The organism is Rhodovastum atsumiense, from assembly GCF_937425535.1.
GTDB lineage: Bacteria > Pseudomonadota > Alphaproteobacteria > Acetobacterales > Acetobacteraceae > Rhodovastum > Rhodovastum atsumiense.
This window is the reverse complement of the sequence record NZ_OW485601.1, coordinates 2,587,501-2,645,171: the sequence shown is the minus strand read 5'-3', so window position 1 is coordinate 2,645,171 and position 57,671 is coordinate 2,587,501. Positions and strand designations below refer to the sequence as shown.

Annotated in this window: 45 protein-coding genes, 1 tRNA gene and 2 rRNA genes (1 of these 48 running past the window's edge); 16 read left to right on the top strand and 32 right to left on the bottom strand. The window is 68.4% G+C overall.

The genetic code is table 11. The features are described from left to right. The 6 genes from NBY65_RS12070 to nhaA form a co-directional block, all read right to left on the bottom strand. Positions 1-175 carry the beginning of a methionine ABC transporter permease gene (locus NBY65_RS12070; protein ID WP_150041481.1) on the bottom strand. 491 nt of this gene lie to the left of the window's left edge, so the window shows 175 of its 666 coding nt (coding positions 1-175); it begins with the start codon at positions 173-175; the stop codon falls past the left edge of the window. Then, complete coding sequence (locus NBY65_RS12065) at positions 165-1,268, bottom strand: methionine ABC transporter ATP-binding protein (RefSeq protein WP_239002825.1); 1,104 nt, start codon at positions 1,266-1,268, stop codon at positions 165-167. The genes NBY65_RS12070 and NBY65_RS12065 overlap by 11 nt, the downstream gene beginning before the upstream one ends. Before the next feature lie 5 nt (positions 1,269-1,273). Continuing rightward, a complete protein-coding gene (locus tag NBY65_RS12060) occupies positions 1,274-2,080 on the bottom strand; it encodes a MetQ/NlpA family ABC transporter substrate-binding protein (RefSeq protein ID WP_150041480.1) in 807 nt (268 codons plus the stop codon). 330 nt (positions 2,081-2,410) lie between these two features. Then, the gene (locus NBY65_RS12055) at positions 2,411-4,594 is read right to left on the bottom strand and encodes a hypothetical protein (protein WP_150041479.1); all 2,184 of its coding nucleotides are present in this window, start codon (positions 4,592-4,594) and stop codon (positions 2,411-2,413) included. 111 nt (positions 4,595-4,705) lie between these two features. Further along, positions 4,706-5,776, bottom strand: coding sequence for a zinc-binding metallopeptidase family protein (locus NBY65_RS12050; RefSeq protein ID WP_150041478.1), 1,071 nt, complete (start codon positions 5,774-5,776; stop codon positions 4,706-4,708). A gap of 93 nt (positions 5,777-5,869) precedes the next feature. Further along, positions 5,870-7,105, bottom strand: coding sequence for a Na+/H+ antiporter NhaA (gene nhaA / locus NBY65_RS12045; protein ID WP_150041477.1), 1,236 nt, complete (start codon positions 7,103-7,105; stop codon positions 5,870-5,872). 1,000 nt (positions 7,106-8,105) lie between these two features. Between nhaA and NBY65_RS12040 the strand changes: the two genes are divergently transcribed. Continuing rightward, complete coding sequence (locus tag NBY65_RS12040) at positions 8,106-9,290, top strand: DegT/DnrJ/EryC1/StrS family aminotransferase (RefSeq protein ID WP_150041476.1); 1,185 nt, start codon at positions 8,106-8,108, stop codon at positions 9,288-9,290. A gap of 123 nt (positions 9,291-9,413) precedes the next feature. After that, entirely contained in the window at positions 9,414-10,292 is an 879-nt protein-coding gene (locus NBY65_RS12035) for a hypothetical protein (RefSeq protein WP_150041475.1), read from the top strand. Between the two features lie 17 nt (positions 10,293-10,309). On the opposite strand, the gene NBY65_RS12030 is transcribed toward NBY65_RS12035, so the two are convergent. Then, positions 10,310-11,740, bottom strand: a complete 1,431-nt coding sequence (locus NBY65_RS12030) for a glycosyltransferase family 39 protein (RefSeq protein ID WP_150041474.1) — start codon at positions 11,738-11,740, stop codon at positions 10,310-10,312. 150 nt (positions 11,741-11,890) lie between these two features. Then, entirely contained in the window at positions 11,891-13,021 is a 1,131-nt protein-coding gene (locus tag NBY65_RS12025) for a patatin-like phospholipase family protein (protein ID WP_150041473.1), read from the bottom strand. 146 nt (positions 13,022-13,167) lie between these two features. Between NBY65_RS12025 and NBY65_RS12020 the strand changes: the two genes are divergently transcribed. Continuing rightward, positions 13,168-13,770 carry a TspO/MBR family protein gene (locus NBY65_RS12020; protein ID WP_150041472.1) on the top strand — a complete coding sequence of 201 codons (603 nt, stop codon included), beginning with the start codon at positions 13,168-13,170 and terminating at the stop codon, positions 13,768-13,770. Here the strand turns inward: NBY65_RS12020 and arfB are convergent. Both arfB and NBY65_RS12010 read right to left on the bottom strand, forming a co-directional pair. Continuing rightward, positions 13,736-14,158, bottom strand: a complete 423-nt coding sequence (gene arfB / locus NBY65_RS12015) for an alternative ribosome rescue aminoacyl-tRNA hydrolase ArfB (protein ID WP_150041471.1) — start codon at positions 14,156-14,158, stop codon at positions 13,736-13,738. The genes NBY65_RS12020 and arfB overlap by 35 nt on opposite strands. 117 nt (positions 14,159-14,275) lie before the next feature. Next, positions 14,276-14,662 carry a DoxX family protein gene (locus NBY65_RS12010; RefSeq protein WP_150041470.1) on the bottom strand — a complete coding sequence of 129 codons (387 nt, stop codon included), beginning with the start codon at positions 14,660-14,662 and terminating at the stop codon, positions 14,276-14,278. Positions 14,663-14,957: 295 nt separating this feature from the next. Here NBY65_RS12010 and NBY65_RS12005 point away from each other — a divergent pair, with 295 nt between their 5' ends. After that, entirely contained in the window at positions 14,958-16,298 is a 1,341-nt protein-coding gene (locus NBY65_RS12005) for an MFS transporter (RefSeq protein WP_162530593.1), read from the top strand. Between the two features lie 79 nt (positions 16,299-16,377). Here the strand turns inward: NBY65_RS12005 and NBY65_RS33790 are convergent, their stop codons facing one another. Genes NBY65_RS33790 through queC form a run of 3 tightly spaced genes read right to left on the bottom strand, consistent with a single transcriptional unit; the run spans position 16,378 to position 21,763 of the window. After that, entirely contained in the window at positions 16,378-19,821 is a 3,444-nt protein-coding gene (locus NBY65_RS33790) for an AAA family ATPase (protein WP_162530592.1), read from the bottom strand. Beyond that, the gene (locus NBY65_RS11995) at positions 19,821-21,047 is read right to left on the bottom strand and encodes a metallophosphoesterase family protein (RefSeq protein ID WP_162530591.1); all 1,227 of its coding nucleotides are present in this window, start codon (positions 21,045-21,047) and stop codon (positions 19,821-19,823) included. The genes NBY65_RS33790 and NBY65_RS11995 overlap by 1 nt, the downstream gene beginning before the upstream one ends. Next, complete coding sequence (gene queC, locus NBY65_RS11990) at positions 21,044-21,763, bottom strand: 7-cyano-7-deazaguanine synthase QueC (RefSeq protein ID WP_150041466.1); 720 nt, start codon at positions 21,761-21,763, stop codon at positions 21,044-21,046. The genes NBY65_RS11995 and queC overlap by 4 nt, the downstream gene beginning before the upstream one ends. Positions 21,764-21,821: 58 nt before the next feature. Here queC and NBY65_RS11985 point away from each other — a divergent pair, with 58 nt between their 5' ends. From NBY65_RS11985 to NBY65_RS11970, 4 genes are all read left to right on the top strand, one after another. Beyond that, entirely contained in the window at positions 21,822-22,640 is an 819-nt protein-coding gene (locus tag NBY65_RS11985; RefSeq protein ID WP_150041465.1) for a HesA/MoeB/ThiF family protein, read from the top strand. Continuing rightward, a complete protein-coding gene (locus tag NBY65_RS11980; RefSeq protein ID WP_239002824.1) occupies positions 22,630-23,007 on the top strand; it encodes a DsrE/DsrF/DrsH-like family protein in 378 nt (125 codons plus the stop codon). The genes NBY65_RS11985 and NBY65_RS11980 overlap by 11 nt, the downstream gene beginning before the upstream one ends. 47 nt (positions 23,008-23,054) lie before the next feature. Continuing rightward, complete coding sequence (locus tag NBY65_RS11975) at positions 23,055-23,885, top strand: SH3 domain-containing protein (RefSeq protein ID WP_150041464.1); 831 nt, start codon at positions 23,055-23,057, stop codon at positions 23,883-23,885. Positions 23,886-24,051: 166 nt separating this feature from the next. Continuing rightward, on the top strand, positions 24,052-26,325 hold the full coding sequence (locus tag NBY65_RS11970; protein WP_203330514.1) for a CHASE3 domain-containing protein: 2,274 nt from the start codon (positions 24,052-24,054) through the stop codon (positions 26,323-26,325). A 46-nt stretch (positions 26,326-26,371) separates the two neighbouring features. On the opposite strand, the gene NBY65_RS11965 is transcribed toward NBY65_RS11970, so the two are convergent. Then, entirely contained in the window at positions 26,372-26,920 is a 549-nt protein-coding gene (locus NBY65_RS11965) for a hypothetical protein (RefSeq protein ID WP_150041463.1), read from the bottom strand. A gap of 1,104 nt (positions 26,921-28,024) precedes the next feature. Between NBY65_RS11965 and NBY65_RS11960 the strand changes: the two genes are divergently transcribed. Further along, positions 28,025-28,501 carry a MucR family transcriptional regulator gene (locus NBY65_RS11960; protein ID WP_150041462.1) on the top strand — a complete coding sequence of 159 codons (477 nt, stop codon included), beginning with the start codon at positions 28,025-28,027 and terminating at the stop codon, positions 28,499-28,501. A gap of 229 nt (positions 28,502-28,730) precedes the next feature. Here the strand turns inward: NBY65_RS11960 and NBY65_RS11955 are convergent, their stop codons facing one another. From NBY65_RS11955 to NBY65_RS11940, 4 genes are all read right to left on the bottom strand, one after another. After that, on the bottom strand, positions 28,731-31,835 hold the full coding sequence (locus NBY65_RS11955) for a DEAD/DEAH box helicase (RefSeq protein ID WP_150041461.1): 3,105 nt from the start codon (positions 31,833-31,835) through the stop codon (positions 28,731-28,733). A 247-nt stretch (positions 31,836-32,082) separates the two neighbouring features. After that, a complete protein-coding gene (locus NBY65_RS11950) occupies positions 32,083-34,575 on the bottom strand; it encodes an FAD-dependent oxidoreductase (RefSeq protein WP_150041460.1) in 2,493 nt (830 codons plus the stop codon). A 1-nt stretch (position 34,576) separates the two neighbouring features. Next, entirely contained in the window at positions 34,577-36,535 is a 1,959-nt protein-coding gene (locus NBY65_RS11945) for a glutamate synthase-related protein (protein ID WP_150041459.1), read from the bottom strand. Continuing rightward, a complete protein-coding gene (locus tag NBY65_RS11940; RefSeq protein ID WP_150041458.1) occupies positions 36,517-37,419 on the bottom strand; it encodes a class II glutamine amidotransferase in 903 nt (300 codons plus the stop codon). The genes NBY65_RS11945 and NBY65_RS11940 overlap by 19 nt, the downstream gene beginning before the upstream one ends. Before the next feature lie 222 nt (positions 37,420-37,641). Here NBY65_RS11940 and glnT point away from each other — a divergent pair, with 222 nt between their 5' ends. Together glnT and purU are read left to right on the top strand one after the other, a co-directional pair. Then, a complete protein-coding gene (glnT, locus tag NBY65_RS11935; protein WP_150041457.1) occupies positions 37,642-38,943 on the top strand; it encodes a type III glutamate--ammonia ligase in 1,302 nt (433 codons plus the stop codon). A gap of 83 nt (positions 38,944-39,026) precedes the next feature. After that, a complete protein-coding gene (gene purU, locus NBY65_RS11930) occupies positions 39,027-39,893 on the top strand; it encodes a formyltetrahydrofolate deformylase (protein ID WP_150041456.1) in 867 nt (288 codons plus the stop codon). A gap of 11 nt (positions 39,894-39,904) precedes the next feature. On the opposite strand, the gene NBY65_RS11925 is transcribed toward purU, so the two are convergent. The 4 genes from NBY65_RS11925 to cbiE all read right to left on the bottom strand — a co-directional run bounded on the left by NBY65_RS11925 (position 39,905) and on the right by cbiE (position 43,791). Further along, positions 39,905-40,531, bottom strand: coding sequence for a helix-turn-helix domain-containing protein (locus tag NBY65_RS11925; protein ID WP_150041455.1), 627 nt, complete (start codon positions 40,529-40,531; stop codon positions 39,905-39,907). A 128-nt stretch (positions 40,532-40,659) separates the two neighbouring features. Beyond that, entirely contained in the window at positions 40,660-42,000 is a 1,341-nt protein-coding gene (locus tag NBY65_RS11920) for an ammonium transporter (RefSeq protein WP_150041454.1), read from the bottom strand. A gap of 19 nt (positions 42,001-42,019) precedes the next feature. After that, positions 42,020-42,358 (bottom strand): P-II family nitrogen regulator, encoded by a 339-nt coding sequence (locus NBY65_RS11915; RefSeq protein ID WP_150041453.1) that lies wholly within the window; start codon positions 42,356-42,358, stop codon positions 42,020-42,022. 227 nt (positions 42,359-42,585) lie between these two features. Further along, positions 42,586-43,791: a precorrin-6y C5,15-methyltransferase (decarboxylating) subunit CbiE gene (gene cbiE / locus NBY65_RS11910; protein WP_150041452.1), complete on the bottom strand. Its 1,206-nt coding sequence runs from the start codon at positions 43,789-43,791 to the stop codon at positions 42,586-42,588. 128 nt (positions 43,792-43,919) lie between these two features. On the opposite strand from cbiE, the gene NBY65_RS11905 reads away from it, so the two are divergent. Continuing rightward, positions 43,920-44,546 (top strand): precorrin-8X methylmutase, encoded by a 627-nt coding sequence (locus NBY65_RS11905; protein ID WP_150041451.1) that lies wholly within the window; start codon positions 43,920-43,922, stop codon positions 44,544-44,546. After that, a complete protein-coding gene (gene cobJ / locus NBY65_RS11895) occupies positions 44,547-45,659 on the top strand; it encodes a precorrin-3B C(17)-methyltransferase (protein WP_348539792.1) in 1,113 nt (370 codons plus the stop codon). A gap of 12 nt (positions 45,660-45,671) precedes the next feature. Here the strand turns inward: cobJ and NBY65_RS11890 are convergent, their stop codons facing one another. Genes NBY65_RS11890 through NBY65_RS11870 form a run of 5 tightly spaced genes read right to left on the bottom strand, consistent with a single transcriptional unit; the run spans position 45,672 to position 49,593 of the window. Next, positions 45,672-46,319 carry a YoaK family protein gene (locus NBY65_RS11890; RefSeq protein WP_150041449.1) on the bottom strand — a complete coding sequence of 216 codons (648 nt, stop codon included), beginning with the start codon at positions 46,317-46,319 and terminating at the stop codon, positions 45,672-45,674. Next, positions 46,316-46,705, bottom strand: coding sequence for a DoxX family protein (locus NBY65_RS11885; protein ID WP_150041448.1), 390 nt, complete (start codon positions 46,703-46,705; stop codon positions 46,316-46,318). The genes NBY65_RS11890 and NBY65_RS11885 overlap by 4 nt, the downstream gene beginning before the upstream one ends. A gap of 14 nt (positions 46,706-46,719) precedes the next feature. Then, a complete protein-coding gene (locus tag NBY65_RS11880) occupies positions 46,720-48,609 on the bottom strand; it encodes an amidohydrolase (RefSeq protein WP_150041447.1) in 1,890 nt (629 codons plus the stop codon). A 15-nt stretch (positions 48,610-48,624) separates the two neighbouring features. Next, the gene (locus tag NBY65_RS11875; RefSeq protein WP_150041446.1) at positions 48,625-48,891 is read right to left on the bottom strand and encodes a DUF1427 family protein; all 267 of its coding nucleotides are present in this window, start codon (positions 48,889-48,891) and stop codon (positions 48,625-48,627) included. Between the two features lie 48 nt (positions 48,892-48,939). Continuing rightward, complete coding sequence (locus NBY65_RS11870) at positions 48,940-49,593, bottom strand: hydrolase (RefSeq protein ID WP_150041445.1); 654 nt, start codon at positions 49,591-49,593, stop codon at positions 48,940-48,942. A 389-nt stretch (positions 49,594-49,982) separates the two neighbouring features. On the opposite strand from NBY65_RS11870, the gene NBY65_RS11865 reads away from it, so the two are divergent. The 3 genes from NBY65_RS11865 to NBY65_RS11855 all read left to right on the top strand — a co-directional run bounded on the left by NBY65_RS11865 (position 49,983) and on the right by NBY65_RS11855 (position 52,515). Further along, positions 49,983-50,792 (top strand): AraC family transcriptional regulator, encoded by an 810-nt coding sequence (locus NBY65_RS11865; RefSeq protein WP_150041444.1) that lies wholly within the window; start codon positions 49,983-49,985, stop codon positions 50,790-50,792. 223 nt (positions 50,793-51,015) lie between these two features. Beyond that, positions 51,016-51,852 carry an alpha/beta fold hydrolase gene (locus tag NBY65_RS11860; RefSeq protein ID WP_150041443.1) on the top strand — a complete coding sequence of 279 codons (837 nt, stop codon included), beginning with the start codon at positions 51,016-51,018 and terminating at the stop codon, positions 51,850-51,852. A 150-nt stretch (positions 51,853-52,002) separates the two neighbouring features. Further along, entirely contained in the window at positions 52,003-52,515 is a 513-nt protein-coding gene (locus NBY65_RS11855) for a DUF523 domain-containing protein (protein WP_150041442.1), read from the top strand. A gap of 40 nt (positions 52,516-52,555) precedes the next feature. On the opposite strand, the gene NBY65_RS11850 is transcribed toward NBY65_RS11855, so the two are convergent. The 5 genes from NBY65_RS11850 to NBY65_RS11830 all read right to left on the bottom strand — a co-directional run bounded on the left by NBY65_RS11850 (position 52,556) and on the right by NBY65_RS11830 (position 57,608). Further along, entirely contained in the window at positions 52,556-53,389 is an 834-nt protein-coding gene (locus NBY65_RS11850) for a DMT family transporter (RefSeq protein WP_239002823.1), read from the bottom strand. A gap of 131 nt (positions 53,390-53,520) precedes the next feature. Further along, positions 53,521-54,417: an AraC family transcriptional regulator gene (locus NBY65_RS11845; RefSeq protein ID WP_239002822.1), complete on the bottom strand. Its 897-nt coding sequence runs from the start codon at positions 54,415-54,417 to the stop codon at positions 53,521-53,523. A 72-nt stretch (positions 54,418-54,489) separates the two neighbouring features. After that, a tRNA-Met gene (locus NBY65_RS11840) sits at positions 54,490-54,566 on the bottom strand. Between the two features lie 63 nt (positions 54,567-54,629). Continuing rightward, a 5S ribosomal RNA gene (gene rrf, locus NBY65_RS11835) occupies positions 54,630-54,744 on the bottom strand. A 127-nt stretch (positions 54,745-54,871) separates the two neighbouring features. Next, a 23S ribosomal RNA gene (locus NBY65_RS11830) occupies positions 54,872-57,608 on the bottom strand. Positions 57,609-57,671 lie beyond the last annotated feature (63 nt).

The following is a 57,671-nucleotide window of genomic DNA, read 5'->3' as shown; positions in this document are numbered from 1 at the left end:
CCGTGCCGAGCACGCGGTTGACCGCGACCGCCTCGAACAGCTCGCCGCGGCCGCTGGTGGCGAGGAACACACCAAGCGGCAGGCCCAGCGCGGTGCCGAGCAGCCCCGCGACCGCAACCATGTACAGCGTCTCGGCGGTGGCGCCGGCAATCAGCTCGAGCAGTTCAGGCGACATAGCCGGCGACCTCCCCTTCCAGTCCATGGCCGCGCACCAGGCCGAGCGCCGCCGCCACCACGGCCGGGTCCGCCGGCACGCTCAGCACCAGCGTGCCGAAGGCAACCTCGCCGATCCGGTCGATCTGGCCCGACAGGATCTGTACGTCGATGCCCTGCGTGCGCGCGAGTTCGCTGATGATCGGCGCGGTTGCCTGCGGGCCGGACAGCACGACGCGCAGCACCGCGCGCGATCCTTCGACCGGGCGCGGCGACAGCCGTTCCGCCAGCCCCGCCGGAATCGCGCTGCCAGCCACCGAGGCGACGAAGCTGCGGGCCGTCGCCGTGCGCGGCTGCGCGAACAGGTCGTAGACCGGGCCTTGCTCGATGATGCGGCCATCTTCGATGACGGCAACGCTGTCGCAGATCGCCTTGATCACCTGCATCTCATGGGTGATCAGCACGATGGTGACGCCGGTCAGCGCATTGACCCGACGCAGCAGGTCCAGAATGGACCGCGTGGTTTCCGGATCGAGCGCCGAGGTCGCCTCGTCGGACAGCAGCACCCGCGGCTCGGTCGCCAGCGCCCGGGCGATACCGACGCGCTGCTTCTGCCCGCCCGACAATTCGGCGGGATAGCGTCCGCGCTTGTCGGCCAGCCCGACCATGTCGAGCAGCTTGTCCACCCGCCGGACGATGGCGTCGCGCTTCGCCCCCGCGAGTTCCAGCGGCAGCGCCACGTTGTCGAACACCGTGCGCGAGGACAGCAGGTTGAAGTGCTGGAAGATCATGCCGATGCGGCGGCGCTGCGCGCGCAGCTCGGCTTCCCCCAGCGCGCCGACATCGGTGCCGTCCACCAGCACGCGCCCGGCGGTCGGCTTCTCCAGCCCGTTGATGACACGCAGCAGCGTGGACTTACCGGCGCCCGAACGGCCGATCACGCCGAAGATCTGCCCCGGGGCAACATCGAGCGAGATGTCCTGAAGCGCGGTCACCGCGTCATGGCGGCCACGGGCGGGAAAGGTTTTCGAGACGCGGTCGAAGCGGATCGCCGGCACGGCGGCCGAGGCACCGGCCTGTGCCGGCACCATGTCGATCGGGGCAAGGATATTCATGCGGGTCACCAGGTCGGCAGGATGCTGCCCTTGAACCGATCCAGCACGAAGGCTTTCACGGCCGGGGAGCGATAGAGAGCGATGTAGCGGCGGATGCGCGGATCGTCCTTGCGGTCCTCGCGCGCGGCGAAGACCAGGGTCCATTGTGAATCGACGCCTTCCAGCGCCAGCGCCTTCTGCTTGTCGAGGCCGGCGAGATAGGCGTAGTTGTTGGACACGAACGCCGCCGCCACGTCGTTCAACGAGCGGGGAAGCTGGGCCGCATCGAGTTCGATGAAGCTGAAGCGCTTCGGATTGGCGGCGATGTCGAGCGGGGTCGCGTTCACGTCGGCGCCGGGCTTCAGCGTGATGAACCCGGCCTGCTGGAACAGGAACAACGCGCGGGCGGCGTTCGACGGGTCGTTCGGAATGGCCAGCTTCGACCCGGCCGGAATATCCGCAACCTTCGCGTATTTCGCCGACCAGATCCCGGCGGGCACCACGATCGAGGGATCGAGCGGCACGATCCGATAGCCACGGGCCTTCACCTGCGCCTCCAGATAAGGCCGGTGCTGGAAATTGTTGAGGTCGATGTCGCCGGCCTGCAGCGCCGCATTGGGCTGGGTCCAGTCGGTGAACTCGACCACCTCGACCGTCAGCCCTTCCGCCGCCGCCAGCTTCGCCGCTTCGCGCAGGATGTCGCCATACGGGCCGGCCGAGACGCCAACCTTGAGCGCCCGCCCGCCCTGCGCCATGGCCGGCCGCGAACCCGCCATGCCGAGACAGGCCATCGAGGCCAGGGCGGCAACCGGCAGGAAACGACGTCGGATCATGGCAGGGCACTCCTGTCTGACGGGATCGGCACGGCATCAAATACACGCTAAATTAGCGTATTATTCAATATGCCATTCCAGACCGGTATTTACAACCACCCATACCGAATGCCCGATGTCAATCACACGAATCCCGCCGGAATTTCCCACTTGACCACGGATTCAGATCGTGCAAACGCCGATCGGCGGGGCGTTGCCCCGCACCCAACCAGGGCTTCGCCCTGGACCGACCAAGGGCTTTGCCCTTGGATCCCATTCCTGGCCGCGCAGCGCGAATGGGGTGCAGGGGCCTTGTGGCCCCTGCCGGGTCAAGGGCGGAGCCCTTGCCTTCTACCAGCTCCCAAGCCGTGCCGCGAAAATGCTACGCTCGGCGATCGCTTCCATCGCCGGCAATTCCGTCATCGGGCGTCCGACCAGCAATTCCTGCGCGAGCACCACGCAATCCTGCCAGGTCGCGACAGCCATGGCCTTGGCATCGCCCGCCTGCATCCACAGCACCAGCAGCAGCAGCTTCTCCGCCCAGGCCTCGCGCCGGGCCGGCAGCACCTGCTCCAGCACCTGCCGCACCGCCGTCTTCGGCCTCGGCCGCTTCGGGCCATCGACCAGCGCCCGGATCGCCGCATCGTCCTCGAACCAGGACTGCATCATCCGATCCTTGGCGATCCAACTGCCGCTGCGCTGCAGGGACGCCGCCAGCGCCGCCGGGCTGCGCAGCTCGTCCGGCAGGCCGGCGAACAGTCGCTCGATCTCCGCCGCCACATCGAGCCGGCGATCCTTCCAATCCGCCGCGCCGATCGCCTCGGCGATCTCCACCACCGCCGCCTGCGGCAGGTTGCCTGCCTCCAGGCCGCGCGCGAGGTGATGCTGCACCACCATGTCCATATGGTCGCGATCGGTCGCACGCCACACCATGGTGCGCAGAGCTTCCTTGAACGAGCGGGTGATCTCGCCCCGTGACAGCGAGGGATTGCACCAGGCGTCGCGGATGCCGAACCCTTGCTTCAGCAGCAGGCCGGCGAACAGGCCGGTCCGCCCCCCCGTGGTGGTCATCAGCAGGCTCTGCGCCCCGGAGCCGTCCACCATCGAGCCCTGGATGGTCAACGCCGGGGCCGGTGCCCATTGCGCGCAGCTCACGCCTTTCATCCGCGCCTTGCGGACCAGCCGGTCGACCGCCTCGCGCTCGGCCTCCGGCACCCAGTTGCGCACCAGCAGGGTCCGCCGCAGCATCACCGGAGAAAAAGTCTCTGGCCCCGCCACCTGCTCCAGCACCGCCGCCGCCGCCTGGCGCACCAGCGGCTCCGGGTCGAGCAGCAGCAGCGGCACCGCCTCGCGCAGCACCGGATGCGGCGACAGGCCAAGTTCGTGCGTCATGTAGGCGCGCAGCTCGGCCGGCATCAGCGTGCCGGTCTCGGCCAGGCCTTCGACCACCATGAACGGGCTTTCCGCCGCGCGGCCGAGCTCGTCGAGCAACCGGCGCAGCTGCTGCGGGATTTCCTCGGCCGAGGCCGCCTCGCCCGGGCTTGCCTCCACCGCGGCCATGGTCAGCGCCTCGGCCATTTCCGGCCGGATCGGCACCTTGGCGATCTTGAGGGCATTGACCAGCTCGAACCAGTCCGGCTCCGGCAGGGTCCTGGCCTGGACCAGCGCGATCAGCTTCTCCTGGTAGGCATCCAGCATGGCCCGCGCCCACTCATGGCCGCGTTCGAGCCGATAACGGATCAGCTCGAGCTGGTTGGCCAGCAGCCAGCGGCAGGCGGCGACCAGCGCCTCGTCACGCTTGCGCGCGGTGCTGGCGGCGATGGTGGCGTCCAGCAGCGGCCAGAGCGTCTGCGGGCGGGTCTCCAGCCAGGCATTGCTCGCGCCATCGAGCGACGGCGAGCCATGCCGCTTCAGCTCCGCGGCCACCGCCCGCGTCAGAGCCTTGACCTCGCGCGCATCCGCCGCCGTGGGCGGCGGGGGTGCCTTCGCATCGACGGGCGCCGGCGGTTCCGGCCGCGCGGCACTGAGGGCCGGAACCACCCTGAACGTGCCGGGAACCGGGGCGGCCTTGTTGCCGGCGAATTCCATCACCACGGCCCGCGCCGCCGATTCATCCGACAGGTCCGGCTCGTCCTCCGCCCATTCCCCGGCAATGGCGATGGCCTCGAGGATGTCGCCCTGGAACTGCTCCACCCGGGCGGCCTGCAGCAGCCTCTCCTCGGGCAGGTAGCGCAGGGCCAGCACGGCACTGAAACGCGGATGATGCAGCGCAGCCTCGAACTGCTCCGCCGCCGGCAAGGCCGTCAGGGTCAGGGTCAGCGTGGCATCCTCGTGCTCCCATTTGGCGAGTACACGCGGCAGCGCCGGCTTGCCGCGTCCGGCGGGCCGGCGCAACCGGCGCCGGTACGCCTCGGCGTCCTCCGGCTCCAGGAAATGCGTATCGAGCTGCAGCTTGGCGAGGGCGATCAGCCGGAAGACAAGGTGATCGCGGTCCGGAGACCCCTGCCAGGCGTGATCGGATGCGGAATGCGACATGGCTGCCGGTTTTGCCAGAAACCACCTCCGCGCACCATCCTCGCCCCCCATGCTGCGAGGGGTGCCGTGCCTCGCCGTTGTGGAGAAAATAATCTTGTCCGTGCAGACCGCTCAGGGCACGGGCCGGGCCGACGCGTGCACGATCCGGTGGATGAAGCCCAGCTTGTCGATCACCTCGGCGGACAGGATGAAGGGATAGAGGTCCGGCTGTCCCATCGCCCGGTTCAGGCTGTTCACCGCGAAGGTCAGTGGCAGCCAGGCCTCGACCAACGTCTCGACATCCTTCGCCTGATGCGGGTCGAAGTCGATCTCCGTGGCCAGGTCCGGATCGCGCGTGATCCGCGGCCGCACGGAAATGCCGAAGGAAGCCGCCATCTCCAGCGTGTCGACGATGTGCAGGTAATGCGCCCAGGTCTCGGCGAAATCCTCCCAGGGATGGCAGCTCGCATAGGTGCTGACGAAATGCTCCTGCCAGTCGGCCGGCGGGCCCTCGCGGTAATTCTTCTGCAACGCCGCGTCGTAGTCCTGCCGCTCGTCGCCGAACCGCTCGCGGAAGGCGTCGAGGAAGCCGCCGTCGCGCACCAGCACGTCCCAGAAGTAATGCCCGACCTCGTGGCGGAAATGACCGAGCAGGGTGCGGTACGGCTCGCGCATCTGCGCGCGCATGGCCTCGCGCTCCTTGTCGTCGGCCTCCTTGACGTTGATGGTGATGATGCCGTTGTCGTGGCCGGTCAGCACCTTCGGCCCGGTCGGGTCGGGCGCGTCGGCGAGGAAGTCGAACACCAGCCCGTGCTCCGGATCGTCCACCCGGTTGGCAAGCGGCAGCCCGAGGCGCAGCAGCGTGTAGAACAGCCGGTGCTTGGCGATCTCCAGCTTGCGCCAGCGGCGCAGGTTCTCCGCCGAGGTCAGGTCGGGAATGGTGCGGTTGTGCCGGCAGGAGGCACAGAACGCCTCGGCCGAACCGGCCGGCACCAGCCAGTTGCAGGCGTCATGCGCGGCATTGGCGCAGAAGCGGAAGGTCCGTCCCGGCCGGCCGAGGGCATGCCAGCCTGCCTGTTCCTCTTCCAGCGCGGAGAGAAGCGCCGCATCGGCCAGGTAGCCAAGACGATGCTGTGAACGCTCGCATTTCGTGTTCTCGAAATAGAGCAACTGGTCGCAGGCCTGGCATTTGAACAGTTTCATCGCGGGCTTCCGGGCAGGGTCCGGCAAGCCAACCGCAAGCCCGGCCCATGGTTCCCGCCCCCGGACACTCCCCCGCCGGCCGGGCGCGCTACGCTACTCGGCCTGCACGGAACTGTGCCTGACCCGTGGCGCCGGGGCGGGCACCTCGCGCGGCACGACGCGCAGCACCGCCCAGCCGGCCAGCCCGGCAAGCAAGGAACCGCCCAGGATGCCGATCTTCACCTGATCCTGCAGCAACGGGTCGCCGGCGAAGGCAAGCAGGCCGATGAACAGGCTCATGGTGAAGCCGATGCCGCAGAGCAGGGACACCCCGGCCAGTTGGGGCCAGCTCGCGCCCATCGGCAGGTCGGCGAGGCCGAGGCGGATGGTCAGCGCCGCACTGCCGAACACCCCGACCAGCTTGCCGAACAGCAGGCCGAGGGCGACCCCCAGGGTGAGATGGTCGAGCAGGACGTCCACGCTCAGGCCGACGAAGGACACCCCGGCATTGGCGAAGCCGAATACCGGCACCACCAGGAAGGCCACCCAATCGTGCAGGGCGTGCTCGAGCCGGTGCAGCGGCGATGTCTCCATCGCGTCCGGGCGGCCTGGCGCGGCGGTCAGCGGGATGGTGAAGGCCAGCACGACCCCGGCGATGGTGGCGTGCACGCCCGAGCGCAGCACGAAGAACCAGAGCGCGCCCCCGAGCAGCAGGTAAGGCAGCAGCCGCCGGACGCCGGACCGGTTCAGCGCGACCAGGGCGAGCACCACGGCGGCGGCGAGGCCCAGATCCGGCAGCGACAGGTCACCGGAGTAGAAGACGGCGATGATGGCGACAGCCCCGAGATCGTCGATGATGGCAAGCGCCGTCAGGAACACCTTGAGCGAGGTCGGCACGCGCGAGCCGAGCAGCGACAGCACGCCGAGCGCGAAGGCAATGTCGGTGGCCGAGGGAATGGCCCAGCCGCGCAACGTCGCCGGGTCGCTCCAGTTGAAGGCGGCATAGATCAGGGCCGGCACCGCCATGCCGCCGAGGGCGGCGATGCCCGGCAGCGCCCGGCGGGGCCAGGTGGCAAGCTGGCCGTCGAGGATCTCCCGCTTGATCTCCAGGCCGACGACCAGGAAGAACACCGCCATCAGGGCGTCGTTGATCCAGTGCTGCACGCTGAGCGGCCCCAGAGAGGCGTGCAGGGTCTCGAAATAGGCGGGGGCGAGGGGCGAATTGGCGACAACCAGGGCCAGCGCCGCCGCCGCCATGAGAACCAGGCCACCCGACGCCTCGTTGTCGAGGAAGTGCCGAAGCATCGACAAGGGACGGTGCGGGCGGGATATCGTACGGGCGTCGGCCATGCCGGTGCCTCTCCTGGCCTGGGGCGGTCTCGGTCCTGCGACACGAGCCGTGCCAGCCGGACACCCGGGGGACACAGGCAACGGTCACGCCGGGCCGTTGCACAACATCCATACCGGGCCGGCAAGCTCTGGCACGACTTCGGCCTCAGCGTCCAGGGTTGATGACATACGTACAAATTCAGCTTTCCGGGAATACTCCTCGCCATTCCCGGTGCCACGGCCCCGCCCGTTCCGCCCGGCCCTGCGCGCAGGACCACGCGGGGACGAAGGCGACGTCAGGACGCCGTGATGACGTCCAGATCCGGTGCGTCTGCCATTGCATCCAACACCGGCAGTACCGATGCCATACGGATGGCAGCAATAAATTCGGGAAAATACTTTTATAATGATTTCGTTATAATCGGCATATACCAAATTTGTCCCACATGCCCATCGCGACATTCATTCAGGCAAATGTAAATCATGGCGCGATAATATAGATATGTAGATAAATTTTATTGCAAACTTACCTATTGCCAATGCATTGTGATTTCATCTTTGCAAATCAAATCCAGGGAGATGTCATGGCCCCCCTTATCCACCCCGGGGAACAGCCGGCCATCGTTCATTTCAACATCGCTTGTACATATCCCACACGAGATAACCGAACAATCCTTGGTAAATAAGAAAGCCAAATTATCCGTATCATTATGCAATCATAATATATGTAACTGCATGTAAATACTCGTGTATTCCAGATCATCGTCAACATATGAAACAATAAGTCAAATTCCTGTTATTCGCGCCGGCGCGGAAACTTACCATGGCCTTGCAACATTTACTCAATACCCTGCCGCAATAGCATCTTTTTTGGGTTGGCATGCACAGCTTTTGCGCGACATCATGTTTACGCATCAGTTCAATGCACGCACCGATGTACAACCGTCTTCTTCGCCGACCTCAGGAAATCGGGAGATAATTGTTGGCCGACCGTGCCGTCACACGTGAGGGAAGCGCGCGCATGCCGATCCCGCTCACGCGTCCCAACCCCGTGCATCTCAGCCGCCTTGGCACAGAACTCGAGCAGATCGACGCGTCCGGAATTTTCTCCAACTACGGGCCGGTCAACGCCCGCTTCGAACACGATATCCTTGCGGCGCAATTCGGCGGAACCGGGTCGGCCCTGACGGTCTGCAACGCCACCATCGGCCTGATGCTCGCCATGCGGCACGCCGTTGGCCCCGTGACGGGGGCGAGGCGCTATGCGCTCATGCCTTCGTTCACCTTCTCCGCCCTCGCGCAGGCGGCCCTCTGGTGCGGCCTGACGCCGTTGCTGTGCGACATCGACGAGGAAACCTGGCTGCCCTCCGCCGTCTCGGAACACCAACTGCTGCGCAAATACGCGGACGAGATCGCCGTCATTGCCCCGTATGCCACCTTCGGCAACGGCCTCAACCTGCGGCGCTATGCCGAACTGTCGCGACGCACCGGCATCCCCGTGGTGGTCGATGCCGCCGCCTCCCTCGGCTCCGCCGATGCCCGGGGCATGGGCTTCGGCACCGGGTTCGCGCACCCGATCGTCTTCTCGATGCATGCGACCAAGGCCTTCGCCACCGCCGAGGGCGGGCTGATCTACTGCGCCAATCCCCAGACCACGCAGACCTTGCGCACGATGGGCAATTTCGGTTTCGGCGTGCCACGTTCGGCCACCATGCCCGGCCTCAATTCGAAGCTGAGCGAGGTCGGCGCGCTGCTCGCGCTCGCCAAGCTGCGCGAGTTCCCGGCCGTGGTGGAGCATCGCATGATGCTCACCGGCCTCTATCGCACATTGCTGCCGGGCTTCACCTTCCAGCGCATGACGCTGCCACGCCATGCGTACCAGTTCATGCCGGTGCTGCTGCCCGCCCATCTCGCCGGCACCCAGGACAGGATCATTGCAGAGCTGCAGCAGCGCGGCATCGGTGCCGCCCATTATTTCTCCCCGCATCTGGCCGAGCAGCCCTTCTTCCGCGAACGCTGCGTGGCAGCGCCGCTGGCCGTCACCGAACGCCTCGCCCTGCGCATGCTGTCGCTGCCGATGTCGGACCTGCTGACCCCCGAGCAGGTCGGCGAGGTCTGCGAGACCCTCGTTGCGATCTGCGAGGAGCTTGCGCCGGTGCGCCGGCATCACCGCCCCGTGGATCTCCCCGATACGGCACGGGCCTGATCCGCCCATCCCGTGATCGCGACGCAAGCACACGCTGCGTCGCGTGACCCGGAACGCCTCACCAAGGACCGCGGCGCGGCAGGATGATCCCCCATTGCCGTCGCCGCCCCAGGATCCCCAAGCATGGCATCGTCTCCCTCCTACGCCGTCCTGTTCAAGGCCTTTTCGTACGACCGCTTCGTCCGGCGCCGACTGGCGGCACTGCGCGAGCGCGTGGGCCACGGACATGTCCATCTCATGATCGACGAAACCCATGGCCGGGTCGGCCGCGTCGACCATCCGATGGTGCTGCGCCACACCGAATCCGACATGACCGCCCGCGGCTATGCCGGGTACCCCGCGGGCAGGCTGTTCTGGTACAATGCCGACTATCCCTTGTACTTCGCCCTCGAGGCCGGGCTCGAGTACGACTATTACGTGATGCTCGAATACGACGCGGTGGCCAACTGCGATCTCGACGCCTTCGTCGCTGCCGCGGCGGCAACGGGCGCCGACTTCATCGGCGAGCCGATGGCTAGGTCCGCCGCCGAGTGGATGTGGCTGGCGTCATGCCGCGACGCCTTCCCCTCCCCCATGGCGGTCCACCCCTATCTCGTCTGCGTCTGCCTGTTCTCGCGCGCCGCCGCCCTGCATCTGCGCACGCGACGGCTGGACCTTTCCGCCCGCCATCGTGCCGGCGAGATCCGCCAGTGGCCGATTTCGGAAGGCTTCATGTCCACCGAGATGATCCATGCCGGCTTCACTGTCCGCAGCCTGTCCGACTATGGCCGCATCCCGCATGTGGCCTGGTGGCCCCCCTACCACGAAGCCATGCTCGGGCGGCTGTCCGAGGACGCCTTCGTGCATCCGGTGCTCAGTGGCTCACGCTACGTCCGCTCGCTGTTCCGCAACGGCCTTCGGCCGGGCCTGACGGCGCAATGGCAGGCCCTGTTCTCGCGACTTCCACCACGGCCCATCGACCTCACCGCCGATACGGTGCACCGGCAACTCACCCGCTCCTGAAGCGGACCTTTGCCCGGCTACCAGGCCAGCACCGTCACGCAGGTATAGCGTCCACACCCCCGGTCGATCCGCAGCCGCGGCCGCGCCTGCGCCAGCAACCCCGGCAGGGACGGCTGATCGACATAATTGGCGATCAGCCAGACCGATTTTCCGTCGCGGATCCGGCGCAGCAGCGCATCGCCGTCGATCGGCGCCACGCCCAGCCGTTGCGCCACCAGCGTGTTCTCGATGGTGCGCGGGCTGCCATTGTCCCAGATGCGCACGCCCCGCAGGCCCGGCGCGTAATAACGCAGGATCACCGGATCCATGCTCGGGCCAAGCACCACGAGATCGGCGCGGCCGAGTTCGGTCCGCAACCCACCCAGCACGTCGCGCCAGGGCTCCTTGGCATCGTCGGCAAAGCCGAGTTGCCAGCCAAGGCCGACGGCGAAGGTCACCGCCGTCACGCCGCCCAGCAACGGCCGCACCGGCGTAGCGGCCAGCAGGCCACGCGCCAGCAGCACGCAAAGCGGGATCGTCAGCCAGCACAGCACCCGCGGCAGCAGGATCGGCCGGGCCAGGCTGGCCGCGATGACCAGGCCGAGAAACAGTGCCGGAATCAGCACCAGCACGCCGAATTCCCGCCGCCCCGGCCGATCCACCCACAGTCCGGCGGCCAGCGCCAGCAGCAGCGCCACCGCCAGCGGCGTGCCCGGAAAACGGGGATCGGTCACCACGCCGCTCACCAGCCCGCTGAGCGCCACGGCGATGTCGCGCAGGCGCAACGGCGCCACCCAGTCGAGCGCCCCCGCCGCATCGCCGCCGGCCAGGGCCAGCGCCACCGGCAACCCCGCCACCGCCACCAGCGAATTGGCACCGAACCACCCGAGCAGGATGCCGCGCCCCGCGGACAGGCCATGCCCCGCGAGCAGCAAGGCCGGCACGGCGAGATTGCAGGCGATCAGCAGGATCGGGAAGGTCGGGTGGCTGTAGATCCCGACCAGCGCGGCCAGTCCGTAGCCCCATAACCAGCCGTGTTTGCGGGGATCGCGGAGCAGGTGCGCGATCGCCAGCAGCACTCCGCCCGCGGGCAGCAGCAGGAAGGCGTAGACCCGCGCTTCCTGCGAGAAATAGATCGCCATCGGCGAGAGCGCGAACAGCAGCATGCCGAGCAGACCCCGCCGCGCATCGCCGAATTCCCGCCCGAGCGCATGGACGATCGGCAGCGCCGCGCAGCCAGCGAGCACCGATGGCGCCCGCAAGGCCGTGGCGCTGTCGCCGAACACTCCGATCCAGACATGCAGAAGCGTGTAATAGAGAGGCGGATTGGGCTCCCGGCGCAGTCCCTCTCCCCACAGGAAGCCGAGCCCGAACAGCTCGGCGTAATAGCGGGAGAACAATTCGTCGTTCCACAGCGACAACCGGTCCAGATGGATGACCCGCAGCGCCACCGCCAGCGCGATGATCAACGCGGCTGCCGCGCCGGCATGCCTGGACCACGCCCGGCTGCCGGCCGGTCCCCCTGGCCGTTGGAGTAATGTCACTGTTCCCGTCTCGTGCCTTTGCCTCTCCTTTTCCCACGCCCGGCGGCCGGTACGAACCACCCTCGGGATAACGTCTCAGCGTGCCGGCGCCGGCCTGGTCACGTCGAACACGCGCACGCCCGTTCCGGCCGGAACGGGGGCACGCCATGGCGCCGCCTGCAGCGTGCGCCGCCCGTCCGCGAGCCCCTGTTCCCAGCGCCGCGACATCGTGCCGCGATCGAACTGGAAATCCTTCTGCGAGCCTTGCGGCACGTCCGGACGATAGATCAGGTGCACGATGTCCATCCGGGCCCGGCAGGACAGCCCGCGCAGGTGCTGCGCCACCGGATCCCGCTGCAGCTTCGCCGGCAGCCGATCGAGGAAGCGCGTCAGTTCCAGGCGCAGGCTCTGCCGCTCCGACGCCGACTTCGTGCCGGCACGGGTACGGCTGGAATAGCGGATGTCCTTCTCGCGCTCGAGCACCTCGTCCAGGGTGGCGGGCCGCGGGCCGCGCGCGGGGAACAGATCGACCTGGAAGATCAGGCTGTCCTCGCGCGGGGCGTCGTCCATCACCACCTGCAACGGGGTGTTGGAAACCAGCCCGCCATCCCAGAATGCCTCGCCCTCGACCTCGACCACGGCAAGCCCCGGCGGCAGCGCGCCGCTCGCCATTACATGTTCCACGCCAAGCCGCATGTGCCGGCTGTCGAAGTTGATCTGGTTGCCGGTCTCGACATTGACCGCGCCGACCGTCAGCCGGGTCGGCCCGCGCGCGATCCGCTCGAAATCGACCAGTTCGGCCAGCGTCCCTTGCAGGGCGCCGGTATCGTAGAAGCTGACCGGCGGCGTGTCGGTGAACCACTCGAAGGGAAGGCGCGGCCGGAAGAAGCCGGGCTGGCCGAACAGCAGGGCGCCGAGCGCGCCGGCCCGTTGCTCCAGCCGCTCCAGCACCGGTGGGCCATGGCGGGGCCACAGCGCCGTCGGCGCGGTGATGCGCAACCAGAATTCCCGCAGCCGCTCCAGCCGCTGCTCCGGCGGGTTGCCGGCGATCAGGCTGCCGTTGACGGCCCCGATCGAAACCCCGGCCACCCAGTCGGGCTGCAACCCGGCTTCGACCAGGGCCTCGAACACGCCGGCCTGATAGGACCCAAGCGCGCCGCCCCCCTGCAACACCAACACCACGCGCCGCCGGTCGTCGCCGTCGGGCTGATCCCCGGTCGCCGTCATGCCCTCTCCCGCCTCCCCGGCCCATCCACTGCCGTTTAAGCCAGCGCCGGAAACGAAGTTCCACCCCCCACTGAACGGTACCGAGGGAACCCGGAGACGCCATCACCGTATGCGCCTCCCATCAAGGGAAGGAGGATTCGAAACCCATGCGCACCAGCATTGCCGCACTTCTGGCGGGCGGCGCGGTGGCGACCGCGACCGTGCTCGGCGGCCGTTACAGCCCCGGACCGCAACGCCCCGCGACCGCCCGCTGGTATGCGGCGCTCGACAAGCCGTCCTGGACCCCCTCGGGCGCCACCATCGGCACGGTCTGGTCGGTGGTGAATACCTGCCTGACCGTGGCCGGCACGCGGCTGCTCATTGCCCGGCCGAGCCCGCAGCGTGGCCAGGCGCTGGCACTGTGGGGCTTCAACGTCGCCTCGATCTGGGCCTGGCAGAGCGTGTTCTTCGGCGCCCGCAGGCTTGGCGCCAGCGCGGCCTACAACGCCGCGATGATCGGTACCGGGGTCGCCTATGTCGCGGCGGCGCGGCGGGTGGACGGGCTGGCCGCCGCCGCGGGCGTGCCCTATCCGAGCTGGGTCAGCATCGCCGGCCTGCTCGCCACCCAAATCTGGCAACGCAACCGCAACAGATCCCTGCCGGCCATGGCGGGGAGGGAAACGCCTCTCGACGCCGTGCTGGCGCGGAAGCTCTCGCCCCCCGGCCCGGTCGAGGCTACTCGTCGCCTGGCCGCCCGCGTAGCCGCTTGACCTCGCCGCGGCGGCTCTTGCCCTCGATCCGCCGCAGCTTCGATCCGAGCGTCGGCTTGGTCGCCCGGCGCGGCGGCGGCGGGGGCACCGCCGCCGCGCGGATCAGCTCCAGCAGCCGTTCCAGCGCATCCTCGCGGTTGCGCGGCTGGGTGCGATGGCGTTGCGCCGTGATCACCAGCACGCCGTCCTGCGTCATCCGCCGTCCCGCCAGCCGCTCCAGCCGCTCGCGTACCGCTTCGGGCAGGCTGGGCGAGTGGCGCACGTCGAAGCGTAGCTGCACCGCCGTCTCGACCTTCTGGATGTTCTGGCCGCCCGCGCCCGAGGCCCGCAGGAAACTCTCCTGCAGCTCGGCCTCGTCGATCGCGATATTGCGCGTCACCTGAATCATCGCCGCCCCTGCTGTCCTGGCCGTTGAGCAGCAACGCCGCCATGGAAACGCGCTTCGCTCCAGTCCGTGAGATGCCACAGCTCGCCGTCCGGCGCGACGGTTTCGTTTCGCGCCGCCCTACCCGCGTCGCCGCGCATCCAGGCTCCACGGCCCCGGCCCGGCGAACACCAGATAGAGGAACACGAAGCAGAACAGCACGGCCGCGTCGCCCCCGTTCAGCGCCGGGAAGAAGGACCGGGGGGCATGCGCCGTCCAGTAGCCCACCGCCATCTCCCCCGAGAGCAGGAACGCCACCGGCCGCGTGAACAGCCCGAGGGTCAGCAGGATCCCGCCGAACAGCTCGCCGAGGCCGCCCCACCAGGACAGCGAATACTCCGGCGGCAAGGCCGGCAGGGTCGGGAAGCCCAGGAACTTGCCGGTCCCGTGCTCGAGGAACAGCAAGGCCGAAACGATGCGCAGGACGCTCAGCATCCGAGGCGCGACAGCGGTCAGAAGATCCGACATGCGAGGCTCCGGCGATGTGAGGGAAGGGGCGCACCGATCATGCCGCCATGCCGGGCCGCCCGCCCAGCCCACCCCGCCTTTTTGTGTCCCGCCCGGCATGGACCCGGGGCGCAATGGCTGCTATCGGGCAAACAATATCGTGATGCGCCCGCAGCCGCCCCCCCTCCGGCTCCCGCGCGAGTTCAGCATTGCGCTGCAAGAGCAACCTTTCGTAGCATCTGCCTGCATCCGCACGGCCCCGTTTGCGGCATACTGGCATCACCGGCAGATATGGGCCGGTGCGGGAAAGTCGGACATGTCCGCGGCCTTGGACACACACGCCAACAACGGTACGAACGTCGCACTCCGCGCCAGCCTCGCCGGCCTGAGCTGGCTCAATTTCCTGGTCGCGCTGATGCAGACCGGGTTCGGTGCCTTCCTCGCGGTCTACCTGACCACCCATGGCTGGAGCGCCACCGCCATGGGCCTCGCGCTCAGCGTCGGCACGGTCGCCGCCATGGTCAGCCAGGTGCCGGCCGGCCTGCTGGTCGACTGGGTCCCGAACAAGCGCGTGCTGGTCGCCGGTGCGATCCTCACCGTCACCGGCGCCGCCCTGCTGATCGCCGGGGTTCCGCTGGCCCTGCCGGTGTTCACCGCCCAGGTGCTGCAGGGCGCGGCCGGCAGCGTGCTGGGCCCGGCCATCGCCGCGCTCACCCTGGCGCTGTCGCGCCAGCACATGCTCGGCGAGCGGCTGGGCCGCAACGTGCGCTTCGCCGCCATGGGCTCGGCGGTGGCGGCCGGCATCATGGGCGCGGTCGGGCTGTGGTTTTCCGGGCAGGCCATGTTTCTGCTCGCCGCCGCCTCCGGCCCTGCCGCCGTGCTGGCCGTCATGATGATCCGCCGCGCCGACCTCGAGGCCGCGCCCGCCCGCACCACCCACCGTGGCGCACTGCCGCGCCGCGCCCGCACCGAACCGCCGGTCCCGGTGCGGCAGGTCGTCCTGGATCCCTGCCTGCTCGCCTTCGCCGGCTGCATGGCCCTGTTCCAGCTCGGCAACGCCGCGCTGCTGCCGCTGGCCGCGAGCGCGATCACCCGTGCCCCGGGTGCCGTGTTCCAGGTCGTCGTCTCGGCCAGCGACGCGTCCTGGTCGCCGCTGGTGCTGACCGCCCGCCTCTCCGAACTGGTCGTGCCCGCCTCGATCATCCTGCCGCAATTGCTGGCGGCGATGCTGTCGCCGCAACTCGGCCGGCTGGCCCACCACTGGGCCCGCCGCCCGGTGCTGCTGCTGGGCGTGGCCGTCCTGCCGCTGCGCGCCGTCCTGCTCGCCCTCGACGGCGCGCCCGAGCTGATGGTCTGCTACCACGCCTTGGACGGCATCGCCGCCGCCGTGATCGGGGTGATGATCCCGCTGGTGGTAGCCGACATCACCCATGCCCATGGCCGGTTCAACCTTGCCCTGGGCGTGGTAGGGCTGGCGGCCAGCCTGGGCGGGGCGGCCAGCACCGCGATCGGCGGCACGCTGGCGGATCATTTCGGGGAAGCGACGGCGTTCTTCTGCCTGGCCGGCGTCGGCGTGCTGGCCTGCCTCGCGGTCATGTTCCTGCTGCCCGAGACCCATCCCGAACCGAAGCCGCTGCGCCAACGCCGCCCGGCCTGACGCCGCGCAGCGCGATTGGGGTGCAGGGGCCTTGTGGCCCCTGCCGGGTCAAGGGCGGAGCCCTTGCCTTAACTTACACTTACGCGGCCGAAGCAATCGGCAGCTCCGGCAGAACCAGCATGTGCACCGCCCCCGCCGGCAAAGTCCGCGCCAGTGCCTGCACATGCGGATGATGCGTCAGCACCACCACCTGCACCACGGACGACAGATCCAGCAGCGCCCGCAACCCGGCGGTGGCGCGGGCATCGTCGAAGGTCTGCAGGATGTCGTCGGCGATGAAGGGCAAGGCCGGGTTGGCCTGCGCATAGGCTTCCAGCGCGACGATGCGCAGTGCCAGGAACAACTGGTCGCGCGTGCCCTCCGACAACTCCGCCACCGTCTTGCGCGCCCGCCCGTCCGGCTCCAGCGCCATCAGCACCTGGTCGGCGCCGTCATCCTCCACCGCCACGCCCGCCTGCCCGCCGCCGGTCAGAGCCCGGAACACCTCGCCAATCCGCGCGACGGTGCCCGACCCCGCCTCCGCCCGCTCGGCGTCCAGCGCAGCCCGCAGCAGGCTGGCGGCGGCATGCAGCACCAATGCTTCCTCGCTGTGGCGCGACAGCGCGGCCAGCGCCGCTTCCCGCCGTGCCGCCGCGGCCGCGGCGTCCTCGCCCTGGCCGGCCCGGTCGCGGGCCTCCGCCGCGCTGCGCGCCTCGGCCGAGGCCGCTTCGATCAGCCGGGCAAGCTCTTCCAGGCGCTCGCCCAGCCGGGTGAATTCCGCCTCGTCGACCCCGGCCGAGCTCGCCGCCGCCAGGGCATCGAGCGCCGCCTCGGTCATGCCGCCGCCCAGCGCCAGGATCTGGCCACGCGCCTCCGCCAGCCCCGCCTCGGCCTCGGCGACACGGGCGATGCGGCGCAACTGCGCCTCGGCGGCTTCGTCGTCCTCCACCCGCAGCGCCGCCCGTAACGCCGCCAGCGCCTCGGCGGCCAGCCGCGCCTCGGCGGACGCGGCCACCGCCCGCGCCTCCGCCTCGTCGCGGGCCCGGGTCAGCGCCTGCAGCCGTGCCGCCTCCGCCCGCTGCGCCTTCAGCGCCGCCTCCAGCCGCGCCGCCGCCTGCTGCGGCGGCAACTCGCCCAGCCCGGGCGCCACCTGGGCGCACAGCGCCGCCATGCGCGCCGAAAAGGCTTCGAGCGTTGCCTGCATGTCACGCACCCGCGCCCCGTCGCGCGCCGCAACGGCTTCGTGGCCGCGCAGCTCGTCCATCAACGCCAGCGCCGCGCCACTTGCCTCCGGCGCCTCCTCCGCCGGCCGCGCCAGCGCCGCCGCGACCTCGCTCCAGGCCGCGGTCCAGGCGGCCAGCGCCGCCCGGGCCCGCTCCGCCGCCGCCTGTCGCTCGGCGGAGTCATGAGTGGCACGACGCAACTCGGCCTCCGCCGCCTTGCGGGCGGCCACGGCCTCGCGCGCGGTGATGATGCGCGCCTCCGCCAGTTCCAGCAGCGCAGGCAGGCCGCCCTCCGGCACCCCCAGCGTCACCGCCAGCCGCCATGCTGCCTCGGTCAGCGCCGCCGCCGCGGCGGCTTCCTCGGCGCGCGCCCGGTCCAGCTCCACGGCCCGGTCGAGCGCCGCCCCGCGCGCCGCCAGGAAACTCCGCAGCGCGGCCGGCAGCATGTCGCCCGGCGCCCCGGCCGCCTCGGCCAGCGCCGCGAGCGCCGCCCGGGCCCGCGACAACGCCGCCGCGCTGCCCTCGCCGGCCGCCTGCGCCACGTCGCACTGCGCCACCAGGACCTGAATCCGATGGTGCAACGCCTCCGCCCGCGCGGCCTCGGCGGCGTGCGCCAGCAGCGCATCCGCCACCGCATCGGCCGCCCGCAAGGCCCGCTCGAACGCCACCGCCGCCCCGGCCCCGCCGCCCGCGCAGACCCGGTCCCACAGCTCATCGCGCGCCGCCCGCGCCTCGGCCAGCGCGCCCGGCGCCGGCAACGCCGCCTCGCGCCGTAGCCGCTCCAGCTCGGCGCGGGACGCCTCCAGCTCATGCCCGAGCCGGTCCCGCTCGCGCAGGGCATCCCGGTGCGCGGCTTCGGCCTCGCCCAGCGCCGCTTCGCGCGCCGCCAGCACCGCATCCGCCGGTGCTTGCGTCGCCGCCAGCGCCGCCCGCGTCAACGCCCGGTCAGGCAAGCGCGCCAGCGCCCGGGCCAGCTCCGCCTCGGCCTCGCGGACCGCGCGCTGCGCCGCCTCCAGCCGCGCCGGCGCACCCATGCCACGGATCTCGCGCACCATGGCGGCCAGCGCCCCGATCTCCTCGGCCTCCGGCAAGGCCGCCAGCTCGGCGCGCGCGCGCGCCAGCAACGCCCCCGCCGCCAGCGCTTCCCGCTCCGCCGTTTCCGCCATCGCGCGCAGCCCGGCCAGCGCCGCCAGCCGCTCGCGCGCGGCCCGCACCGCCGGCAAGGGTGGGACGGCCACGGCCGCGTCCCAGCCCAGCTCGTGGCGCAGCCGGGCCGCTTCCCGCTCCGCCTCGCGGCAGGATGCCTCCACCTCCGGCAGGTCGCGCGCGGCGTTGCGCGCGGTCACCGCCTCGCGCAGCACCGCCTCGACCGGCCCGGCGGCGTCCAGCAACGTGGTGTCAGGCGCCGCGGTGGCCAGGGTCGCCGCCACCGCCGCCGCCTGCTCCGCCGCATTCGCGGCCGCTGCCGCCGCGGCCGTATGGGTTTCCAGTGCCCGACGCCAGCGCGCCTCGAAGCCGGCTTCGAGGCGCGGCACCTCGCCCGCTTCCGCCAGCACCGCGACCGCCGCGTCGCGCCGCCCCAGCCAGGGACGCACCGCCCGCAGCGCCGCCAGTTGTGCCCGCGCCGCCTCGACCTCCCCGCGCTCGCGCCGCAGCGCCGCCAGCGTCTCCGCCGCTTCCGCCGCCCGCTTTTCCAGCGCCAGGAACGCTTCCGGTCGCAACGCCGCCTGCCCGAGCGCCCGCTGCGCATCGGTGGCCTCGGCCGCCGCCGCCCAGATCGGCTGCGAGACATGGCGCCGCTCGGCCCGGCCGATGGCGTCCCGCTCCTGGCACAACCCTTCCAGCAGGCGCTGCACCCGGCCGAGCCCGCCGCTGCCGGCCAGCAGCATCTGCCCGAGTCGCCCGGAAGAGCGGCACAGCTCCTCGCCGCCCTCGCGCAGCAACCGGCTGTCGAGCCCGAACAGATCCTCGAACAGGCGGCGGTCGGCGCTGCCAAGCAACAGCCGCAGCGCCTCCGGCGGCACCGGCGCGGTGCCATCCGACAACGTGTTGCCCCGCCCCTTGCGGCGCACCAGCGTCAGCCCGGCCCCGTCCTGGCGAAGCTGCGCGGTGAGGCGCATGTTCTGGGTGCCGTACAGCCAGGACATCGGCGAGCGTTCGGGGATATCGAACAGCAGGTCGCCGAAGGCCCGCCGCAGCACCGACTTGCCCGCGCCGTTGGGAGCGACCAGCAGGTTGATGCGTCCGGGCGTCGGATCGAGCAGGATCTCCTGGCGCTGGAACGGCCCGTAGCTCTCCAGCAGCAGCGAGGTCAGGCGCATCAGCCCTCCTCCAGCCGGGCCAGCAGCAGGTCGCGCGCCCGCGCCAGCACCTGTGCCGGATCGTGCAGCGGGTGCTCCGGCGGCAGCGTCCCCGGCGGCAGCCGCCCGAGCAACTGCGCCGGCCATTCCGCCAGCAGCGCCTCCGGCGGCGCCTCGGCCAGGGTGGCGATGCGCCGCGCCAGCGCCCCCAGCGCGTCGCCGCGCGCCGCCAGTGCCGCCGGCCGTGCCGGACGCGTGCGAATTTCCACCCCCTCGATCCAGAACAGCGCCGAGAGCATGCGGGCCTCGTTGACCAGCTTCTCCCGCAGCCCCGCCAGCGCGCCGTGCAAAATGGTCGCTCCGGTCAGCGTCACCCGCGCCGCCAGCCCGCGCCCGCCAGCCGCGTCCAGCGCCACCCCCAGCCGGGTGGCGATCTCGGCCAGCGCCGCTTCCTCGGTTTCCAGGCCGGTGAGATCGACGCTCAGCCGTGCCCAGCGGAAATCGTCCAATGCCCGGTGCTCGGCCGCGACCACGCGGCCCTCGGCCACCGTCACCAGCGTGGCGCCCTTGGCGCCGGTTTCGTTGACGTGCCGTCCCTGCAGGTTGCCGGGAAAGACGATCCAGGGATTTTCGCAGACCACCTCGCGCGCATGAATGTGGCCGAGCGCCCAGTATTCATAGCCATGCGCCGTCAGCTCGGCCCGGGTGCAGGGCGCATAGCGCGGATGCGGCCCGCCGACCTGCTCCAGGCAGGTGTGCAGCAGGCCGATGTTCACCAGCCCCGCCACCGGTTTCGGATAGGCGCGCATCAGGTTGTCGGTAACGTCCTGGGCGGCGAAGCTCTGGCCGTGCACGGCGATGCCGAGATCGGGCAGCTCCACCGTCTCCGGCCGCCGCGCCGGCAGCAGGCGCACGCCATCGGGCAGGCGCAGCGAGCGGGTGATGCGGTTCTGGGCATCGTGGTTGCCGCGGATGGCGAAGACGCGCTTGCCCGCCCGGGCCAGCCGCGCCATCTGGTGGCCGAAGAACAGCCCGGTGCCGTAGTCGGGCCAGTCGCCGTCATAGATGTCGCCCGCGATCAGCACGAAGGCGACGTCCTCGACCAGGGCAAGATCGACCAGCCGTTCCAGCGCCCGCCGGGTCGCGCCGCGGATCTGCTCGACCGGGGCGCCCGGATCGGCTTCAAGGCCGCGCAGCGGACTGTCCAGGTGCAGATCCGCCGCGTGCAGGAAGCGGATGGTCGTCAAATGCGCTCCTCCCGCCATCGCCGCCAGCCCGCCGCGCGCAGCTCGCAGGCCGGGCAGGTTCCGCAGCCATAGCCCCATTCGTGCCGATTCGCGCGATTGCCCAGGTAACAACTATGGCTGTGCTCGACGATCAGCTCGACCAGCGGCGGCCCGGCCAGTTCCTCGGCCAGCGCCCAGGTGGCAGCCTTGTCCACCCACATTAGCGGCGTCTCCAGCACGAAGCGCCGCTCCAGCCCCAGGTTGAGCGCGAGCTGCATGGCCTTGATGGTGTCGTCGCGGCAATCGGGGTAGCCGGAATAGTCGGTCTCGCACACCCCGGCCACGATCCGGCGCAGGCCGCGCCGGTACGCCAGCGCCGCAGCATAGGCGAGGAAAACCAGGTTGCGCCCCGGCACGAAGGTGCTCGGCAGCCCCGCCTCGGTCATGCGGATCTCGGTCTCGGTGGTCAGCGCGGTGGCGCCGATCGCGGCCAGCGAGGCGCCGAGATCGATCACGTGGTCGGGCCCGAGCCGGCCCGACCAGTCCTGCAGCCCGGCCACTCCCGCGCGCAGCGGCGCCCGGCAGTCGAGTTCCACGGCGTGGCGCTGGCCATAGGCGAAGCCGATCGTCTCCACCCGGGGATAGCGGGCCAGCGCCCAGGCCAGGCAGGTCGTCGAATCCTGCCCGCCCGAGAACAGCACCAGCGCGGCGTCCCGGGCGGCATCCTGATGGGCCATCACACCCCTCCTGCAAATGCGGCTTCGTCGCGACGCCGCGCGGGCCTATGCTGGCCGGATGGACCTCGATTTCAACGAAGAAGAGATCCGCCGCTACTCCCGGCACATCCTGCTGGCCGAGGTCGGCGGCACCGGACAGGCGAAGCTCAGGGCGGCGCGGGTGCTGGTGGTCGGCGCGGGCGGGCTGGGCAGCCCGCTGATGATGTACCTGGCCGCGGCCGGCATCGGCCGCATCGGCGTGGTGGACGACGACGTGCTGGAGGTGTCGAACCTGCAGCGCCAGATCGCCCATGCCACCGACCGGCTGGGCATGCCCAAGGTAGAATCGGCGGCACTGGCCGCGCGGGCGATCAACCCGAACGTGGAGGTGGTGCCGCATCGCACCCGGCTCGGCCCGGACAACGTGCTGGAGCTGATCGCCGGCTACGACCTGGTGTGCGACGGCACCGACAATTTCGCCACCCGCTTCCTGCTCTCGGATGCCTGCGTGCTGGCGCGCAAGACCCTGGTCTCGGCCGCGGTGCTGCGCTTCGAGGGCCAGCTTTCGGTGTTCAAGCCGCATGCGGGCGGCCCCTGCTATCGCTGCCTCTACCCGGAACCGCCGCCGGCCGGGCTGGTGCCGACCTGCAGCGAGGCCGGCGTGCTCGGCGCCGTCACCGGGGTGATGGGCACGCTGCAGGCGACCGAGGTGCTGAAGGAAATCCTCGGCATCGGCGAGACGCTGGCCGGGCGCCTGCTGGTCTGGGATGCGCTGGACACCCGCTTCCGCACCGTCCGGCTGCGCCCCGACCCCGCCTGCACGGCCTGCGGGCCGAACGCGACGCTGCACGATCTGTCCGCTCACGCCACCACGGAGGGCCCTGCCTGTGCCATCTGAAACACTCGGCATCCTGCTGATCTCCGGCACGCACGAGCGCGCGCATTATGCCTTCGTGCTGGCCGCCGGCGCCGCCTCGCTGGGGCGGCAGGTGGTGCTGTTCGCCACCAACGAGGGCTGCCGCGCCCTGTGCGCCGACTGGTCGGGACTGGCGGATGCCGGGCGCGACGCCGGCGTGCGCGCCCACGGCATCGCCGGCATCGGCGACCTGCGGGAATCCGCGACCCAGCTCGGCGCCCGCCTGATCGCCTGCGAGGCCGGGCTGCGCATGGCCGGAATCGCCCCCCAGGCGCTGCTGAAAGGGGTCGAGGTCGCTGGCGTCGCCACCTTCCTCGGGGCCGCGAAGGGCCAGGTGATCACGCTCTGAGTTTCAGGGCTTGACCGGATGCGGCCCGGATTGGCACGCATGGTTGCATGACGGAGTCGCAAGGACGATTGGGACTGGTTCTGGCGGGGCTGCTGGCCGTTTCGACGGCCGCGGCACAGGTGCCGGCGCCCTCGCCCGAGAGCACGCCGCGCCAGCCGGGCAGGACCGTTGCCCCCACCGCGCCGCCCCCCCCGCAGGCCGCCCCTCGCCCCCCGGGGCAGCAGGGCGGCCCGCCGCGGCCGGGCCAGGCGAAGGCCCCGCCGGTGGTCACCCCCCCCGCCTCCGGGCATGCACAGAAGCCCGGACGTGCCGGGGCGAAGGCCGGGGCAGCGGCCGCGGCGGGTGCCGCCGCAGGGGTTGCCGCGGGGGCGGCAGGGGCCGCGGCCGACCCCTCGCCCGAGGAGGACATCCCGCTGCCCGAGCCGCCCCGGGTGGCCCCCGATCCCAGCAAGGGCCCGGTCACCGGGCTGGCGATCCCCCGCTGGGCCAGCCTGCGTTCCGACGAAATCAATCTGCGCTCCGGGCCTGGCACCCGCTACCCGATCGAATGGGTGTACCGCCGTCGCGACCTGCCGGTGCAGATCGAGCGTGAATTCGATGTCTGGCGTCTGATCGAGGACCAGGAGGGGGTGAAGGGCTGGGTCCACACCGCCAACCTGACAGGACGCCGCAGCTTCATGGTGAAGACCGAGCAGGTGATGCGCCGCTCGGCCTCGGAGGACGCGAACCCGGTTGCCGTGCTGAAGCCGGGCGTGGTCGGCCGCCTGCGCAACTGCGAGGCGAAGGCCACCTGGTGCGAGGCACAGGTCGGCGAATATCGCGGCTTCCTGCGTCGCGAGACGCTGTACGGCATCTACCCGGAAGAAACAGTCAATTAGAGTCGCACCGGCTGGTCCTGCCTGCCCCCGCCAGCTGGCGGGCAACCGAGCACAGCCGTAAGGAATTCCCCCCAGAGGACAAAAGCGCGCGAGTGGCGCAGCACTGCGCCTGGCCCGAAGGCGACATCTCCCGGGCCGATTCGACCGCTCCAGCAGGGGGAAACCGGTGTCGAAGCTCCTGACCAGGAACGCGAGCCTCATGGCTCTGGCCGGCACCCTGCTGTTGGTGGCCATGGTCGGATTGCTGACCTGGTTCCAGTTCACCAGCGCCCAGGAGGCACGCCGCCAGGTTCGCCACAGCCACGAGGTGATCACCGGCATCGATCAACTCGGCATCGCCCTGCGCGACGCCGAGACCGGTCAACGGGGGTTCCTGCTGACCGGGGAGGAGGACGACCTCGCCCTCTACCGCGCCGCCCTTGGGCGCATCACCCTGCTGCAGGGCGAGTTGCACCGGCTGACCGCCGACAACGCCACCCGGCAGGAGCGGTTGCGGAGCCTTGCCCTGGTCATCCAGAAGAAGCTGGAGACCCTGGGAGAAACCATCCATCTGCGGCGCGAGGCCGGCGCCGCGGCCGCCCCGGCCGTGCTGCGCGCCGATCATGACGCGCAGCTGATGGACCAGATCCGGCTGTCCCTCGAAACGATGCAGGCCGAAGAGGAACGGTTGCTCGCACAACGCCAGGCGACGGCCGCCGGCGCGGAAATGCAGGCGCGCCAGCTTGCCCTGGGCGGCAGCGTGCTCGCGATCGGGCTGCTCGTCCTGTCTGCCCGGCTGCTGGCACAGGCCCAGGCCCGGCTGACCGCGTCCGAGGCCGGGCAGCGGGCGCTGGCGGAGCAGATGCGCGCGGCCTTCGACAGCATCAGCCAGGGCATCGGCGTCTTCGGCCCCGACCATCGCCTGTTGCGCTGGAACGAACGCTTCCCGGTGCTGCTGGCGCTGCCGCGGCCAACGCTGCAGCCGGGCTCGCCCTACGAAGCGATCGTCGCGCAGGCCGCGGCGGCGGGGGGCGGGGATGCCTTCCTCGAGACCGCGGACCAGATCCGCCATGGCCGTCTTCTGAAGCTGCCGGGCGAGCCGGTCGTCTATGAACGCACCCGCGCCCTGGATGGCCGCAGCTTCGAGCTGCGCCGCACCGCCATGCCGGATGGCGGCTTCGTGCTGACGGTCACCGACACCACCGAACGGGTGCGCGCCGAGCTGACCGCGCGCGACGCGCAGCGGCTGCAGGCGATGGGGCAGTTGACCGGCGGGATCGCGCATGACTTCAACAACCTGCTCACCGTGGTACTGGGCAATCTGGAAATGGCCAGGCCGCGCCTGGAAGAAGGGCATCCGGTGCTGCCGCGCATCGAGCGGGCGATCTGGGGCGCCCGACGCGGCGCCTCACTGACACAGCAATTGCTGGCCTTCGCGCGCAAGCAGCCGCTTTCGCCCATGCCGATCGACCTGTCGGCCATGCTGCCCGATCTGGCCAACCTGCTGCACCGCACCCTCGGCGAGCATATCGACCTGCAGGTGGTGGATGCGGCCGGGCTGTGGCCCGCCATGGCCGATACGGCGCAGTTGGAAAGCGCCATCCTGAACCTGGCCCTGAACGCCCGCGATGCCATGCCCGGCGGCGGTCGCCTGACCATCGCGCTGGCGAACAAGGTGCTCGATGCCGACCATGCCCGCCGCCACACCGAGGTCACGCCCGGCGAGTACGTCATGGTAGCGGTGTCCGACACCGGTACCGGCATGGCGCCGGAAGTGCTGGCCCGGGTGTTCGAACCCTTCTTCACCACCAAGGAAGCCGGCAAGGGCACCGGGCTTGGCCTGCCGATGGTCTACGGCTTCGTCAGGCAGTCGGGCGGGCATGTGACGATCACCTCGCAGCCCGGGGAAGGCACGACGGTGCGCCTCTATCTGCCGCGCGCGCCCGGCGCGGTACTGCCCGCGCCACAGCGTGGGGCCGCCTGCCTCACGCTGCCACGTGGGTCCGGCACGATCCTGGTGGTGGAGGACGACGCCGCCGTGCGCGAGGTGGCCGTCATCATCCTGCGTGAGCTGGGCTACCGCGTGCTGGAAGCGGGCGACGGCACGGAGGCGCTGCGCGTGTTCGGACAGGTCGGCACCCGGCTGGACCTGGTGCTGGTGGATGTGGTGCTGCCCGGGGGCATGAAGGGCCACGAGGTCGCGCGCCGGCTTGCGGAAGTGCGACCGGAGCTGCGGACTTTGTTCATGTCCGGCTATACCGAAAACGCCATCATGCACCATGGCCGGCTGGACGAGGGCGTGCACCTGATCGGCAAGCCGTTCTCGCGCGAATTGCTGGCGCGCAAGGTGGCGGAATTACTGAGCCAGGAAGCATCGGACCAGGCCATCACCGCCCTGCGTGAACCGGAACACGGCAAGGTCGTGGACCTCGCCCTGCGGGACCGCGGGCGCAACGCCTGATCCCACGACACGGCCCCGCAGCGTTCCCGTGCCGGCGGGTGCCGGATCAGATCTTCTCCATGCGCAGGACCCGCCAGCTTTCCTCGTCCCGGCTCACAACCACCCGGGTGGTGACGTGCCTGACGTCGGTGCCGGACACTTCGTCGAAACTGACCTGCCCCGCGAAGGTCATGAGCCCGGAATCGGAGAAATTCCCCGGATGGATGTTGGCGAAGCGGATGGGCGGCACGTCCCGGCGCAGAATGTTCCGCATGAGATGCGCGGTCTGTCGCGCTTCTTCCTGCAGGCGATCCTGCAAGGCCCTGGCGATGTCGAGGCCACTGGGACCGTCATCGCAAACCACGAAGGTGATGCTCGATGCCACGAAGATCCCGGATGTCAGCAGCGGGCGCAACGAAGACGCGAAGGCAATCGGCTTCATGTCGCCCTGCAGGGCGGCCTGTGTGACATACCCGGCCCGCTGGGCTTCTTCGCGCAAGCGATCCCGCACCGCATCCGCGACGGCACCGGCTGCCGGAGCCTCGCCGCCAACCGTCAGGATGGCGGCTGCAAGCAGAAGAAACCCACCAGCCAGAACGGAACGAAACGACGACATGCCGGTGCCCTTTCGATGGGCGGGGAGAGCCAATCACCACCCAATTGACACCAGGGCGCAACGCTCCGTCAATCCAAATGCGTGAATTTCTCTGAAATAATTCACCAAAATACTTAACAAAAAATCTCTTTTGATAAGTATATAATTCAGAAAATCAACACCACCAACATAACATCATTAACATTTTATCATGACCGCCTGCATTCATGTAACATCTCCGAACAATGCGCCTGGACATCCATGTGTCCGGCATCGCCGCAGATACCTCGTTAATCCAGCGGATTGGAATCGCTCGCCACGTGCGCGGCCGCAGCATGCGCATCGATCGGCGCCAGCATCACCCAGGCCGGACACGCTTTGCCACCGCACCGGATCACGCACACCATTGCACGGCAATATCGTTTTCGCCCCTCCCTGCCTCGAACATGGGCGACCACACCGATGGAGCGGCAAGGAAGCCAGTATTTATTGCTCTACAATAACTTTCACTCGAACGGGCGCATCGTCCCGCTGCACCATAACAGGCCAGGGGCAACGGCATTGCACACATGGCCTGGATGCCCTCGCCCCGTGGCCGGCGCCGCAGGCCAGGACGATTTGCGCGAAGCACGGAACGCCCCGCCGCCCGCCATTCTTGCCGGAACTCCACCCCGCATCATCTGTCAGCGACAATGAATGCGCGCCGCGCACCATCCCGCCGAAGCAGGCATGCCCGCTGCCCGGCACGCCAGATCTCCCGCCTGCCCCCGCTGGCAGGAAGCCTCATCCCATCCACCACGCCCCGATTCTCCGCCCCGGGCGCAGCACGACTGGCATCGTATCCATCATGCGCAACCAAATCCCCAACTGCGGGCTGCATGTCCTGGCGGGCCGGGCAGGCCCGCACGCATTCCCCAAAGTGGCAGCCAATCCGCAGATTTCGACGCCGCGCCCCCTTTTGCGGCCAACGCCCGGCCGTCAGCGCCACGCCACACGCGCACCGCGATCCGAGGCCGAAACGCTCGCCCTGGCATGCATCGGCTTATTGCTAGCCCTTAGCTGAACCATGATTGGCACAGCACGTAATGGATCTATAATCACCCCCGTCAAACCTAGTTGGGATCCATGAGCGACCAAGTCCTGACCCTTACCGCGCAGATCGTGTCTGCACACGTCTCGCACAACACCGTAGCCAGCGACGCCCTGCCGGCGCTGATACAATCTGTGTACAACACGCTTACGAAGGCCGGGACCCAGGCCCCCGAGCCGGAAAAACTCCAGCCAGCAGTTCCTGTGAAGCGTTCCGTTTTTCCCGACTACATTGTCTGTCTGGAAGACGGGAAAAAGCAAAAGATGCTCAAGCGGCACCTACAGACCGCTCACGGCATGACGCCTGAACAGTATCGGGAGAAGTGGAACCTGCCCCACGACTACCCAATGGTTGCGCCGAATTACGCAGAAAAGCGGTCAAGCCTTGCCAAGGCGATCGGCCTGGGGCGGAAGCCTACGCAGGCCGAAGAGGAAGAGCCGCCGCCGCCGCCGGCCCCGGAGCCCGCCAAGAAGTCGTCCGGGCGGTCGCGGAAGGCAAAAGCGGCCGAGTAAAGGCCGCCCAAGCCCCGGGTCGCCGAGACCGCCGCAGGCCAGCGCCCGCGGCGGCAGGCTGATTCCCGGCGCGGTGACATGCGACATGGGATGCAGCAACGTCCCCTCCGCCTCGTGCGAAACCGGGGGTGGGATGCCTCCCTTGTTCCCGGCAAGCAAAGTCGTGTTGCGACGCGATGACCGGCTGGATCGGCGCGTCAGCCGGGCGTCCGCCGCGGCAGGCCTGCGATCAGGCAGCCAGGGGGTCGGTTGCCGGGCCGAACAGGAAGTCGATATCCTCGAATTCCAACCCCGGCAAAGCGGCGACTTCGGTGTCGAAGGCAATGCCGGCCAGGGCGGCCTTGCGTTCCTGCAGGTCGAGGATGCGCTCCTCCACAGTATCCGCCGCGATCAGCTTGTAGACGAAGACCGATTTCGTCTGCCCGATCCGATGGGCGCGGTCCGAGGCCTGATCCTCGACGGCCGGGTTCCACCACGGATCGTAGTGAATCACCGTGTCGGCCGAGGTCAGGTTGAGCCCTCGCCCGCCAGCCTTCAGGCTGATCAGGAACACCGGCACCTCCCCCGCCTCGAAACGCCGCACCGGCGTGGCGCGGTCATCGGTGTCGCCGCGCAGTTCGACGAAGGCAATGCCGGCGGCGGCCAGGCGCGGCCGGATCAGGTCAAGCATCGAGGTGAACTGGGAGAACAGCAGGATCCGCCGCCCCTCCGAGACCATCTCCGTGACCATCTCCAGCAGATCGTCGAGCTTGCTGGAGGTGGCGCCGAACTGGGCCGAGGGCAGCTTCACCAGTCGCGGGTCACAGCAGACCTGGCGCAGCTTCAGCAGCGCGTCGAGCACGACGATGCGGCTTTGCGCCAGGCTGCGGGTCGCGATGTCGTGATGCACCTTCTCGTGCAGCGTCGCGCGGATGGTCTCGTACAGCTCGCGCTGGTCGGGGGCGAGGGTGATGCGGCGCAGGATGGTGTGCTTCGGCGGCAGCTCGGCCGCCACCTCGGCCTTGGTGCGGCGCAGGATGAAAGGGCGGATGCGCCGGGCCAGTTGCCGGCGGCGGACGACATCGCCCTTCTTCTCGATCGGCGTGCGGAAGCGTTTGGAGAATGTTTTCCGTTCACCCAGCAGGCCCGGCATCAAGAAGGCGAACTGCGACCATAATTCGCCCAGGTTGTTCTCGATCGGCGTGCCCGAAAGGCAAAGCCGGTGCCGCGTGTCGAGCCGGCAGACCGCATGCGTCGCCTTGGCCGCGGGATTCTTGATGGCCTGCGCCTCGTCCAGCACCACCAGGTGCCAGGACAAATGCTGCATCGCGTCGATGTCGCGCGCGAGCACGGTATAGGTCGTCACCACGACATGGATGCCGTCGAGATGGTCGCGGCGCTCGTGGCGGTCGAGGCCGTGCAGCACCGCCACCCGCAGATGCGGCGCGAACTTGGCGAGCTCGGCCGTCCAGTTGCTGACCAGGCTGGTCGGCACCACGATCAGCGTGGGCCGGTCGAGCCTTCCGGCCGCCTCTTCGACGACGATGTGGGCGATGGTCTGCGCCGTCTTGCCCAGCCCCATGTCATCGGCGAGGAACCCGCTGAGATCGCAGGCCCGCAAATGCTGCAGCCAGTTGACGCCCTGCTGCTGGTAGGGGCGCAGCACGGCGGTGAAACCGGCCGGGACCGCCACCTCCGGGATCTCGGCGACGCCGCGGAAATGCGCCACCCGGGCGGCGATGGCGGCGGCATCCTGCCAGCGCGCGGTCAGCAGTTCCTCGAGGTCCAGCACCGCCGGGGCCTCGGCGGCATCCAGTACCAGCGCATCGTCGCCGGTGCGCCGCGCTGCCTCGATCAGGTCGCCGATCACCGCGAGCAGGCGCCCGATGCGTTCGGCCGGCAATTTCAGGATGCGGCCGTCATCGAGGCTGGTGACCACCTCGCCATCGACGATCTGCGCCGCTTCCATGCCGCCGCGCTCGTGCAGGCGCATCAGGATCGGCAGCAGCTTGTGGCGCACGCCCTCGATCTCGATCCCAAGATCGAGTGAGAAGCCCCCCTGCGCGGCGTCGGCCACCCGCATGTCGCAGATCCCGACCGAACCCACCACGCGGGGACCGAAATCCCGGTCGATCAGGCTGCGCCAGCCCAGCGCCTGCAGCGCCGGGACACGTTCGGTGACGAAAGCCTGCCAGCGCTCGACGGCGTCGCGCCCCCGGAACAGAAAAGCCCGCCGCCCCTTCGCCGCCGCGCCATCGGCCACCCGCATCTGCACGAAGCCATCCTGCAGCAGCGCTTCCAGCCAGGACGCCTCGGCGGCACGATCGCGGCGGACGAAAACCGGCCCGCCCGGCGCTTCCACCCGGAGGAACTGGCGGTCATCGTCGGCGTGCACCCGGATGCCGTCATACTCGAAATCGACCAGCAGGGCGTCGAACACCTGCAGGCGACCACCTTCGTCGGGACATTCCAGCCGCGTCAGCCGCAGCACCGGCGCAAAGGCACGCTCCACGATGACCGGCTCGACGCTGGCCGACGGCGCGACCCGGCGCGCCGGACGGTCGGGCACCACGCGACCCGGGACAGGACGCGGCCGGACCTGCTGGAGGTGAATGCGGCCGACCGCGCCGGTGGCGGCATCGACGTACCAGGATCCCGCATCGCCGGCGATGACCGCCGAACGAGGCGGCAAGGGCGGCGGCGCACCGGCAACGAAATTCCGCGTCTCGCCGGAAACCAGCGCCCGCGCGGTGGCCTGCCAGCGCGCCAGCCCGCTCTGCGCCAGGCGTGGCAGCAGACCGGCGACACGGCCGGGCGGAATCCCGGTGCGGGTCTGGTCACCTCCGCCCAAAGCGGTTGCGAGCGCATGCACATCCCCGCCGATCCCGGCATCGGCCAGCAGTTGCGCCGGCGTGGTCCTTTCGATGCGGCCGGTCCGTTCGCCGACAAGAATGACAGAGACGAAGCAGGCATGCGGGGGTAGCCCCGCCGCCAGTTCGAAGACCACCTTCTGTTTCTCCTTGACGGGAGAGGCGACCAACGCATCGAAGAAACTCTGCTGCTCCGGCCGGCGCAGCGCCGGAAACCGGTCGAGGGCGGCGAAAGCGGCGGCAGCCAGATGGACACAGGCCGCGGCCCCGCAACCACAGCCGGCATCGAACACCACCCGCCGCCCGAGCGCCGACGGCACGATCCGGACGGCGTGCCGCGTTCCCCGCTCCTGCACGCTGCCCGCGATGGCGTCACCATCAAGATGCACCTCGACCGCACCGGCAAGCACCAGGGTGCGGCCACGCGTGAGCGTGCGTGAAGGGAAGACGCGCCCGAGATCCTCGGACGAGAACGCAATGGGCATCAGCGAGCGCAATCCCGGGCGAGCGAATCACAGACGTATGCGGGTTTGGAAGGGAAAAGTAGCGCGGATGACGCCCCCATGGAAAGGCACGCCGCCCGGGGCGCTGCCCCGGCCCCGGCAGGAGGCTTCGCCTCCTGCACCTCCACCAAGGGCTTCGCCCTTGGAACCCCTGACTCTGTGCCGCGCAGCGCGAATGGGATCCAAGGGCCTTGTGGCCCTTGGCAGGTCCAGGGCGGAGCCCTGGCCTTTACCCTTTGGTCCCGGCCATGGTGATCCCGGTCGCCCGCCGGGCCGCGAGTGAGATCGTCCGCAGATCCTCCGGCTCCAGGTTGTGCACGTCGGTTTTACCGGTGCAGCGTGCCATCATGGAACATTCCGACACCGCCGCCTGCAGGAAGGACGCGAGCGCCTGGACCCGGCTGTCGTGGTCGGCCGGCGCGAAGTCCGGACCGGCCTCGCCGATCTCTCCGCCCAGGGCGAGGGCGGCAGCCAGGCTGGTGATCCCGGCGTTGCAGCCGAGGGCCAGGGTCTTGGCGAGATCGGTGCCGGACCGCAGGCCGCCGAACCAGAGCAGCGGGATCGTCTCCTCGGCCTTGCGGGCGCGCAGCAGGCTCACGGCCCCGGTGATCAGTCCGAGATCGGGCGGCCCGGCGAGTTCGGCCCAGTTGGCCTGCATATGCCCGCTGCCATCGAGCAGCAGCAGGTCGGCCTTCGCCGTGATGGCGAAATCGACCGCTTCGGCGATAGTTTCCGCCGTCGCCACCAGACCGAGCAACTGGCCTGGGTGGCGGCGTTGCGGCAGCGCGAAGGGCGCATGCGCGTCCTTCACCAGCAGCACTGCCGCCGCGCGCGCATCGGCCGCATCCGGGGCGGTGACCAGTTGCAGCCAGGGGATCCGTGGCTCATCGAGCGGCCGGCGGCCGGCATAGCCGCCCCCGGAGCGCAGCAACGCCGCGGCCACCGCCGCACGGATGGCCTCCGGCGCAGCGTCGAAGCCGCCCACAAGCATGGGATGCGCGAGATCCAGGCCGTTGCCCAGGGGCGTCCGGGTCCGGCAGGCCTCGCGGTAGGGATCGATCACCAGCCGGGTCAGGTTGGCGGGCAGGAAGACCAGTTCATCGAAGGTCGCCGGGCGGGTCGGCAGAAACGGATCGGGACGGCCGGCAAGGCGCTGGCGGGTCAGGTCGGCGATGGTGGACGGCGTCGCGTCCTGGCGCGCCAGCGCGAAGATGGTCTCGCGCATCTTCACCGAATAATCGACCGATCCGGTTTCCGTGTCACAGCGATAGCAACGGGCGGCCTGCTCCCGCGCGACGCGATCGTCATAGCCGGCTTCGGTCTCGCCCCAGAGCGCATCGCCCAGGCCGAGGAAACGCGGATGCTCCAGGCCGAGGATTTCCCAGCGCGGATCCTGCGCCACCGGAACGGCCCGGGTACGGCAGGGCGTGCGGTACGGCAGTGGATGCGCCTCTCCCTCCAGCGCCGCGAGCACGTAATAGGCCGCCTTATGGCCCTGGAACATGGCCTGCACGATAGTGGAAGAGCCGAAGGCGGCATCACCGGCGGCGAAGACACCCGGCAGGCGCGTGCGCATCGTGGCCGGATCGGTGGCGATGCGCTCGCCTTCCAGCAGGCCATGCCGTGCCAGTTCCAGCGTCGCGGTCTTCTGCCCAACCGCGGCGATGACCAGGCCGGCGGGAAGTTCGAAGCCGGAGTCCGGCAAGGTGCGGAAAGCCCGGCGGCCGTCCGGACCAGGCGCCCCCAGCTCGGTGCGCAGGCAGCGCAGCCGCGTGCTGCCGTCGGGGCGCGCCAGCACGGCGGCGGGGGCAACGTTGTAGACGATCTCGATGCCTTCGGCGAGGGCCGCGGAAATCTCGTGCGCGCGGGCGGGGATTTCATCGGGACCGCGGCGGTACAGCACCGTCACCTTCTCCACCCCCGGCAGGCGACGAGCGGTGCGGCAGGCATCCATGGCAACGTCGCCGCCGCCCACCACCACCACATGCGCGGGCAGGCGCGGACGGGCGCCACCATTCACCGCATTGAGGAAGCTCACGCCGTCCTGCACCATCGGCAGGTCGTCGCCGGGCACGCCGAGCCGTCGCCCGGCCGAGGCACCGACCGTCAGCAGCACCGCGTCATGGCTGCGGGAAAGGTCCGCGAGCGACACCGCCTCACCGAGTGGGGCGGAGAGATGCAGGGTAATGCCGGGGCAACGTTGCAGGATGCGAGCGATGTCCTGCTCGACCACCTCGGGCGGCAGGCGGAAATCCGGAATGCCCCAGAGCATCATTCCGCCGGGGCGGGACAGCGCTTCGTACACGTCCACGTGGTAGCCGGCGGCGGCGATGTCCTGCGCCGCGGTCAGGCCGGCCGGGCCGGCGCCGATGATGGCGACACGCTGCGTCTTGTCCGGGGCGATCGCCGGCAGGTGGAACCCCGGACCGAGACGGTCCATGACGTAGCGCTTCAGCGCGCGGATCGCGACCGGGCCATCGGCGCCGGTGCGGCGACAGGCCGGCTCGCACGGCGCGTCGCAGACCCGGCCGCACACACCGGAGAACGGGTTGGTGGCAGTGATCGCCTCCAGCGCGCCTGAGAGGTCACCGGCCCAGATCAGCCCGACATAGGACGCGACGTCGGTGCCGATCGGACAGGCCACCTGACAGGGCGGCGGCTGGTAGTGCGGCAGCCCGCTCTGGTCGGCGGCGAGGTCGAGGGAAAACGGCTTGCAGCTCATCTCAGGCCACCTGCGCGAGCGGCCGATCCTCGGCCGGGCGATAGGACGGATCGTAGGGCAGGCCGGTGATGGCGGCGGCCTCCGGCGTCAGCGCCACCAGATCCCGCCGCGAAAGCTGGCGGAAATCCGAGTAGCCGAGCGCCTGGGTGATCGCGGCGATCTGCCAGCGCACCGATTCAAGGAAACGGTGGATCGCCTGGGCCTGGACATCGACCTGATAGCGCGCCTCGTGCGCGGGATCCTGGGTGGCGATGCCGACCACGCAATTGCCGACATGGCATTGCATGCAACTGATGCAGCCGCCGGCGATCAGCGCCGCGGTGCCCATCGCCACGGCGCTGGCACCGAGCGCCAGGGCTTTCACCGCATCGATGCCGTCCTTGATGCCACCCATCAGCACGATCGGCATGTCGCCCTTGTGCTCGATCTCGGCGAGGCCATCGAGCGCTTCCTGCAACGCGGCCAGGGTCGGGATGCCCATGTTCTCCAGCACCTCGGTGGAGGCGGCACCGGTCGAGCCCTGCAACCCGTCGAGCTGCACGAAGTCGAAGCCGTCTTTGTAGGCGATCTTGATGTCGTCGCGCACCCGGCCCGCGCCCATCTTCACCGAGATCGGCTTGGCGTAGCCGGTGGCCTCGCGGAACTCGTCCACCTTGATCACCAGGTCGTCGGCCCCCATGATGTCGGGGTGGCGCGAGGGCGAACGCAAATCGATGCCTTCGGGGATGCCGCGGATCGCCGCCAGCTCCTTCGTCACCTTCTTCGCCATCAACTGCCCGCCGAGCCCCGGCTTGGCGCCCTGGGAGATGTAGATTTCCAGCGCATCGGCACGCAGCATGTCGTGGATGTTCCAGCCCAGCCGGCCGGACAGGCACTGGTAGATCAGTTGCCTTGCCTCGGCGCGCTGCTCGGGCAGCATGCCGCCCTCGCCGGTGTTCTCGACGATGTCGGACAGGCGCGAGGCGCGGGCCAGCGCGATCTTGGTGGATTTCGACAGCGCGCCATAGCTCATCGGTGCGATCAGCACGGGCATGGAGAGATCGAGCGGCTTCGCGCCGAAGCGGTCGCCGAGCCGGGTGCGCAGGTTGACCGCCGTCACCGGGTCACCCACGGCGCCGATGCGCGCGGGATCGACCTTGATGGCGATGTCGGAGAAATGCGGCACCGGCCTGGCCGCGCCATAGCCGCGGATGCGATAGCGGCCGATCAGCGCCTTGGCATGGATGTCGCCGGCCACCTTGGCGTTCCAGTAGGCATCGCCGGCGGAAAACTCCGTGTGCGGCAGCGGGCGGCTGATCGGCTCCGTCACGCCGTAGCGCAGCTTGGTGCCGGCATTGACGATCTTGGTGAAGGAGCCGTTGAAGACGATGCCGTATTTCGCCAGGAAGGCATGAATCCCGGCCGCCTCCGTGGCGGGCATCTCCACGATGCGCGCATCGGCGCCGAGGCTCTGCACCCGTCCGCCGACATAGATCGCGCCGCCCGACATGTCCTCGCCGACGCGCTCGCCGGAATCGCCGAGGATGATGATGCGACCGCCATACATCAGGTAGCCGGCGAGGAAACTGGCATTGCCGCGGCACAGCAGCGTGCCGGCCTTCATCACCTGCCCGGCGCGGCTGCCGACATTGCCGCGGACCACCACCTCGCCGCCGCGCAGTGCCACGCCGGCGATGGCGCCGGCATTGCCGCCGACCACGACGCTGCCGGCATACATCGAATCACCGACGCCCCAGCCGACATTGGATTCGACCTCGAAGCGCGCGCCATGCGAGAGCCCGGCACAGAAATACCCGGCCGAGCCGCGCACCCGTACCGTCACCGGATGGATCAGTCCGACGCCGATATGGTGGCGCGCATCGGGGTTGAGGATCTCGATGTCCTCGCCGCGCGCGGCGGCGCCGCGCAGGGTGGCGTTGGCCTCGCGGACCGTGATGGTGCTCAGATCGATCGTGACCACGTGCGATAGGTCCCCGGCGCAGGTTCGGTGGTGGAAAGGGAGTGGCCCGGAAACAGGCGGTTCAGCGACACCTCTTCCGAGGCGATGGCCACCAGGGTGTCGTCTTCGTACATGACCATCGGCTTGGCGGCGAGCCGGTCCTTGGCGAAGCCGATGCCGTCCCGGGTCGAGACCAGGAAGGAAAAGGTGCCGTCCAGGTCCTCGACCGACTGCGCCAGCGCGGCGTCGAGCGTCACGCCCTGCGCCATCTTGTCGGCAAGGTAGACGGCGATCAGCTCGGAGTCGTTATCCGTACGGAACTCGAAGCCGCGCGTCTCCAGCCGGCGCCGCATCTTCCAGTAATTGGTGATCTGGCCGTTATGCACGATCGCGACGTCGGCGAAGCCGGTGGCCCAGAACGGATGCGCGGCTTCCGGCTTCACTTCGGATTCGGTGGCCAGGCGGACATGGCCCAGGCCGTGGCTGCCGCGGATCTCGCCCAGGTGATAAACGCTGTCCAGCTCGCGCGAAGTGCCGACATCCTTGATGATATCAAGCGCGGTGCCGATCGAGACCAGCTTCGCCGCCTGTTCCATCGCATAGGCGAAGGGGCGGATCTCGCCGTCGTACCCGACTTCGACCAGGAAGGTGCTGCCTTCGCGCTTCTCGGCCCGGATCACCGCGCCCTGGGCTGCCAACGCCGCACGGATGCGCGCGATCTGCGCCTCGGCGTCGTCATCGACGAGAAAGCGCAGGCGCAGGCCGGCGACGTCATCTTCGTACAGGGCGAAGCCGGTGGAATCCGGCCCGCGATGCTGGCAGCCGTCCAGCATGTCCACCAGCGCGCGCCCCAGAACATGGTTCGCGGCCGGCGTCTTGAAGAGGATGCCTGCGATTCCGCACATCACCGTCCCTCCTTGCGCGAGCCCCGAGGCTAGCAACATTCCGACGCGCCGGTCAATCCTGTGGATCAAGAATTTTTCCTGAGGGGAAAATTGCCTCTTTTCTGTATCCTCTGCGGAAAAATTCTTTCTTCTGGGTTGAAACGAGGCAAATCATGCCATACGGTGCCCGTGATAATTCCAAAGCGCCCATTCCCGCGGCAACTGCTGAGCAGAGGAGCTCCGATGGCAGAGGACCTTGCCGAGATTGCCCAGGCACGCGGCATTCAGTATTTCCTGATCTCCTTCGTCGACCTGTTCGGCGTGCTGCGCGCCAAGCTGGCGCCCGCCGCGGCGATCGCCGGCATGCAGAAGAACGGCGCGGGCTTCGCGGGCTTCGCCACGCATCTGGACCAGACGCCGGCCCATCCCGACACCCTGGCCATTCCCGACCCGGCCAGCCTGATCCAGTTGCCCTGGAAGCCTGAAGTGGGCTGGCTTGCCGCCGATCTGTATTGCGACGGCCAGCCGGTGCCGGACGCGCCGCGCCAGGTGTTGCAGCGGCAGATCGCCAAGGCCCGTGCGCTGGGCCTGCAGATGAAGACGGGCGTGGAGTGCGAATTCTTCCTGCTGAACCGGGACGGCAGCGCGGTGGCCGACGGCGCCGATGACTACCCGAAACCCTGCTACGACCAGATGGCCCTGATGCGGCGCTATGATCTCATCAAGGAAATCTGCGACGCGATGCTGCAGCTTGGCTGGCAGCCCTATCAGAACGACCACGAGGACGCCAACGGCCAGTTCGAGATGAACTGGGAATACGACGACGTTCTGCGCACCGCCGACCGGCACGTCTTCTTCAAGTACATGGTCAGGACGCTGGCCGAGAAGCACGGCATGCGCGCGACCTTCATGCCCAAGCCATTCAACGGCCTCACCGGCAATGGCTGCCACATGCATGTCAGCCTTTGGCGCGGCGAGGAAAACGCCTTCGCCGACCCGGCCGGCGAGCTGGGCATGAGCACCCTGGCCTACCAGTTCCTCGGCGGCGTGATCCACTCGGCGGCGGATCTCTGCGCGATCTTCAATCCCACGGTGAACAGCTTCAAGCGCATCAACGCGCCGGTCACCACCTCGGGAGCGACCTGGTCACCGAACACCATCACCTACACCGGCAACAACCGCACCCACATGGTGCGCATCCCCGATGCCGGGCGCTTCGAATTCCGCCTGATGGACGGGGCCACCAACCCGTATCTTGCGCCGGCGGCGCTGCTGCTGGCCGGGCTCGACGGCATCGCCAACCGGCGCGATCCCGGCAAGCGGCTGGACATCAACATGTACACCGATGGTCACACCCTGAAGGATGTCCGCCGGCTGCCGCTCAATCTGCTGGATGCCCTGCGGCTGTTCGATGCCTCCGAGATCGTGCGCGCCGGCTTCGGCAACGAGGTGGTGGACAGCTACACCAAACTGCGCCTGGCCGAGTGGAACGCGTTCATGAGCCACGCCACGGCGTGGGAACGCCACCACACGCTCGACTGCTGACCCGGACGGCGCGGCGGCAATCCGCCGCTGCGCCACCCCTTCCGTCGTGAGCTTTCCCCCTCTCGCATGGATCCCATCGCGCGATGACGCCGCCTGCCAAGCATTACATCCTCACCATCACCTGCCCGGACACGACCGGCATCGTGGCGGCGGTGGCCGGCTTCCTGTCCAGCCATGAGCTGTTCATCACCGAATCCGAGCATTTCGGCGATGTCGCCACCGGGCGCTTCTTCATGCGCACGGTGTTCCAGGAACGTCCGGGCATGCCCTCGATCGCGGCGCTGCAAGCCGCGTTCGCGCCCTTCGCCGAACGCTTCGGCATGGAGTGGCACATCCACGATGCCACGCGGCGGCCGAGGTTGCTGCTACTGGTTTCCAAATTCGACCACTGCCTGAACGACCTGCTGTACCGCTACCGTACCGGCACGCTGCCGGTGGAGATCCCCGGCGTGGTGTCCAACCACCCGGACCTGCAGCGTGTGGTGGAATGGCACGGCATTCCCTATCACCATCTGCCGGTGACCAGGGACACGCGTGCCGAGCAGGAAGGCCGCATCCTGGAAATGGTGGACCGGCTGCACATCGACCTGGTGGTGCTGGCGCGCTACATGCAGGTGCTGTCGCCGCAGATGTGCGCCGCCCTGTCCTGGCGCTGCATCAACATCCATCATTCCTTCCTGCCGAGCTTCAAGGGCGCGAAGCCGTACCACCAGGCGCATGCGCGCGGGGTGAAGATCATCGGCTCCACCGCGCATTACGTCACCACCGACCTCGACGAAGGCCCGATCATTGAACAGGCGGTGGAACGTGTGGACCACACCCACACGCCCGACGAGTTGGTGGCGCTGGGACGCGACATCGAAAGCGTCGTGCTCGCCCGCGCCGTGCGCTACCATATCGAGCACCGCGTGCTGCCCAATGGCAACAAGACCGTGGTGTTCCGCCGCTAGAACCGGAACAATCAGCCTTCTTCCTGGCGGGAATACACGATCACCGACAGCAGGCGGATCGGCAGGCGGTGCAGTTCCTCGGGGCCGTGCGGCGCATCGGCATCGAAGAACAGCGAGTCCCCAGGCTGCATGTTGTACAGCTTGTCGGCGTGGCGATAGCTGACCTCGCCTTCCAGCAGGTAGATGAATTCCAGACCGGAATGCTGGAAGACGGGGAACACGTCGGAGGTTTCCGTCAGCGTCACCAGATAGGGCTCCACCACCACCGACTTGCTGCCGATGGTGTGGCCGAGCAACTGGTACTGGTGCCCGGCCCGGGTGCCGCGCCGCTCGATCGCCAGCCCCTCCCCGGCCTTGACGAAGGTGGCGTCGCGCTGCTCCTCGAACTTGCGGAAGAACGCCGTCACCGGCACGTTCAGCGCCCGCGACAGCGCCTGCAGCGTGGACAGCGACGGCGAGGTCACGCCGTTCTCGATCTTCGAGAGCATCCCCGCCGACAGCCCGGCCTGCCGGCCCAGATCCGCCACCGTCATGCCGAGCCGGGTGCGGTACTCGCGCACCTGCTGGCCAATGGCCACTTCCAGCCGGTGCTCACGCGCCCCTGACAACGCATGGGGATTCTGCTGGAAGTCGTTCATTGTTTCCTCGGGGGCAATTGGACACCAACTATAGGAAACAACGCCGGCAGCAGCAATCGCCGCGGCCGGAACGCAAAACGCCGGGCACGAGGCCCGGCGCTGCGCCGCACGCGACGGACGGATCGCGCTCAGTCGCGGACGGTCTCGCCGTGCAGGGCGAGATCGAGGCCCTCGACCTCCACCTCGTCGCCGACCCGAAGCCCGATGGTCCAGTCGATCAGCTTCAGCACGACGTAGCTGATGCTGCCCGACCAGGCGAGGGTCATGGCCACGCCGGCGACCTGCAGGACCAGCTGGCCGGGATTGCCGTCGATCAGGCCGGACTTGCCGGCCCCGCCGATCGCCGCCACCGCGAACACGCCGGTCAGCAGCGCGCCGAGGATGCCGCCCACGCCATGCACGCCCCAGGCGTCGAGCGCATCGTCATAGCCGCACCAGCGCTTGAGGGTGCTGACGCTCCAGTAGCACACCGCACCGCCGGCAAGCCCCATCAGCAGCGCCCCGGTGACGGTGACGAAGCCGCAGGCCGGGGTGATCACCACCAGCCCCGCGACCGCACCCGACACCGCGCCGAGCAGGCTCGGCTTGCCGCGGATCGCCCATTCGGCCGCGGTCCAGGAAACGATGGCCGCCGAGGTCGCCACATGAGTGTTGATCATCGCCATGCCCGCGCCGGTGCCGGCGGTGAGCGCGGAGCCGGCGTTGAAGCCGAACCAGCCCACCCACAGCAGCGAGCCGCCGATCATGGTCAGGCCGACATTGTGCGGCGCCATGCTCTCCGAATTGAGCCCGGCCCGCTTGCCGACCACCAGCGCGGCCACCAGCCCGGCGACGCCGGAGTTGATGTGCACCACGGTGCCGCCGGCGAAGTCCAGCACGCCGGCATCGGCCAGCAGCCCCCCCGGCCCCCAGACCATGTGCGCCACCGGGGCATAGACCAGCAGCACCCAGGCCGAGATGAAGATCATCGCCGCCGAGAACTTCATGCGGTCGGCCGGCCCCCCCAGGATGATCACCGCGGTGATGATCGCGAAGGTGAGCTGGAACATCACGTAGACGGTTTCGGGGATCGTCGGAGCGAGCGGCGCCAGCGTATCCGGGGCGATGCCGGACAGCAGCAGCTTGGAAAAGCCGCCGAAGAAGGCATTGCCTTCGGTGAAGGCGATGGAATAGCCGGCCACCACCCACAGCAGGGACAGCAGGCCCGCCCCGAAGAAGGACTGCATCAGCACGGCCAGCACGTTCTTCTTGCGGACCATGCCGCCATAGAACAGCGCCAGCCCGGGCACCAGCATCATCAGCACCAGCACCGCGGAGGTCAGCATCCACGCGGTATCGCCGACATTGAGCGCGGGGGCGGGCGTTGCCGGTGCGGCCGCGTCGGCGGCCTGGGCGAAAGCATGGGTGGCAGTGACGAAAGGCAGCCCGGCGAGGGCGAGACCCAGGCCGGTCTTGCGAAGCAGAGACATCACGGTCGCCTTTTTTCTCTCAGACAGCGTCGATTCCGGATTCGCCGGTTCGGATGCGGATCGCCTGCTGGACAGGGGAGACGAAAATCTTCCCATCCCCGATCTTGCCGGTACGCGCCGCCTGGATGATGGTCTCGATGACTTCCTCGAGCAGGCTCTCCTCGACCACCACCCCGATCTTGATCTTGGGCACGAAATCCACGGCGTACTCGGCCCCCCGATAGATCTCGGTCTGCCCCTTCTGCCGGCCGAAGCCCTTGCACTCGGTGATCGTGAGTCCCTGGACTCCGAGTTTGGTGAGAGCGTCGCGGACGTCGTCAAGCTTGAACGGCTTGATGATGGCGGTCACCAGCTTCATGCGTGCTCCTTGAGGGGGCGCGTTTCACCGCAGTCGAAAAATTTCACTGCAATGACCGTACCGCAATCAAAAAGGATGCATTCCGGCTGATTTTCGCGGCGATGCCGGCTGAAAGCGCACATATCCGCGCAGGAAATGGGCACAGCCATGCCCAAAGTGTCGCAATTGATCGTTTCGTAACCATCCTTGACATACGGGGCGTAACCCACCCCGCGCCAGGGGCTCCGCTAATGCGGCTTGCGCACGCTCCAGACGGTGACCGGCATGGCACAGCGCCAGGCATCGAACCGCCCGACCGGCGTGGTGTGCGCGACCGACAGCCGGGTCAGGTCCCCGCCCAACCGCTCCCGCCAGGATACCAGGGCCGCCTCGCTCTGCAGGGTCACGGCATTGGCGACCAGCCGACCGCCGGGGGGCAAGGCGTCCCAGCACCGGTCCACCACTCCCGCCACGGTCAGGCCGCCACCGATAAAGACCGCCTGCGGCACCGGCAGGTCCGCCAGCGCCTCGGGCGCGCGACCGGCGACGAGGTGCAGACCGGGCACGCCGAGCGCCTCCCGGTTATGGGTGATCAGGGCCTGGCGCGCCTCGTTCGCCTCGATGGCGATCGCCCGGCAGGCCGGATGGCTGCGCATCCACTCGATGCCGATCGAGCCGCATCCCGCGCCGACATCCCACAGCAGCTCGCCGGGCAGTGGCGCCAGATGCGCGAGCGTCACCGCCCGCACGTCGCGCTTGGTGAGCTGCCCGTCATGGCGGAAGGCGCCGTCGGGCAACCCGGCCAGTCCGGACCAGCCGGTCACTGCCGCATCCGCCCGGCATTCCACGGCAATCACGTTGAGCTCCGCACAGCGCGGCAGGGTCCATTCCGCGGCGATGCCACCATGCCGACGCTCCTGCGCGCCGCCCATGTGCTCCAGCACCTCCAGCCGGCTGGCCCCGAAACCATGGGCGGCAAGCAGCGCCGCCAGGGCGGCGGGCGTGCCGCCATCGGCCGCCAGCACCAGCCAGCGCGCGCCCGGGTACGCATGCCGCAGCACCGCCGCCAGCGGCCGGCCAGTCACGCTCAGCGGGACCACGTCCTGCAGCGGCCAACCCAGCCGCGCCGCCGCCAGGGAAAAGGCCGAGGGAGCTGGCAGGATACGCATCTCCTCGGCCGGGACCTGCCGTGCCAGCACCGCACCGACGCCGAACAGCATCGGGTCGCCGCTCGCCAGCACGCAGACCGGCGTGCCGCGCCGGGTCAGCACGGCGCCGACATCGAAGGGACGCGGCCATTCCAGCCGCTCCTGCCCGGCCGCCGGCGGCACCATGGCGAGATGGCGGGCGCCGCCCACCAGCACCCGCGCCGCGGCGATGGCCCCGCGCGCCTCGGCGCCGAGGCCCTCCGGCCCGTCCTCGCCGATCCCCACCACCGTCAGCCATGCCGGCATGCGCCGCTCTCCCGTCCGCCGTCGCGGCGCTGTCATAGGGCAAGGCAGCCCGCCCGCAAGACGGGCTGTCCAGATCGGGGTATTTCGGGCAGGACGCGTTGTCCCCTTCTCTCCCGAGCAAGGCCACCATGATCGAGTACCGCCGCGACGCCGCCGACATCTACGCCCGCTCCTTCGCCATCATCCGCGCCGAGGCCGACCTTTCGCGCATCCCCGCCGACCTGGAAAAACTGGCGGTGCGGGTCGCGCATGCCTGCGGCATGCCGGACGTGATCGACGACCTGGTGTTCTCCCCCGGGGCCGGCGCGGCCGGGCGCGCGGCGCTGGCGGCCGGGGCGCCAGTGCTGTGCGACTGCCGCATGGTGGAGATGGGAATCACCCGCAGCCGGCTGCCGGCCAATAACGACGTCATCTGCACGCTCAACGACCCGGCGGTACCGGAACTGGCACGGCAAATCGACAATACCCGATCGGCGGCAGCGGTGGATCTGTGGCGGCCGCGGCTCGCCGGCGCCGTGGTAGCGATTGGCAACGCCCCCACGGCGCTGTTCCGCTTGCTGGAGCTGCTCGATGCCGGGGCGCCACGGCCGGCGTTGATCCTGGGCTTCCCGGTGGGTTTCGTCGGCGCCGCCGAATCAAAGGCGGCACTGGCGGAAGACAGCCGGGGCGTGCCCTTCGTCGTGGTGCGCGGCCGGCGCGGCGGCAGCGCCATGGTCGGTGCCGCCGTCAACGCGCTGGCCACGGAGCGCGAATAGATGCTGGCGATCGTCCGGCGCGGCGCGGCCGGGGAAGCGGTGGCGCAACGCCTGCTCGCGGCCTGTCCGGACGCGGAGTTGCTCGCCCCCGCTTCCCCGGATGCGTTCGGTGCGTTGCTGCGCCGCCTGTCCACTGCCGGCACGACGCTGGTGGCGCTGGGGCCGCTGGAAGATGTGGCGCAGGCGGTGCAACCCGGCCCGGACACTGCGCCGGTGGTGGTGGTGGCCGAAAACGGCCGGGCGGTGGTGCCGCTGTGCGGCGCCCGGGCCGGCGGCGACGAACTGGCACGGCAGATCGGGGCGGCGCTTGGCATCACTGCCGCCATCACCTCGGGAACCCCGCCCGCCCCGGTCCCCGGGCGACTGGCCGTGGTCGGGCTGGGGCCGGGCAAGGCCGGGCTGATGGCACCCGAGGTGCGCGCCGAACTGGACCGCGCGCAGGATATCCTTGGCTACATTCCCTATGTGCGGATGGCCGGGCCGTTCCGTCCCGACCAGACGGTGCATGTCTCCGACAACCGCGAGGAACTCGACCGCGCCCGCCACGCCTTCGCGCTGGCCGCCGCCGGCCGGCACGTCGTGGTCGTGTCCTCGGGCGATCCCGGCATCTTCGCCATGGCCGCGGCGCTGTTCGAGGCGCTGGAACGCGGCGATGACCCCGCCTGGGGACAGGTGGATCTGGTCGTGCTGCCCGGCATTTCCGCCGCCCAGGCCGCCGCCGCGCGCGCCGGCGCGCCGCTCGGGCACGATTTCTGCGTGATCTCGCTGTCCGACAACCTCAAATCCTGGGCGACGATCGAGCGCCGCCTCGCCGCGGCAGCCGGCGCCGATCTGGTGCTGGCGCTCTACAACCCGATCTCGCGCGCCCGGCCCTGGCAACTCGACCGGGCCTTCGAGGTGCTGCGCCAAATCCGCGACGCCGCCACGCCGGTGGTGCTCGGACGCGATATCGGCCGGCCCGGCGAGAGCCTGACAACCACCCGTCTGGGCGAGGTGCGGAGCGACATGGTGGACATGCGCACCGTGGTGATCGTCGGCTCCTCCACCACGCGGGTGCTGCCGCGCCGGGACGGCAAGACCTGGGTGTACACGCCGCGCTGGCACGAAGCGTGAGGGAGCCGCATTTCACATCACGGCCAGCAGAACCAGCAGGCCGAGCACGGGTGGCAGAAGAAACGCCCACAGCCCGGCCAACATGAGAGCCAGGGCCGCCGTCAGGCAGCCCGCGGCAAAACCGGCAACACTGCCGCCCAGGCGCCGCAGACGCTGGCGCCGCTCCGCCTCTCCTGGCAGACCGCGCCACGCATCGGCCAGATCGATGATGATCTGCGTGGTGTTGCCGGTCATCAGCGTGCTGGGCGGCAGCGCCGTGAGGTGAATGCGCTGCATCGCATTCTGCAGCGCCATCGCCGAGACCAGCAACATGCCGCCGAGCAGCGGCGCCGGGCGATCGGCGTCCGGGAAGGGACCGAAACCAATCAGGACGGCGGCGGCCAGCACGAGCAGCACGATCTTCACGATGAGCAGGGGCCGGAGCCCGGCCGCGCCCGCCATCAGCCGGGCCGCCATCACCACGGCACAGAAGACCGGCAAAGCGAGCAGCTTGGCGACGATACCGGATCCCCCCTGCGTCAGCGCCGCCCCGAAGGTGACGAAATTGCCGGTGACATGCGCGGTGAACAGTCCGTGCAGGGTCAGGAATCCGGCCGTATCGACGAAACCAGCGTTGAAACTGAGCAGCAATGGCTGCCAGGTTTTTCCGCCTGCGCTCATGTGCCCTCCCTTCGTGCCTGCAAGGCGACCAGCAGCAGGCCGCCCACCAGCCCGAGATGCTCGAAAAAGCCATTGGTGGCGGCAAAGCGCTGAGGGCCCGGCGGCATGTCCCAGAATCGCAGCGCGATCAGGCTCGCCGCCAAGGTGAAGGCGGCAAGGGCGAGGGCCCCTGCCCTCCGGCCGATGCCGAGAATCACCATGGCCGAGGCCCCGAGTTCCAGCACGATCACCGCCGTCGCGAACAACGCCACCGGCTGCAGGCCGAGTTGCGCCATCTCATTCAGGGCGGCCGGCAGATCGCCAAGCTTGGCGACCCCTCCCTGCAGATAAGCCGCGCACAGGCCGATCAGGCAGAGGCGATGCAACACCGTGCCTGCCGCCGTCATGCCTCCCTTCCCGCTCACACCGCCCAGCACGCGCACCCCAGCGCACCCCAGAATTCCTTCAAATCCCGGATTGGCAGCCGGGACGACCAGGCCGTGGCATGATCGTGGCCGTGCACCCCACAGCTGTTCGTGCAGCCGCAGGCGGATGCGACCGCCCGCTGCAACGCCGTCCGCCCCGCTCCCTTCGGTTCGCCCCAGACCGCATAGCCGCCGAACCGCCGCACCGGTGACCAGTCCGGCATCGCCGGCGGCAATTCGGTCTCGTCATGCGCAGCGAAATCGCCCGCGCCGAACACGATCCGTCCTCCCACCATGGTCAGGTCCGACGTGATGAAGGAAATCTCGTCCTCGGGGCAGGCGAAGTAGTCGCGGTCGGGCACGATGAGATCGGCGAGCTGCCCGGCCATGATCCGGCCCTTGCGACCTTCCTCGTTGGAAAACCAGGTCACGTTCTCGGTCCACATCCGGAGCGCGGTCATACGATCGATGCAGTTATGGGCCGGGTAGATGCGCAGGCCCCCGACGGTGCGGCCGGTGACCATCCAGGCGAGCGAAACCCAGGGATTGTAGGACGCCACCCGCGTGGCATCGGTGCCGGCTGAAACCCGCGTGCCTTTCGCCAGCATGCGCGCGATCGGCGGCGTCGCCTCGGCAGCCTGCGCGCCATAGCGCTCGACGAAATACTCGCCCTGATACGCCATGCGGTGCTGCACGGCGACCCCGCCGCCGAGCGCCGCGATCCGGTCGATCGAGCGCTCCGAAATCGTCTCGGCATGGTCGAAGAACCAGTTCAGCCCTTCAAGCGGGATGTCGCGGTTCACCTTCTCGAACACGTCCAGCGCCCGGCTGATCGTCTCGTCATAGGTGGCGTGCATGCGCCAGGGCCAGCGATTCTCGGCCAGGATGCGCACGACCCCCTCGAGATCGTCCTCCATCTCCGCCGGCATGTCGGGACGGGGCTGGCGGAAATCCTCGAAATCCGCGGCCGAGAACACCAGCATCTCGCCCGCCCCGTTGTGGCGGAAATAATCGTCCCCTTGCCGGTAGCGCGACCCGCGCGTCCAGGCGAGGAAATCCTCCTTTTCCGCCTTCGGCTTCTGGGTGAACAGGTTGTAGGCGATCCGCAGCGGCAGCTGTCCGGCATCAGCCAGGGTCTGGATGACCTGGTAGTCTTCCGGATAATTCTGGTTGCCGCCACCGGCATCGATCACGCCGGTCACGCCGAGCCGGTTCAACTCACGCATGAAGTGGCGCGTGGAGTTCACCTGATACTCCAGCGGCAGGCGGGGTCCGCGCGCGAGCGTGGCATAGAGGATGGCCGCGTTCGGCCTGGCCAGCAGCAACCCGGTCGGATTGCCACCGGCATCGCGAACGATCTCGCCGCCGGGCGGCTGCGGCGTCTCCTTCGTGTAGCCCACCGCCCGCAGGGCGGCGGCGTTCAGCAGGGCGCGATCGTAGAGATGCAGCAGGAAAACCGGCGTGTCGGGGGCAACGGCGTTGATTTCCTCGATCGTCGGCAACCGCTTCTCGACGAACTGGTGCTCGGTGAAGCCGCCGACCACGCGCACCCATTGCGGCGGCGGCGTGATCGCGACCTGCCGGCGCAGCATGTCCATCGCATCGGCCAGCGAACGCACGCCGTCCCAGCGCAATTCCAGATTGAAGTTCAGGCCGCCGCGGATGATGTGGCAATGATTATCGATCAGTCCCGGCAGCACGCGCCGTCCGGCCAGATCGATGCGCCGCGTCCCTGGCCCGGCCAGGGCCATCACCTCGGCATCGCTGCCGACGGCCAAAAATTGCCCGGCGGCGATCGCCACGGCGCTGGCCTCCGGCAGGCCGCGATCAAGGGTGGTGATCCGCCCGTTATAAAGAATCGTCTCGGCGGTCGTCGGATGAGCCATGGGAAGCTCCGGGGATCAGGATTGATCCGGCAGCCGCTGGCGCACCGGCTCACCGGCGGGCAGGCTGCCGAAGACATGCGGGCGGACATGGCGCTGCCAGAGCGCGGCCGGCGGATGGCGCTGCAGCAGGCAGCGCACCAGCGGCGGTACCTGCTCGCCGAGCAGCATGCCGAGCAGCCCCACCAGCGCAATCACCGGCGGCGCGGGCGAACGGACCTGGACCAGTCCGTACAGGATGCCGACGACCAGCCCCGCTCCGACCGAGAGGACATAGGGCATCATCGCGAGCCTTCCTGCCGCCTCGGCACGGTGCGGGGGGACGTCATCGGCTCAGCCCTCGTGGGCGCCGAACATGGTCTTGGCGTAGATGATGCCAAGGCCATAGGCGCCGCCATAGGTGCGGGCGATGCCGGTGGTCAGTTCGTAGGTCTCGCCGCGCGCCCAGTCGCGCTGCAGCTCCAGCAGATATTGCAGCGAGGTCATGGGCCGGGCGCCGGCCTGGATCATCCGCTGCATCGCCCGCTCATGCGCCTCGGCCGAGACATCCCCGCAGGCATCGGCGATCACATAGACCTCGTGCCCCTGCGACAACGCCGACAGCGCCGGGCCGACGATGCAGACCGACGTCCACAGCCCGGCCAGCACGATACGGCGCTTGCCGATGGCATTGACCCTGCCGATGACGTTCGCGTCCTCCCAGGTATTCATGCTGGTGCGGTCGATCATTGCCTGTCCGGGGAAGGCGGCGACGATCTCGTCGAACATCGGCCCGGAGAAGGATTTCTCGGCCACCGTGGTCAGGATGGTGGAAACGCCGAAGCCGGCGGCGGCGCGGGAGATCATCGCCGCGTTGGTCCGCAGGTTGGCCGCATCGATCGACTTGGTCGCGAACGCCATCTGCGACTGGAAATCAATCAGGATCAGAGTGTGGTCCGACGGCGTCAGCAGCAGCGGCGACGGCGCGGCAATGGCGGCTTGTGTCATGGTTCCCCTCGTTTGCGGGTCATGCCCGATACGGTGGGAAAATGCGGAACGAGGTGGGGGACGTCTTGTCTCGGATTGACGGTTTGGCCCGATCCTTCCCCCTCTGCCGCCCCGTGCCCCGTCTGGTTTGAAGAGAAACGAAACCCGATGATGGCGGAGTGAGTCCGAGGTCTTCCGCTCCACCTGATCGACAGGAAGCCAGGTCCCTGGCTGTGGGCCGAACCGGGCCGCATGGCCGGTGAATGACCCGTCGGAAATGAAATTCCTTCCAAGTTCGCAATGCGCGAATTAATGTCAAGAAAACCTCGGCTGTGCCCCTGCTTCCCGCAAGCGGCCGGTGCAGCACGAAGGCAGGGGGACCATTGTTGCGTGCAGCCAAATCACCACACATGAAGCTGTGGGGAAACGATGACTGTTTGTTGGCACGGTTCGACATCGCGCCCACCGCAGATGTCATGATCGATCGCGCCTTGCCGGAGCGAATCGTTTTCCTTTCATTTCGGGGCTGCCGGTGGAGCAGCCAGTGCCGCGGCGTCGCCAGCGACGAGGCGGAGTGCAGCGTCATCGTCCGCAATGCCGGCGACATCTACTCGGCCAGGCTCCAGCAGGTGGCGAAGACGGGTGGGATATGCCGGGAACTGCATGTCTCGCCGGGCTATCTGACCATGCTGCGCCGGCAGGCCGGGCTTGGCCGCGACATTGATTTCACGATCATGCAACATCGGCGCACCTGGTTGGGCGACATGCTCTTTGCCGCCCATGGCGCGGCCGAAAGAGGGGACGGGCTTGCCTTCGAATGCATGTTGCTCGGCCTCGTCCGTGCCCTCACCTTGGCGGGCGGCGATAGCGACGCACCGAGGCGCCGGTCACGCAATCACCAGAAAATCGCCCGCACCATCGAGTACATGCGCCAGCATTACAGCGAGCCGATCTCGCTGCGCGATCTCGCGGACACGGCCGGCATGAACCATTTCGTGTTCCTGCGCAATTTCAAGCAACATGCGGGGGTCACGCCGCATGAGTATCTCCGTTCCTTTCGGGTCAACCGCGTGCGTGACCTGATGCGGGTCGGCCACAGCAGCGTCGATGCCGCGCTGATGAGCGGTTTTGCCGACCAAAGCCACATGATCCGCAGTTTCAAGCGCAAGACGGGACTGACGCCGGGCGCCATCGCCTTCGGTCACGGTCCGGGGGGCTGACCCGGGACCGGCCACCGGCAGCCGACCAACCATCAATCGCGTTCAAGATCGCCGGGCGCGGGTCGAGGCAGGCTGAGGTGTCGACGCCAGGCAGAAGTGACCAGCAGGGCACGTCATGGCCGGAGCAGCAGCATGCGCCCCGCTGCTGCCTCCGGCCCCGACCGCCGCCGCCCTGACCACCCATGCCGCGTCCTTTTCCAGCAACCCTACAGGACATACGGACATGTCAGACAGCAGCTTCATCTTCACGCAGGACGGCACCCGGATCCACGTCAAGGACTGGGGGCCCCGGGACGGCCAGCCAGTCGTCTTCAGCCATGGCTGGCCGCTGAGCGCAGACGCGTTCGAGGACCAGATGCTGTTCCTTGCCCGACATGGCTTCCGTGTGATCGCGCATGACCGGCGCGGGCATGGACGGTCATCGCAACCGCGCGGCGGCAACGACATGGACCATTTCGCCGATGACCTCGCGGCGGTGGTGGCGGCGCTGGATCTGCGGCAGGCCGTGCATGTGGGCCATTCGACCGGTGGCGGCGAAGTCGCGCGCTACATCGGCCGTCACGGCGTCTCCCGCGTCGCCAGGGCCGTGCTGATCGGTGCCGTCACCCCGATCATGGCCCGCACCGAGTGGAATCCCCAGGGCGTGCCGATGACCGTCTTCGATGAGATCCGTGCCGGCGTCCAGGCCAACAGATCGCAGTTCTACAAGAATCTCACCATTCCGTTCTTCGGCTTCAACCGGCCGGGCGTCACCCTGAACGAGGGGCTGCGGGATGCTTTCTGGGCGCAGGGCATGCAAGGCAGCCTGCTGTCCCAGTACGAGTGCGTGAAGGCTTTCTCCGAAACCGACCAGCGGGAGGACCTGCGCCGGATGACCATTCCCACGCTGGTCCTGCACGGCGATGACGACCAGATCGTTCCGATCGAGACCACCGGGAAGGCCGCCGTTGCCCTGCTGCCGCAGGGCACGCTGAGGGTCATCGCCGGCGGCGACCACGGCATGTGCGTCACCCGCAAGGACCAGATCAACGCGGAACTGCTCGGCTGGTTGAAGGACTGAGCCCGGCGCAGACCACGAGACCGACGCCGGCGCAGGCGCACCGGCGTCGGTCTCGTGATAACATTTGGAATGATGGCAGGACCGGGTGTCGCGCTGGTGCGACGATCTGGTGTCGAGCGGGAACCTGCTGAGAGGAGGCTCGTCGCGGCGATGGTCGCCCGGATTCTGATCAGCGCCTGCCTGCTCGGCCACCCCGTCCGCTACGACGGTGCGGCAAAACCCTTGATCCACCCAGCGATCGACCAATGGCGGCGCGAGGGGCGTCTCGTTTCGATCTGCCCCGAACTCATGGCCGGCTTCGCCGTGCCGCGTCCCCCGGCCGAGATCGCTGAAGGACGCTCGGGGGAAGCCGTCCTCGCGGGGCACGGACGGGTCGTCCAGGCGAACGGAACGGACGTGACGGAGCTCTACGTTGCCGGCGCCCAGGCGGCGCTGGCGCTCGCGCGCGAGCACGCGTGCCGGTTTGCCCTGCTGATCGACGGCAGTCCGTCCTGCGGCAGCCGCCTCATCCATGACGGAACCTTCTCGGGCCGGAAGCAGGGTGGGGCCGGCGTCACCACCGCCCTGCTGCGGCGACACGGCGTCGAGGTGTTCGCGAATACCGAGATCGAGGTTTTGCGAAATCGCCTGTCCCAGACGTCAGGCCAGCGAATACCGTCCTGAAGCAAAAGGCAGATCGGCGGTAGAGAGCGATAGAGCCTGATCACCGCTCGGACATCAATCCCCAGAACGTCCCGCCGACAATCAGCCCTGCACCAAGCAACGTCACTGCCGTCACCGGTTCCGCAAGCAGCAGCCAGGACAACGCAAAGCCGAAAAGCGGTTCGGTTCCCATCAGAAAACTCACGCGAGTCGGGCTGGTGCGGCGCAGGGCAGCGTTCTGGACATAGAATGCGCCGATCGTACAGAAGATCGACAGGAAGACCACCGCCCCCCAGAAGCCGGAGCCCGCGGTGACGAGCAGGGCCGACGGCGCCTCCTGTGCCAGCAACGCGGCCAATGTGAGTGTCGCGACCGTCACCGACTGCACCGCGGTGAGCGCCGCGGACGAGAGCCTCCGCCCGTCCATCAAGCGCCGTGTCGATACCACCATGACCGCCCGCAGCACCGCCGCCACCAGAACCAGGAGATCGCCGCCCCCGGGCGTGCTCATGCCGCCGGCCAGGATGGCGACACCGCCGATCGCGACGCCTGCGCCGAGGATTACACCGAGGGGCGGCAGCCGCCCTGCCAGCCCGAAATCCAGAAACGGCGTGATGACCGTACAGAGCGAGATGATCAGCGCCGTGTTCGTTGCCGTGGTGAACGCGATGCCCCAGGTTTCAGCCAGAAAGATCGCGAAGAGGATCGCCCCGAGAACCGCCCCGGCCAGTACGTCCCGTCTGGGTGCAGCAGCGAGACCGCACCAGGCGACAGCGGACATCACCGTGGCCGTGGTCAGGAAACGGTAGAAGATCAGCAGAAGCACCGGCGCATGGAAAAGGGCGCTTTTCGCGACGGGATAGCTCGCCCCCCAGACCATCGCGACGGCGAGCACGGCCAGATCCGCCCTGAGTGTCGTCCCGCCCCGTACCGCTCGCCCGATCGCCATGTGTCGCGCCCAGCCTGTTCCGCCTGGATCCGGGGTAGGGGCAAGCAGGCGTGGCGCGATAGAACGAAAGTGCGGCCTCAACCGCGGGCATAAGCGCCCGGGGTCACCCCGACGATGCCAAGGAAGTGCCGGGCCATATGGCTCTGATCCGCGAAGCCGGTCTCGGCGGCGGCCTGTGCCGCGGACATCCCGTCGCGCAGCAGACGCTTCACCCGGCCGATCTTTTGCTGGACATGCCAGGCGTGGGGCGGCAGGCCGGTGTGCCGGCGGAAGGCGGCGATGGTCTGGCGGCGACGCAGGTCCGCGACCCTGCACAATTCATCCAGGGTGACATTTTCGTCGACACGGGATCGCAGATACTCGATGGCATCGCGAATGCGGCCATCGGGCGCGTTGCGGTCTTCAGGCACCACCCCGGGCACCAGTTCGGTCAGAATGGCCCGCATCAGGTCGTCCAGCGCGACATCCCGCGCGAGTGCTTCCAAGGAGCCGTGCAGCACCGCATGGAGCGCCGAGAACCGACACGCCAGATCGGGCCTGGCGTGAAAGGCGTCGGTGAAATCCAGCGAGCCGGTGATCTCGCGATCCGCCATGTCGGAGAGGATCGCGCGCATCCCGGCTTCACTGACATAGAGCATCCGCTGACACCAGCCACACGCATGGCCCCCGCCCCCGTAATGGACGTCGCCGGGATGCATGGTAACGACCGTCCCCGCGGGCACGCGGTTCATGGTGCCCCGGCACCAGACGGCATGCACGCCACTCTCGATCACGCCGAAGAGGTACTCGTCGTGCGCGTGCGGCTTGAAGGTCTGCCGGACGTAGCGGGCGGACAGGGTCTCGATGTCATGCAGATCGGGCAAGTGTCGGATCGTCGCCCGATCATTCGGCCCGTCGTCGGTCCTTCCGCCTCGCACGGCCTGGTCCTCCTCTGCTGGAGGAGAGATGGGGCGGATGAGCGGAGCGTCATCCACCGTCGCGATGCTGGACGAAGGCCCAAACGCGAACCGCCGCCGATGCGTGGGCATCGGCGGTGGTTGGAGTGGTGGTTGCGGGGATAGGATTTGAACCTATGACCTTCAGGTTATGAGCCTGACGAGCTACCGGGCTGCTCCACCCCGCGGTGAAGCTGTCGACTGATGGGGCGTGTGGGTGTGTTGGTGAGGAAGTCAGGGTGGGTTTGAAGACCTGGCGGCGACCTACTCTCCCGCGTCTTGGGACGCAGTACCATGGGCGCTGGGGTATTTCACGGCCGAGTTCGGGATGGGATCGGGTGGGGGGACCCCGCCAGAGCCACCAGGTCGTCAAACCCACCCTGATTGTGTGTGTCAGGGTGTGGGGGCAGGTTCTGGTGTTTGCGTCGGTGTGTGTGCGTGGCGAGGCCTGAGTGGCGGTTGGTGTGGATGACTGCTGTGCGTGATGGGGGAGATGATCGAGCCTGTTGGGCGATTAGGACCGGTTAGCTGAGCGCGTTGCCGCGCGTATACATCCGGCCTATCGACGTGCTGGTCTTGCACGGCCCTCGGGGAGACCTGGTTTTGAGGGAAGTTTCCCGCTTAGATGCTTTCAGCGGTTATCTTGTCCGCACATAGCTACCCGGCGGTGCCGCTGGCGCGACAACCGGTTCACCAGAGGTGCGTCCATCCCGGTCCTCTCGTACTAGGGACAGCTCCTCGCAAGTCTCCTTCACCCACGGCAGATAGGGACCGAACTGTCTCACGACGTTCTAAACCCAGCTCACGTACCACTTTAATCGGCGAACAGCCGAACCCTTGGGACCTGCTCCAGCCCCAGGATGTGATGAGCCGACATCGAGGTGCCAAACCTCCCCGTCGATGTGGACTCTTGGGGGAGATCAGCCTGTTATCCCTAGAGTACCTTTTATCCGTTGAGCGATGGCCCTTCCACGCGGGACCACCGGATCACTATGGCCGACTTTCGTCTCTGCTCGAGCTGTCGCTCTCGCAGTCAGGCGGGCTTATGCCATTGCACTCAGCAGCCGATGTCCGACCGGCCTGAGCCCACCATCGCGCGCCTCCGTTACCATTTGGGAGGCGACCGCCCCAGTCAAACTGCCTGCCATGCAGGGTCCCGGATCGGGCTGACCGATCGCGGTTAGACATCAGAAGCGCCCAGGGTGGTATTTCAAGGTTGGCTCCGCCGAAGCTGGCGCCCCGGTTTCAAAGCCTCCCACCTATCCTACACAGTGCTCTCCTAATGCCACTGCAAAGCTGCAGTAAAGGTTCATAGGGTCTTTCCGTCTGACCGCGGGTACCCCGCATCTTCACGGGGAATTCAATTTCGCTGAGCCGATGCCGGAGACAGTGGGGAAGTCGTTACGCCATTCGTGCAGGTCGGAACTTACCCGACAAGGAATTTCGCTACCTTAGGACCGTTATAGTTACGGCCGCCGTTTACCGGGGCTTCAATTCAGTGCTCGCACACCTCCTCTTAACCTTCCGGCACCGGGCAGGCGTCAGACCCTATACGTCGTCTCTCGACTTCGCAGAGCCCTGTGTTTTTACTAAACAGTCGCTACCCCCTGGTCTGTGCCACCCGACCATGGTTGCCCACAGCCGGGTCCCGCTTATCCCGAAGTTACGCGGGCAATTTGCCTAGTTCCTTCGACATCGTTCTCTCAAGCGCCTTGGTATACTCTACCAGTCCACCTGTGTCGGTTTCGGGTACGGTCTATACGCTGGAGCTGTTTCCCGGGATGTTCCGGCCGCAGGGACAATCCGATAAGCCCCCACCACGTTTCACATCCGTCACTTCCAGCAGGCCCAGGAATTTTAACCTGGTTCCCATCGACTACGGCTCTCGCCCTCGCCTTAGGGGCCGGCTCACCCTGCGCGGATTAACCTTGCGCAGGAACCCTTGGACTTTCGGCGACAGTGTTTCTCACACTGTTTGTCGCTACTCATGTCAGCATTCGCACTTCCGATACCTCCAGGAGGGGTCACCCCACTCCCTTCGCAGGCCTACGGAACGCTCCGCTACCGCGCAGATTGCTCTGCACCCGCAGCTTCGGCACGTGGCTTGAGCCCCGTTACATTTTCGGCGCAGGATTTCTATTAGACCAGTGAGCTATTACGCTTTCTTTAAAGGATGGCTGCTTCTAAGCCAACCTCCTGGTTGTTTTGGAATTCCCACATCCTTTCCCACTTAGCCACGATTTGGGGGCCTTAGCTGGCGGTCTGGGCTGTTTCCCTCTCGACGATGGACCTTAGCACCCACCGTCTGTCTGCCGCGCTGCACTCCTCGGTATTCGGAGTTTGGTTAGGTTTGGTAAGTCTTTGGGACCCCCTAGCCCATCCAGTGCTCTACCCCCGAGGGTGATCACACGACGATCTACCTCAATAGATTTCGCGGAGAACCAGCTATTTCCGAGTTTGATTGGCCTTTCACCCCTAGCCACAGCTCATCCCCGACTTTTTCAACAGGCGTGGGTTCGGCCCTCCAGTGGGTGTTACCCCACCTTCAGCCTGGCCATGGCTAGATCACTCGGTTTCGGGTCTTCTGCCCGCGACTGAACGCCCTGTTCAGACTCGCTTTCGCTGCGCCTACGCCTATCGGCTTAAGCTTGCCGCGAACAGAAACTCGCTGACCCATTATACAAAAGGTACGCCGTCACCGCAGATGCGGCTCCGACTGCTTGTAGGCATTCGGTTTCAGGTCTATTTCACTCCCCTCATCGGGGTGCTTTTCACCTTTCCCTCACGGTACTTGTTCGCTATCGGTCACCAGGGAGTATTTAGGCTTGGAGGGTGGTCCCCCCATGTTCAGACAGGATTTCACGTGTCCCGCCTTACTCAAGGACCCAACGATCTAAACGCATACGGGGCTATCACCCGCTCTGGCCGGCCTTTCCAGACCCTTCTGCTTACAATCGCCAGGCCACTGGCCTGTTCCGCGTTCGCTCGCCACTACTAGCGGAATCTCTGTTGATGTCTTTTCCTCCGGGTACTGAGATGTTTCAGTTCCCCGGGTTTGCCTCCTGAACCTATGGATTCAGTTCAGGATACCCCTAAGGGTGGGTTTCCCCATTCGGATATCCACGGATCAACGCCTGCTCGCGGCTCCCCATGGCTTTTCGCAGCGTGCCACGTCCTTCATCGCCTCCTGGTGCCAAGGCATCCACCGAATGCCCTTATCGCGCTCGAGATCTCCAAACGAACCTTACGGTCCGTCATGACCCACCATGCACAGGAACCATCCACACCAGCCC

Coding starts and splice junctions, on each gene's coding strand:
- NBY65_RS12065 (WP_239002825.1), bottom strand. CDS start 1,268: ATGAATATCCTTGCCCCGATCGACATGGTGCCGGCACAGGCCGGTGCC.
- NBY65_RS12060 (WP_150041480.1), bottom strand. CDS start 2,080: ATGATCCGACGTCGTTTCCTGCCGGTTGCCGCCCTGGCCTCGATGGCC.
- NBY65_RS12055 (WP_150041479.1), bottom strand. CDS start 4,594: ATGTCGCATTCCGCATCCGATCACGCCTGGCAGGGGTCTCCGGACCGC.
- NBY65_RS12050 (WP_150041478.1), bottom strand. CDS start 5,776: ATGAAACTGTTCAAATGCCAGGCCTGCGACCAGTTGCTCTATTTCGAG.
- nhaA (WP_150041477.1), bottom strand. CDS start 7,105: ATGGCCGACGCCCGTACGATATCCCGCCCGCACCGTCCCTTGTCGATG.
- NBY65_RS12040 (WP_150041476.1), top strand. CDS start 8,106: ATGCCGATCCCGCTCACGCGTCCCAACCCCGTGCATCTCAGCCGCCTT.
- NBY65_RS12035 (WP_150041475.1), top strand. CDS start 9,414: ATGGCATCGTCTCCCTCCTACGCCGTCCTGTTCAAGGCCTTTTCGTAC.
- NBY65_RS12025 (WP_150041473.1), bottom strand. CDS start 13,021: ATGACGGCGACCGGGGATCAGCCCGACGGCGACGACCGGCGGCGCGTG.
- NBY65_RS12020 (WP_150041472.1), top strand. CDS start 13,168: ATGCGCACCAGCATTGCCGCACTTCTGGCGGGCGGCGCGGTGGCGACC.
- arfB (WP_150041471.1), bottom strand. CDS start 14,158: ATGATTCAGGTGACGCGCAATATCGCGATCGACGAGGCCGAGCTGCAG.
- NBY65_RS12010 (WP_150041470.1), bottom strand. CDS start 14,662: ATGTCGGATCTTCTGACCGCTGTCGCGCCTCGGATGCTGAGCGTCCTG.
- NBY65_RS12005 (WP_162530593.1), top strand. CDS start 14,958: ATGTCCGCGGCCTTGGACACACACGCCAACAACGGTACGAACGTCGCA.
- NBY65_RS33790 (WP_162530592.1), bottom strand. CDS start 19,821: ATGCGCCTGACCTCGCTGCTGCTGGAGAGCTACGGGCCGTTCCAGCGC.
- queC (WP_150041466.1), bottom strand. CDS start 21,763: ATGGCCCATCAGGATGCCGCCCGGGACGCCGCGCTGGTGCTGTTCTCG.
- NBY65_RS11985 (WP_150041465.1), top strand. CDS start 21,822: ATGGACCTCGATTTCAACGAAGAAGAGATCCGCCGCTACTCCCGGCAC.
- NBY65_RS11975 (WP_150041464.1), top strand. CDS start 23,055: ATGACGGAGTCGCAAGGACGATTGGGACTGGTTCTGGCGGGGCTGCTG.
- NBY65_RS11965 (WP_150041463.1), bottom strand. CDS start 26,920: ATGTCGTCGTTTCGTTCCGTTCTGGCTGGTGGGTTTCTTCTGCTTGCA.
- NBY65_RS11960 (WP_150041462.1), top strand. CDS start 28,025: ATGAGCGACCAAGTCCTGACCCTTACCGCGCAGATCGTGTCTGCACAC.
- NBY65_RS11955 (WP_150041461.1), bottom strand. CDS start 31,835: ATGCCCATTGCGTTCTCGTCCGAGGATCTCGGGCGCGTCTTCCCTTCA.
- NBY65_RS11950 (WP_150041460.1), bottom strand. CDS start 34,575: ATGAGCTGCAAGCCGTTTTCCCTCGACCTCGCCGCCGACCAGAGCGGG.
- NBY65_RS11940 (WP_150041458.1), bottom strand. CDS start 37,419: ATGTGCGGAATCGCAGGCATCCTCTTCAAGACGCCGGCCGCGAACCAT.
- glnT (WP_150041457.1), top strand. CDS start 37,642: ATGGCAGAGGACCTTGCCGAGATTGCCCAGGCACGCGGCATTCAGTAT.
- purU (WP_150041456.1), top strand. CDS start 39,027: ATGACGCCGCCTGCCAAGCATTACATCCTCACCATCACCTGCCCGGAC.
- NBY65_RS11925 (WP_150041455.1), bottom strand. CDS start 40,531: ATGAACGACTTCCAGCAGAATCCCCATGCGTTGTCAGGGGCGCGTGAG.
- NBY65_RS11920 (WP_150041454.1), bottom strand. CDS start 42,000: ATGTCTCTGCTTCGCAAGACCGGCCTGGGTCTCGCCCTCGCCGGGCTG.
- NBY65_RS11915 (WP_150041453.1), bottom strand. CDS start 42,358: ATGAAGCTGGTGACCGCCATCATCAAGCCGTTCAAGCTTGACGACGTC.
- cbiE (WP_150041452.1), bottom strand. CDS start 43,791: ATGCCGGCATGGCTGACGGTGGTGGGGATCGGCGAGGACGGGCCGGAG.
- NBY65_RS11905 (WP_150041451.1), top strand. CDS start 43,920: ATGATCGAGTACCGCCGCGACGCCGCCGACATCTACGCCCGCTCCTTC.
- cobJ (WP_348539792.1), top strand. CDS start 44,547: ATGCTGGCGATCGTCCGGCGCGGCGCGGCCGGGGAAGCGGTGGCGCAA.
- NBY65_RS11890 (WP_150041449.1), bottom strand. CDS start 46,319: ATGAGCGCAGGCGGAAAAACCTGGCAGCCATTGCTGCTCAGTTTCAAC.
- NBY65_RS11885 (WP_150041448.1), bottom strand. CDS start 46,705: ATGACGGCGGCAGGCACGGTGTTGCATCGCCTCTGCCTGATCGGCCTG.
- NBY65_RS11880 (WP_150041447.1), bottom strand. CDS start 48,609: ATGGCTCATCCGACGACCGCCGAGACGATTCTTTATAACGGGCGGATC.
- NBY65_RS11875 (WP_150041446.1), bottom strand. CDS start 48,891: ATGATGCCCTATGTCCTCTCGGTCGGAGCGGGGCTGGTCGTCGGCATC.
- NBY65_RS11870 (WP_150041445.1), bottom strand. CDS start 49,593: ATGACACAAGCCGCCATTGCCGCGCCGTCGCCGCTGCTGCTGACGCCG.
- NBY65_RS11865 (WP_150041444.1), top strand. CDS start 49,983: ATGAAGCTGTGGGGAAACGATGACTGTTTGTTGGCACGGTTCGACATC.
- NBY65_RS11860 (WP_150041443.1), top strand. CDS start 51,016: ATGTCAGACAGCAGCTTCATCTTCACGCAGGACGGCACCCGGATCCAC.
- NBY65_RS11855 (WP_150041442.1), top strand. CDS start 52,003: ATGGTCGCCCGGATTCTGATCAGCGCCTGCCTGCTCGGCCACCCCGTC.